The sequence below is a fragment of the Elongatibacter sediminis genome (assembly GCF_037892215.1).
Lineage (GTDB): Bacteria > Pseudomonadota > Gammaproteobacteria > Xanthomonadales > SZUA-36 > Elongatibacter > Elongatibacter sediminis.
Genome location: NZ_JAZHOG010000002.1, coordinates 1 through 57,671, shown reverse-complemented (window position 1 = coordinate 57,671; position 57,671 = coordinate 1). Strand labels below are relative to the sequence as shown.

At 64.6% G+C, this 57,671-nt stretch carries 39 protein-coding genes and 1 other RNA gene (1 of these 40 running past the window's edge); 22 read left to right on the top strand and 18 right to left on the bottom strand.

The features are described 5' to 3' along the window. Nucleotides 1-1,630, top strand: the 3' portion of a protein-coding gene (locus V3330_RS03080; protein ID WP_354693924.1) for a S8 family peptidase. 143 nt of this gene lie to the left of the window's left edge; the window shows 1,630 of its 1,773 coding nt (coding positions 144-1,773); the start codon falls outside the window, past its left edge; its stop codon occupies nt 1,628-1,630. Between the two features lie 63 nt (nt 1,631-1,693). On the opposite strand, the gene V3330_RS03075 is transcribed toward V3330_RS03080, so the two are convergent. The 4 genes from V3330_RS03075 to V3330_RS03060 all read right to left on the bottom strand — a co-directional run bounded on the left by V3330_RS03075 (nt 1,694) and on the right by V3330_RS03060 (nt 10,529). Continuing rightward, nucleotides 1,694-3,475 (bottom strand): integrin alpha, encoded by a 1,782-nt coding sequence (locus V3330_RS03075; protein ID WP_354693923.1) that lies wholly within the window; start codon nt 3,473-3,475, stop codon nt 1,694-1,696. Nucleotides 3,476-3,554: 79 nt separating this feature from the next. Next, on the bottom strand, nt 3,555-5,657 hold the full coding sequence (locus V3330_RS03070; RefSeq protein ID WP_354693922.1) for a TonB-dependent receptor plug domain-containing protein: 2,103 nt from the start codon (nt 5,655-5,657) through the stop codon (nt 3,555-3,557). Between the two features lie 5 nt (nt 5,658-5,662). Beyond that, nucleotides 5,663-8,944 carry a VPS10 domain-containing protein gene (locus V3330_RS03065; protein WP_354693921.1) on the bottom strand — a complete coding sequence of 1,094 codons (3,282 nt, stop codon included), beginning with the start codon at nt 8,942-8,944 and terminating at the stop codon, nt 5,663-5,665. 160 nt (nt 8,945-9,104) lie between these two features. Further along, nucleotides 9,105-10,529, bottom strand: a complete 1,425-nt coding sequence (locus tag V3330_RS03060; RefSeq protein ID WP_354693920.1) for a sodium/proline symporter — start codon at nt 10,527-10,529, stop codon at nt 9,105-9,107. A 194-nt stretch (nt 10,530-10,723) separates the two neighbouring features. Here V3330_RS03060 and deoC point away from each other — a divergent pair, with 194 nt between their 5' ends. From deoC to V3330_RS02995, 13 genes are all read left to right on the top strand, one after another. Beyond that, on the top strand, nt 10,724-11,719 hold the full coding sequence (deoC, locus tag V3330_RS03055) for a deoxyribose-phosphate aldolase (protein WP_354693919.1): 996 nt from the start codon (nt 10,724-10,726) through the stop codon (nt 11,717-11,719). A gap of 50 nt (nt 11,720-11,769) precedes the next feature. Continuing rightward, nucleotides 11,770-14,166 carry an aldehyde dehydrogenase family protein gene (locus tag V3330_RS03050; protein WP_354693918.1) on the top strand — a complete coding sequence of 799 codons (2,397 nt, stop codon included), beginning with the start codon at nt 11,770-11,772 and terminating at the stop codon, nt 14,164-14,166. 24 nt (nt 14,167-14,190) lie between these two features. Further along, nucleotides 14,191-15,135, top strand: coding sequence for a TRAP transporter TatT component family protein (locus V3330_RS03045; protein ID WP_354693917.1), 945 nt, complete (start codon nt 14,191-14,193; stop codon nt 15,133-15,135). Between the two features lie 49 nt (nt 15,136-15,184). After that, entirely contained in the window at nt 15,185-16,246 is a 1,062-nt protein-coding gene (locus V3330_RS03040; RefSeq protein WP_354693916.1) for a TRAP transporter substrate-binding protein, read from the top strand. Next, nucleotides 16,243-16,752 (top strand): TRAP transporter small permease, encoded by a 510-nt coding sequence (locus V3330_RS03035; RefSeq protein ID WP_354693915.1) that lies wholly within the window; start codon nt 16,243-16,245, stop codon nt 16,750-16,752. The genes V3330_RS03040 and V3330_RS03035 overlap by 4 nt, the downstream gene beginning before the upstream one ends. Beyond that, nucleotides 16,749-18,014: a TRAP transporter large permease gene (locus V3330_RS03030; RefSeq protein ID WP_354693914.1), complete on the top strand. Its 1,266-nt coding sequence runs from the start codon at nt 16,749-16,751 to the stop codon at nt 18,012-18,014. The genes V3330_RS03035 and V3330_RS03030 overlap by 4 nt, the downstream gene beginning before the upstream one ends. Before the next feature lie 162 nt (nt 18,015-18,176). Then, nucleotides 18,177-18,539, top strand: a complete 363-nt coding sequence (locus V3330_RS03025) for a hypothetical protein (protein ID WP_354693913.1) — start codon at nt 18,177-18,179, stop codon at nt 18,537-18,539. A gap of 92 nt (nt 18,540-18,631) precedes the next feature. Beyond that, nucleotides 18,632-19,912, top strand: coding sequence for a TolC family protein (locus tag V3330_RS03020; RefSeq protein WP_354693912.1), 1,281 nt, complete (start codon nt 18,632-18,634; stop codon nt 19,910-19,912). Continuing rightward, nucleotides 19,909-21,537 (top strand): efflux RND transporter periplasmic adaptor subunit, encoded by a 1,629-nt coding sequence (locus V3330_RS03015; RefSeq protein ID WP_354693911.1) that lies wholly within the window; start codon nt 19,909-19,911, stop codon nt 21,535-21,537. Before V3330_RS03020 ends, V3330_RS03015 begins: the two co-directional genes overlap by 4 nt. After that, a complete protein-coding gene (locus V3330_RS03010; protein ID WP_354693910.1) occupies nt 21,530-24,658 on the top strand; it encodes an efflux RND transporter permease subunit in 3,129 nt (1,042 codons plus the stop codon). Before V3330_RS03015 ends, V3330_RS03010 begins: the two co-directional genes overlap by 8 nt. A 201-nt stretch (nt 24,659-24,859) precedes the next feature. After that, nucleotides 24,860-25,339, top strand: coding sequence for a DUF305 domain-containing protein (locus tag V3330_RS03005; RefSeq protein ID WP_354693909.1), 480 nt, complete (start codon nt 24,860-24,862; stop codon nt 25,337-25,339). A gap of 3 nt (nt 25,340-25,342) precedes the next feature. Beyond that, nucleotides 25,343-26,104, top strand: a complete 762-nt coding sequence (locus V3330_RS03000) for a MauE/DoxX family redox-associated membrane protein (RefSeq protein WP_354693908.1) — start codon at nt 25,343-25,345, stop codon at nt 26,102-26,104. Nucleotides 26,105-26,213: 109 nt separating this feature from the next. Then, nucleotides 26,214-28,541 carry a M20/M25/M40 family metallo-hydrolase gene (locus V3330_RS02995; protein WP_354693907.1) on the top strand — a complete coding sequence of 776 codons (2,328 nt, stop codon included), beginning with the start codon at nt 26,214-26,216 and terminating at the stop codon, nt 28,539-28,541. A gap of 20 nt (nt 28,542-28,561) precedes the next feature. Here the strand turns inward: V3330_RS02995 and V3330_RS02990 are convergent, their stop codons facing one another. Beyond that, the gene (locus V3330_RS02990; RefSeq protein ID WP_354693906.1) at nt 28,562-29,932 is read right to left on the bottom strand and encodes a glutamine synthetase family protein; all 1,371 of its coding nucleotides are present in this window, start codon (nt 29,930-29,932) and stop codon (nt 28,562-28,564) included. Between the two features lie 161 nt (nt 29,933-30,093). Between V3330_RS02990 and V3330_RS02985 the strand changes: the two genes are divergently transcribed. Then, nucleotides 30,094-31,251: an L-lactate dehydrogenase gene (locus tag V3330_RS02985; protein ID WP_354693905.1), complete on the top strand. Its 1,158-nt coding sequence runs from the start codon at nt 30,094-30,096 to the stop codon at nt 31,249-31,251. A gap of 46 nt (nt 31,252-31,297) precedes the next feature. On the opposite strand, the gene V3330_RS02980 is transcribed toward V3330_RS02985, so the two are convergent. From V3330_RS02980 to V3330_RS02965, 4 genes are all read right to left on the bottom strand, one after another. Then, a complete protein-coding gene (locus tag V3330_RS02980; RefSeq protein ID WP_354693904.1) occupies nt 31,298-32,878 on the bottom strand; it encodes an acetolactate synthase large subunit in 1,581 nt (526 codons plus the stop codon). Continuing rightward, nucleotides 32,875-34,275, bottom strand: a complete 1,401-nt coding sequence (locus V3330_RS02975) for an FAD-binding oxidoreductase (RefSeq protein WP_354693903.1) — start codon at nt 34,273-34,275, stop codon at nt 32,875-32,877. The genes V3330_RS02980 and V3330_RS02975 overlap by 4 nt, the downstream gene beginning before the upstream one ends. 10 nt (nt 34,276-34,285) lie before the next feature. After that, entirely contained in the window at nt 34,286-35,803 is a 1,518-nt protein-coding gene (locus V3330_RS02970) for a coniferyl aldehyde dehydrogenase (RefSeq protein WP_354693902.1), read from the bottom strand. Nucleotides 35,804-35,898: 95 nt separating this feature from the next. Continuing rightward, nucleotides 35,899-36,249, bottom strand: a complete 351-nt coding sequence (locus V3330_RS02965) for a TraR/DksA family transcriptional regulator (protein ID WP_354693901.1) — start codon at nt 36,247-36,249, stop codon at nt 35,899-35,901. A gap of 402 nt (nt 36,250-36,651) precedes the next feature. Here V3330_RS02965 and V3330_RS02960 point away from each other — a divergent pair, with 402 nt between their 5' ends. Further along, nucleotides 36,652-38,940, top strand: coding sequence for an ATPase, T2SS/T4P/T4SS family (locus V3330_RS02960; protein ID WP_354693900.1), 2,289 nt, complete (start codon nt 36,652-36,654; stop codon nt 38,938-38,940). Nucleotides 38,941-38,984: 44 nt separating this feature from the next. On the opposite strand, the gene ssrA is transcribed toward V3330_RS02960, so the two are convergent. Next, nucleotides 38,985-39,347, bottom strand: a transfer-messenger RNA (tmRNA) gene (ssrA, locus tag V3330_RS02955). A gap of 815 nt (nt 39,348-40,162) precedes the next feature. Here ssrA and V3330_RS02950 point away from each other — a divergent pair. Further along, the gene (locus V3330_RS02950) at nt 40,163-40,924 is read left to right on the top strand and encodes an SDR family oxidoreductase (protein ID WP_354693899.1); all 762 of its coding nucleotides are present in this window, start codon (nt 40,163-40,165) and stop codon (nt 40,922-40,924) included. Between the two features lie 71 nt (nt 40,925-40,995). Here the strand turns inward: V3330_RS02950 and V3330_RS02945 are convergent, their stop codons facing one another. The 6 genes from V3330_RS02945 to smpB form a co-directional block, all read right to left on the bottom strand. Beyond that, complete coding sequence (locus V3330_RS02945; RefSeq protein WP_354693898.1) at nt 40,996-42,171, bottom strand: MFS transporter; 1,176 nt, start codon at nt 42,169-42,171, stop codon at nt 40,996-40,998. Continuing rightward, nucleotides 42,158-43,750: a tetratricopeptide repeat-containing sulfotransferase family protein gene (locus tag V3330_RS02940; protein WP_354693897.1), complete on the bottom strand. Its 1,593-nt coding sequence runs from the start codon at nt 43,748-43,750 to the stop codon at nt 42,158-42,160. The genes V3330_RS02945 and V3330_RS02940 overlap by 14 nt, the downstream gene beginning before the upstream one ends. Nucleotides 43,751-43,826: 76 nt before the next feature. Further along, the gene (locus V3330_RS02935; RefSeq protein ID WP_354693896.1) at nt 43,827-46,217 is read right to left on the bottom strand and encodes a TonB-dependent receptor; all 2,391 of its coding nucleotides are present in this window, start codon (nt 46,215-46,217) and stop codon (nt 43,827-43,829) included. 208 nt (nt 46,218-46,425) lie between these two features. Beyond that, entirely contained in the window at nt 46,426-47,283 is an 858-nt protein-coding gene (locus V3330_RS02930; protein WP_354693895.1) for a carbon-nitrogen hydrolase family protein, read from the bottom strand. A gap of 112 nt (nt 47,284-47,395) precedes the next feature. Further along, nucleotides 47,396-49,213, bottom strand: a complete 1,818-nt coding sequence (gene pdxR, locus V3330_RS02925) for a MocR-like pyridoxine biosynthesis transcription factor PdxR (RefSeq protein WP_354693894.1) — start codon at nt 49,211-49,213, stop codon at nt 47,396-47,398. 15 nt (nt 49,214-49,228) lie between these two features. Beyond that, entirely contained in the window at nt 49,229-49,699 is a 471-nt protein-coding gene (gene smpB / locus V3330_RS02920) for an SsrA-binding protein SmpB (RefSeq protein ID WP_354693893.1), read from the bottom strand. Nucleotides 49,700-49,847: 148 nt separating this feature from the next. Here smpB and V3330_RS02915 point away from each other — a divergent pair, with 148 nt between their 5' ends. Beyond that, nucleotides 49,848-50,300, top strand: a complete 453-nt coding sequence (locus V3330_RS02915; RefSeq protein ID WP_354693892.1) for a type II toxin-antitoxin system RatA family toxin — start codon at nt 49,848-49,850, stop codon at nt 50,298-50,300. Beyond that, nucleotides 50,297-50,599 carry an RnfH family protein gene (locus tag V3330_RS02910; RefSeq protein WP_354693891.1) on the top strand — a complete coding sequence of 101 codons (303 nt, stop codon included), beginning with the start codon at nt 50,297-50,299 and terminating at the stop codon, nt 50,597-50,599. The genes V3330_RS02915 and V3330_RS02910 overlap by 4 nt, the downstream gene beginning before the upstream one ends. A 108-nt stretch (nt 50,600-50,707) precedes the next feature. Here the strand turns inward: V3330_RS02910 and V3330_RS02905 are convergent, their stop codons facing one another. Beyond that, nucleotides 50,708-51,241 carry an outer membrane protein assembly factor BamE gene (locus tag V3330_RS02905; RefSeq protein ID WP_354693890.1) on the bottom strand — a complete coding sequence of 178 codons (534 nt, stop codon included), beginning with the start codon at nt 51,239-51,241 and terminating at the stop codon, nt 50,708-50,710. Nucleotides 51,242-51,362: 121 nt separating this feature from the next. Between V3330_RS02905 and fur the strand changes: the two genes are divergently transcribed. Then, nucleotides 51,363-51,806: a ferric iron uptake transcriptional regulator gene (gene fur, locus V3330_RS02900; protein WP_354693889.1), complete on the top strand. Its 444-nt coding sequence runs from the start codon at nt 51,363-51,365 to the stop codon at nt 51,804-51,806. Between the two features lie 30 nt (nt 51,807-51,836). Here the strand turns inward: fur and recN are convergent, their stop codons facing one another. Next, nucleotides 51,837-53,510 (bottom strand): DNA repair protein RecN, encoded by a 1,674-nt coding sequence (gene recN, locus V3330_RS02895; RefSeq protein WP_354693888.1) that lies wholly within the window; start codon nt 53,508-53,510, stop codon nt 51,837-51,839. A gap of 183 nt (nt 53,511-53,693) precedes the next feature. Here recN and grpE point away from each other — a divergent pair, with 183 nt between their 5' ends. Together grpE and dnaK are read left to right on the top strand one after the other, a co-directional pair. Further along, nucleotides 53,694-54,281 carry a nucleotide exchange factor GrpE gene (gene grpE / locus V3330_RS02890; RefSeq protein WP_354693887.1) on the top strand — a complete coding sequence of 196 codons (588 nt, stop codon included), beginning with the start codon at nt 53,694-53,696 and terminating at the stop codon, nt 54,279-54,281. A gap of 121 nt (nt 54,282-54,402) precedes the next feature. Beyond that, nucleotides 54,403-56,328, top strand: coding sequence for a molecular chaperone DnaK (gene dnaK, locus V3330_RS02885; RefSeq protein ID WP_354693886.1), 1,926 nt, complete (start codon nt 54,403-54,405; stop codon nt 56,326-56,328). Nucleotides 56,329-57,671: the final 1,343 nt, after the last annotated feature.

Genomic DNA, 57,671 nt, shown 5'->3' with positions numbered 1-57,671 from the left:
GGTCATTGTGCAACTGGCGGTGGACCACCAGCCTGCAGGGCGGCTGGACAGCGCACAGGCAGCACTCCAGAGCCAAAGCATCCAGGGGGCCCAGCAGGCCGTGGCGGCCCGAGTTCAGGGCAGCAGCGCAACCGAACTGCACCGCTTCCGTCACATACCCTTCATCCTGTTTGAAGCGAACGCCGCGGGGATTGACGCCCTGGGCCGGCTGGGTGAGGTGGTGAGCATGCAGGAGGATATTCCGGAGCGGCCAGCACTGGCCGAGAGCGCACCCATCATCGGCGCACCGGCCGCGTGGGGACAGGGTGCCGACGGTGCGGGCCAGGTGGTGGCCGTTTTGGATACCGGTGTGGATCTCGGTCACTCGTTTTTCTCCGAGCCCGGGAAAATCGTGGCCGAAGGCTGTTTTTCGACGCATGTCGAAGGCGAGGGCATCGATTCCCTGTGTCCCGGCCAGGCGACGACTTCGCTGGCTCCTGGTTCGGGTGATGCCTGTCCCTCCGACGTCAGTGGCTGTGATCACGGCACCCACGTGGCCGGCATCGCCGTGGGCAACGACGGAGTGGGACCGGACTTCGGCATCGCACCGGCCGCGGGACTGATTCCCATCCAGGTCAACACCCGGTTCGAGAACGTGACGTTTCCGCCATCCGATCCGCCGACTTACCACGCGGCCTCCTATCCAAGTGACCAGATCCGCGCGCTGGAGCAGGTCTACGACTGGCGCGATACCTATCCCATCGCCGCGGTCAATCTGAGTCTGGGCGGTGGTTACCACACTGACGAGACCGCGTGTGACGATGCCAACGTCGCGAGGAAAGCCGCCATCGACAACCTGCGCTCGGTGGGCATTCCGGCCATTATCGCCAGCGGCAACCAGGGCCGGCGGGACGGCATGATGCAGCCAGGCTGCATCTCATCCGCCATCAGCGTCGGCGCGACCGATGCGTCCGACAACGTGGCGTCATTCTCCAACATAGCGCCGTTCATCGAGCTGTTGGCACCCGGCGTGGCAATTACTTCGGCCGCGCTCGGCGGGGGGGTGGTCAATCAGAACGGCACGTCGATGGCCACGCCTCACGTCTCCGGCGCATGGGCCGTGTTGCGGCAGGCAGCGCCGGGTGCGAGCCTCGATGAGATACTCGCCGCTCTGACGGCCACCGGAACCCTGGTGGATGATGACCGGGTCAGCCCGGCGGGGACGGTGACCGGCATGCCACGGATCAATCTGGATCTGGCCCTGGCCGCCCTGCAATCGAGCGGCCCGGTGTTTTCCTCCGATCCGGTGCCGGCTTCCCTGATCGATTTCGGCACCGTCGCGGTCGCGACCGACAGCCCGGAAGCGGTGATCGACGTCAGCAACACGGGTGACGCCGAATTGACCCTGGCTTGCGGCCTGGGCGGCACGGATGCGTCGGATTTCGAGGTGCTTCAGTGCGATGCGGCGGTATCGGCCCTGGCGACCACGGAACTGCGCATCCGGTGCCATCCGGGCGTGCTCGGACCGCGGGTCGCCACTCTGGACGTGACCACCAACGATCCCGACAACCTGGCCCTGAGTTACGACCTGGCCTGTGAAGGCGTCACCGCCCTGGTATTCGAACACGGCTTCGAAGAGCCGCCTGAATAATGAATGTCCTGCTCCACGCCGGGCCTGTGAAACCGGCCGGGAGCGTCCGTTCGTAAACGGGCCTTATTCGGGGTCTTCGAATCCGTCCTCGAAAACGGGGCCGTCCGGGAACAGCGCTGTGGTGTCGAGCAGCAGCATGTTACCGACGTCGACGGCCGTTGAACCGTCGCCCTGCATCTCGTTGAAGATCAGGTCGATACGACCGTCGCCGTTCATGTCGCCGTTGGCGGCGCTGTAACACAGAGTGTCTCCAGCCCCGGGGCTGCCGAGGCCTTCCGCGCCGTAAATCTCGAAGATGGACACGCCCGATTCCGGAAAATTGGCGGGCGCGAGGTCGGACAACGTCGGCCAGGGGCCATTCTGGCCCAGAATGATGTGCACGGTTCCCGCACGGGTACGGGCCAGGGGATTGTCGTGCGGCGAGGAGAATGCGAGATCGTCGATGCCGTCCCCGTTGAAATCGCCGTGCATGGCGGTATCCCCGGCGATGGCATTGTTGACGGGACCGACGAAGGTGGCCATGGTGAAGCCCTCCGGCGGTGAATCGATGTCGAATTCCTGACCTTTGAGGCTGGCGATATCGTAAATGACCTGGGCCACGCCCGCGGTGCTGCGCGTGATTCCACCCCAGCCTCCCGAGGTGAGGTCGCCGGAAAACAGGTCGGCCTTGCCGTCGTTATCGTAGTCTTTGCCGCCGAGGATTTCTTCTCCGAACACATCGTTGTCGATGCCCCCGTCGATGATCGTGACATCGCCGGGACCCTGGTCCACGATGAAATCCGGCGCCGGAATCCAGTCCGGGTCGGCATTGAAATTGTCATCCCAGACGATGTACAGCGTGCCCTGCGGCGAACCGCCACTGCCTTCACCGGTGCCGCCAGCCGGCGGCAGGGCGGCGCCGGAACGGTTCAGCGCCGCGGCCGCGATGACTTCGGCCCGGCCGTTGTTGTCGAGGTCGGCGACCTGAACCGTGGCGCCGAGGTGGAAATTCATGCTGGAAGCGCGCGGGCGGATCCGGGCGATGTTGCCGGCCGATACGCTGCCGAAATTGGCCAGATCGATGGTCTGGCTGGTGGCCAGATGGCTGCCGCCGCGAAACACGTAAACCGCACCTGAATCGGAATCCCCGTTGCTGTCCTCGCGGTCTGCGCCGACCACGAGATCATCGGTTCCGTCGCCGGTCACGTCACCGTTGCGTGCCCAGATGCACAGCCTCGATGGTGCCGTCGCACCGTGTATGTTGACCACCGGAAGACCCACAGGTGGACTGCGCAGGTCAAGGATGTCGCCGTTGGTGGCCATCGTGCGCAACTGCGCGTTACCGGGCAGTATGGTGACGGCGCCTCCGCCAATGCGGGTTCCGCCCGGTGAGTAGTTCTGCCGGCAGATGATCAGATCCCCGGTGCCGTCGCCGGTGACATCAGCCATCCACAGTTCGCTGCCTGCATTCTCCTGGTTCTGGTCGCCGTGAATCTCGAGTATGGTCGGATGGGGTTCGATGTCGGTGTCGACGGTGCCGCTGACGGTGCTGTCGCCGAAGACCAGGAAGACCACCCCGGCGCTGAATCGTCCCTGGGGCGATGCGCGCATGGCCGCGAACGCCGAATCCGGATGACCGTCACCGTCGATATCGTGGCCGCCGGAAACAGGCACGCCCGATGCGCCGGTGCCCACCGATCCCAGAATTCGCTCATACACGCCGTCTCCCGGATTGACGGTGGCGAGGTCCAGAGACCCGATGAGTTGGGCGGCCAGTGGCAGCGGGGTGATTGACGCGGTCAGGACGGCCAGGGCCGCGGCGAGCGAGCTCGGCGCAAGCGGCGAGCGGCGTGGCAAAAAATTCATGGGGAACATGCGCAGACTGTGCAATCCATTGACTCAGTGCTTCAAGATCCGGTGTAACCAGATTAGCAAATTTCGGTCATCAGAATAGGGCGTTCATCCAGAATCCGATACTGCGGCCGGATGCGTCGATACCGGAGCCGTGCTCCCGGTACCGTTTGTCACCCAGGTTTTCCAGGCGTACGCCCAGTTCCAGACGTGGATCTGCCTGCCAGCCCAGCAGCACATTCAGGGTGCCGTAGCCTGGTGTGCCGTCGGGATTGATGCGGGGGTCGCTCTCGTCCCGGGGGCTGAGACGGTTCTGGGCGGAGGCGAAATCGAACCAGGACTCGAGGCGCAGCCGGTCCGCGGGTTCCCACACGAGTCCCAGGCGGCCGTTGAGCGGCGGAACGCGGTCCGCCGGCGTGGCGTTGCCGGCACTGTCATCCTCACTGCCACGTACCCAGTTGAGGGCACCGTAGCTCTCCAGCGTGTCGCTGAGCCGCCAGCGGAATCCGGACTCGATGCCGTACAGTTCGGCTTCCAGCAGATTTTCGCTGCGCACTTCCAGCCGGCCGTCCGGCCGCACTACACCGGTCAGCACCGAGCTGATCTTGTCACGGTAATCGGAATAGAACACGAACAATTCGGCCTGCCAGGAGCCGCCAGAGGCCTTGAGACCCAGGTCGTAACTCCACACCGTTTCGGGCTTCAGGTCCGGATTCGGCGCATTGAACCGGTTTCCGGGCCGGGGGCCCAGAGTGCCCAGATCAAAGATATTGGGGGCGCGAAAACCGCGTCCGATGTTGCTCACCAGCCGCCAGCCCGGCGCCAGTTCCCAGGCGGCGTGAATGTCGCCCGTCAGATCGTCGGGTGCAACGGAAACGGCCTCGACATCCGCGGCGGCAGGCAGCGACACGTCGAAGCGGCTGTAGCGCAATCCCGCTTCGAACATGAAGCGGTCCCAGTCCCAGCGGTTGGCGGCGTAGACGGCCGCGCTGTCCATTGTCGAGCCGTCGGGGAATCGCCCGCGGGCGTCCTCGCTGACGCCGGTCACGATGTCGGTGCTCACACGGCTGCTGTCGACCTCGTCGGTGTAGTATTCCAGGCCCCAGACCAGTTCATGGCGGCCTCCGGCCCACGGCGAATTGATCTGCACCGTCATGCCGTCCAGCGTGCTTTCATTGGCTTCCTCGATCCGCTCGGTGCTGCCGAATTCCCGGGTCAGCCGGTCATCGGTAATGATCTGCCGGGCGAGATGAATCTCGATGCGGTCGTACCAGCCCGTGCCGTTTTTCAGCCGGTAACGGGCGTGCAGGAAAGACCGGCGGTTGGGCTGAAACTCGAATTCGGCGGAGGAGGGGTGATCCTGTCCGAATCCGGCGACCAGTTCGTCGACGCGTGGTGTCGAGGGTTGCTCCAGCACCTGGGCGCTGAACATCAGTTCGCCGCGCGTGCCGACAGCACCCCGCCATTTGAGATCGCCGGAGCGTGCGTCGTGGGCGGTCGGGCCGACCACGTCACCGCCGCCAACCGAGCGGTCGCCATAGCGCTGCCAGGTCACGCCGCCGGACCACGCCTGACCGGTGTTACCGGCCGCGGCTTCGGCCCGCCCGACCACGGAGTCGTCGGCGCTCCGGTAGGCCAGGTAGGCACGCCCCTGTGCCTGCCATTCGGAACTGTCGAAGGTCGGTTCGGGTGTGAGAATCTGCAGCACTCCGCCCATGGCGTCGGCGCCGTGGAGCGAGGGTGCCGATCCGCGGACGACCTCCATCCGCTCGACCGCGAAGGCGTCCACCAGAGCCAGGTACTGATTGGGCGCATTGCGGAAGAATGCATTGTTCAGCCGCATGCCGTCGACGAGATGCAGGACCTCGGAGCCTTTGAGGCCGCGAATGATGGGAATACCCTGTCCCGGCGTGGTCTGCTGAAAATACGTACCCGGCTGGCCGCTCAACATTTCCGCCAGTACGCCCGGCGCCTGCCGGGCGATGCCGTCGGCATCGATCAGCGTGACGGCTTCGGCAACTTCCAGTTCGGTGGCGAAGCGACGGGTTGCCGTGACGTGCACGGTTTCCAGGACGGGAGGTGAAAGGCCGGCGGCCGGTTCCGCGCCAACGGCGGGTGTGCCGCCGCAAGCGAGACTCAACAGCAGCAGCGGCCAATAGCGGGCCGGGGCGCGTTGCGCCCGGTGGGTTCCTGTCATGACGCTCAGCTCCCGGCCGGTACGCTGCGGCCCGGTGTCCAGGGCACGCCGGCGGCATCCAGGGCTTGCCTCAAAGCAGGCAGTTCACGGTCCCCGATGGCATCGAGCCGGTCGCGCAGCGGCGCGAATTGGCTTTCGCCGATTTCCAGCGAGCGCCGATGGGTCGGGGTGGGGCCGTACGTGGAGCGGAACGTTCCCATGGTGGCGACCTCCAGGCGGCGGCTGATGGAAACCGGCCCGGTATCACCGTACAGGCCCCGGCGGGTGTTGCCCGTCAGGGTTTGCTGGATGTCCAGCAGTTCCAGTTCCAGCCCGCGTGCCTGGTCCCGCAGTGCCTCCGGCGCGGACGAGCGCAGCAGGGTTTGCTTGATCGCGCCCGTTTCCTGCAGGTAGTCCGTAACGGCCCGGGTGGCGCCTTCGACCTGGCGGTTCATTGCATCCAGCTGGCGTGTGAAGGCCACCATCTCCGCGGGTGCCGCACCCTCGAGGCCGCGTTCTCGCAATGGCTTGACCTCGAAGGCCTGTTCCGGCGCGAGCTCGGTCAGGCGGCCATTGATCCGGCTGGCCAGTGCAACGGTGTAGCGGCCGGGTACGGCCAGCGGGCCGGGGATCTCAATGTAATTGTGCCCTCCGGTTTCCGCCGTCCAGGGTTCTGACAGCGGGTACCGCAAGTCCCAGGCCACCCGGTGGAAACCGGCCGTTGCCGGGCCTTCGATGCGGCGAACGATCCGGCCTTCGGAATCGCGTACGGTGAGCACGATGGCCGAGGCTTCTTCGACTTCCTCGGCGCGCAGTGCCTCCCAGCCGGGGTAGGGGGTGTCCTCTCCGGCTTCGGCCAGCTCCTTTTCACGCTGCTGACGCTGTTCCCGCGTGGACAGGAGGTCATCCCGCAGGTAGTAGGTGAACACGGCCCCGAACGGCGGGTTGGGCGCGATGAAATAGCTGTCGCCCTGGCTCGACTTGCCGCCTTCGGCGAAATCGCCGAGGGGCAATTTGGGCAGGTACCACCAGGCATCCCGAACCGGGAACAGCATGCCATCGCGCTGCAGGTCGTCAGCGTTCAGGTTACGCAGCGGTGTGTAGTCGTCCAGAATCCAGAACCCGCGCCCGAAGGTCGCCGCCACCAGGTCGTTCTCGCGCTTCTGGATGGCCAGGTCGCGCACGGAAATGGTGGGGAAATTGCCACTCAACGGGGTCCAGCGCTGTCCGCCGTCCAGGGTGAAATACACACCGGTCTCGGTGCCGAGGAACAACAGGTCCGGATTGACATGGTCCTGCACCAGCCGCCAGACCACCGTACGTTCCGGCAGGTTGGAAGTGATGCTCACCCAGGTGCGGCCACGGTCGCGGCTGCGCAACACGTAAGGCGTGAAATCACCGGATTTGTGGTCGTCGACCACCGCGTAAACGGTGTCCGGGTCGTGCAGATCGGCCTTGATGTCATTGACGAAAAAGCCATTGGGTGTGTCCGGCAGGCGGTCGATGGCACGCCAGTTTTCCCCGCCATCCTCGCTGACCTGGATGCGCCCGTCGTCGGTGCCGGCGTACAACAGCCCTTCGATCCGGGGCGACTCCGACAAAGAGGTGACGGTGCCGTATTCCGACATCGCGTAAAGATCCCACGGCGCGTCGATGCTCCAGACCCGCCCCATCATGGGCGCGTTAAGCCGGTCGCGGCCGTGCGACAGATCACCACTGACGGTGCGCCAGCTGTCGCCTCGGTCGTCGGAACGCCACACCCGGTAGCTGGCGTAGTAAAGCCGCGCGGGATCGTGGGGGCTGATCAGGATGGGTGCGTCCCAGTTGAATCGTTCGGTGTCCTCATCCGCTTCCGGCTGCGGCTGGATGTAGACGATTTCACCGCTGACGCGGTCGTAGCGGACCAGGTTCCCTTCCTGCCACTCGGAATAGATGATGTCGGGGTTGGTCGGATCCACGGCCGGCTGATGGCCGTCGGCGAACACGGTGATGAACCAGTCCTCGTTGCGGATACCATGGATGTTGTCGGTGCGCGACGGCCCCCCCTGGGTGTTGTTGTCCTGGGTGCCGCCATAGAGGTTGTAGAACGGTTCGTCATAATCGACCGCCACCTTGTAGAACTGGGTTACGGGCAGATTGGCCATGAAGCGCCAGGTCGCGCCGTTGTCGTGCGATTCGTACAGGCCGCCGTCGGTGCCGATCAACACCCAGTCCGGGTCGTCCGGGTCGAAGGCCACGGCGTGGTGATCGCCGTGCTTGTAGCCGTAGGGTTGCGGCTCGAAGGTCGTACCACCGTCGGACGAGATGTACAGCGTGGCGTCCATCTGGTAGATGCGGTCGAAACGGTGCGGGTCGGCGAAGATTTCCTGGTAGTAATGCGGCCCGGTGCCGCCGGACAGGTAGTCGCTGCGTTTCTCCCAACTTTCCCCGCCGTCCTCCGAGCGCCAGAAGCCGCCGCTGCGTGCGCCGAGTTCGATGGTGGCGTAAACCACATCGGGATCGATCGGGGAAATGGCCAGGCCGATCTTGCCCATGTCCTCGTCGGGCAGGCCGGTGGTCAGTTCCCGCCAGGTGAGGCCACCGTCGGCGGATTTGAATATGCCGGATTCGGGGCCACCGTTGACCAGGGCCGCGACGTTGCGCAGGCGCTGGTGTTTCACTGCGAAAATCACGTCCGGATTGCGCGGGTCCAGGTGCACTTCGTTCACACCGGTGTACGGCCCACCGGACAGGATGTTTTCCCAGGTCTGACCGCCGTCGGTGGTTTTGAACAGGCCACGGTCACCGCCGCCTGACCACAACGGACCCTGCGCGGCGACGTAGACCACGTCGGAATCACGCGGATCCACCCGGATCATGCCAATGTGCTCGGAGTTCTCCAGTCCCAGGTTCTCCCAGGTCTGGCCGCCGTCCCGGCTGCGGTACACGCCGTCACCATAGGCTACGTGCCGGCCGCTGACGTTTTCGCCCGTGCCGACCCAAACGGTATTCGGATTGTTGGGGTCCAGCGTCACACAACCGATGGAATAGGAGCCCTGGCCGTCGAAAATCGAGGTCCAGGTGACCCCGCGATTGTCGGTTTTCCATACTCCGCCACTGCCCACGCCGATATACCAGGTACTCCGGTCTTCGGGGTCGACGGCGATGTCCGCGATGCGTCCGGACATCAAAGCCGGGCCGATGCCGCGCCACTCCAGACCTTCGAAGGTGGTTGCGTTGAGACCGGGTTCGTGCTCGGCCGCCAGGGCGGCGCCCGCGCCGCTCAGCAAGCAGATTGTCGCCAGAAGGACGTGAATCCGTTGAATCATGAAAAGCTCCGGAAAAGGGTTTGTTGGAACATTGGCGCGGGCGGATCGCGTCAATCGGTGATCAGGCCGCAATTATGCCACAGCCGATCCCGGGCGAATGTGCCTGAAGTCGTGCCGGAGGCCCGGCGCTCGCACCCCGGTTTGGGCGACGTGAAATCATTCAGTCCGAGCGCTCGGCCGTGATCCGGCTGACGCCGACGGTCAGTGCGAGTCCGACCAGAAACCCGGGGATGATTTCAAGCAGATCATGGGTCAGCGGCTTGAACCAGATCACCCAGGCCATCGTGGTCAGAAAGCCTCCGAGCATGCCGGCCAGCGCACCCTGGCGATTGGTCGGCGGATACCACAACGCGCACAGCAGCACCGGGCCGAATGCGGCACCGAGGCCGGACCAGGCAAACAACACGAACCAGAAAATCAGGGGGCTCTGCTGCAATGCGAAGACGATGCCAATCGCTCCGATCAGCAGGGTTACCCACTTGCCGGCAGTAGCCAGTTGCCGGTCGTCCCGCAGCGAGCCGCGCATGCGTTGCAGAAAGTCCCGCACCACGGCCGATGAAGCCAGGATCAGCAGGCTGTCGACCGTGGACATGATGGCGGCGAGCACCACCACCATCATCACGCCGGCCAGCACCGGCGGCAGCAATTCGGTGGACAGCAGGGGCAGGATGCTCTCCGGGTCTTCCAGCCCCGGAAACAGCGCGCGGCCGGCCATCCCGGTGAGCACGGCGCCGATATCGAACAACAGGATGACGATGACCGATATCGTCATCGCCGGAACCAGGCTTTTCTCCGACCGCGCGGACATGAAGCGAACCATCAGCTGTGGCACGCCCATGAAGGGCAGGCCGATGGCCAGGAAACTGACGATGCCGACCAGGGCGGCGGTGGACTTGCCTTCCGGCCCCCAGGGTGACAGCAGGCCGGGGTCGGCGCTGCCCAGGGTGGCGACGACCGTGCCCCAGCCGCCGGCCGCGTGGATCGCGACGGCTGGCAGCACCAGCAGTCCGAGCAGCATCAGCACACCCTGGATCAGGTCGGTCCAGGCCACGGCCTTGTAACCACCGACCAGGGTATAGGCGATGATGACCGCTGACCCGACCAGCACCCCCTGCGCGTAATCCAGCGGGGTGAAGCCGGCGAAGGCCTTGCCGGTCGCCACCATCTGCGCTGCCACGTAAGCGCCGACCATGCCGAGGATGATCAGCACACTCAGTCCGCGCAACAGGTGCAGCGAGTCGCCGAAGCGGGCGGCCAGCACGTCCGGGACCGTGATGCTGTCGTGCTGGTCGGAGATTCGCTTGAGGCGGCGGGACAGCAGCAGCCAGGCCAGTCCGATGCCAATTACCTCGCCGGCCACCACCCAGAACGCCTGCGCGCCGACCGCGTAGCCCATGCCGGTCAGTCCCAGCAGCAGCCAGCCGCTCTCACCGGTCGCGTTGGTGCTGAATGCCACCACCCAGGGCGGCAGTTTCTTGCCGGCGATGAAATAGCCGTGGAGCGTGCGGCTCTCGGCCCGGCTCCACAGGGCGAGGCCGGCCAGCAGGGCCAGGTACACCAGAAAAACGGTCATCGTGATTGTCATTGTTATCCTTCCCTCAGGTCTGAAACCGTCCCGTTCCCGTACCGGCGAGGGCCGGCCGGGGCTGCACGCCGGGGGCGGCTCACACTATACTGGATGCGACAGGAACCTCCGTGCGCACGGCTGCCGGGTCCGAGCCGGCCCTGCTTCGTGGCTGTCCGGACGCCGGTTCTCCAAACCATACAGCGGATTCCAGCGTGTCCAACAGTCAATCCAGCAACGTACAGTCCATTCACGACAAGGCGCCGGAGCGCAATCCGGGGATGGACTTCGACCCGGGCGTGTTCGCGGGTCTGCGCGTGAATCGAAGTGCGGTCGAGCGGCGTGCCGCGACCCTGGGCAAGCGGCGCACGGTCAAAAAAGACTACCAGGCCGCCTGGCTGCTCAAGGCGGTCTCATGCATCGATCTCACGACTCTCGCGGGCGATGATACGCCCGGCAAGGTGCGGCGGCTGTGTCAGAAGGCGCGGCGCCCGGTGCGCCAGGACATTCTTGACGGACTCGGGGTCGGGGACCTGGGGCTGACGGTGGGTGCGGTGTGTGTCTATCACAACCTGATCGGCGTTGCGGTCGAAGCCCTGCAAGGCACGAACATTCCCGTCGCGGCGGTCTCGACCGGGTTTCCGGCGGGCCAGATTCCGCTGGAACTGAAACTGGCGCAGGTGCGCGATGCGGTCAAGGCCGGCGCCAGCGAGATCGATATCGTGATCAGCCGGTCACGGGTGCTGACCGGCGACTGGGCGGGCCTGTACTACGAGGTGAAAGCGTTTCGGGAAGCCTGCGGCGATGCGCACATGAAGTCCATCCTGGCGACCGGCGAACTGGCCACCCTGACCCACGTGGCGCACGCCAGCTGGGTCTGCATGATGGCCGGGTCGGATTTCATCAAGACCAGTACCGGCAAGGAGGCGGTCAATGCAACCCTGCCATTCAGCCTCGTCATGGTACGGGCGATCCGGGACTATTACGCCCTGACGGGCTGCCGGGTGGGCTACAAACCCGCCGGCGGAATTTCGAAAGCGAAAGAGGCGCTGGAGTATCTCTTCCTGATGAAGGAGGAGCTGGGCCGGGAGTGGTTGTCGCCGACGCTGTTCCGCTTCGGTGCCAGCAGCCTGCTGGGCGACATCGAACGGCAGCTCGAGCATCACCTCACCGGCAGCTATTCCGCGCAACATCGCCACCCGGTGAGTTGAGCCGGGCCGTGCGGGTCGTCTGAAGCAGCGAGGGAGCGGGAGAAACGGGTATGTCGGTCAGGGATATTTTTGAAACGATGGAATACGGCCCCGCGCCGGAAAGCCCGGATCAGGCACTTGCCTGGCTGAAAGAGCGCGGCGGGCGGCTGCGTCATTATGTCGGTGGCCGCTGGCTCGATCCGGCCGAGGGCGGCTGGTTCGACACCCGGAATCCGGCCAGTGGCGAAGTGCTGGCGCAGGTCGCGGACGGCACCGCTGCGGACGTCGACCGCGCGGTCGCGGCTGCACGGGAGGCGCTCGATGGCTGGGTCGCCATCGGCGGCCACGCCCGGGCCCGTTACCTGTACGCCATCGCCCGCCACATGCAGAAGAACAGCCGTCTGTTCGCGGTGCTGGAAAGCCTGGATAACGGCAAGCCGATCCGCGAATCCCGCGATCTGGACATCCCGCTGGTCGCGCGGCATTTCTACTACCACGCCGGCTGGGCGCAGTTGCAGGAAAATGAGCTCGCGGCCTACCGCGAAGTCGGTGTCGTCGGTCAGATCATTCCCTGGAACTTCCCGATGCTGATGCTGGCCTGGAAAGTGGCACCGGCATTGGCCATGGGCAACACCGTGGTGCTCAAGCCGGCCGAATTCACCTCCGCCACGGCGGTCCTGTTCGCCGCGATGTGCGATGAAATCGGCCTGCCGCCCGGAGTTTTCAACCTGGTGCTGGGCGATCACAAGGCCGGCGAGGCGCTGACCGTTCATGATGACGTCTCCAAGCTGGCCTTCACGGGGTCGACCGAAGTCGGCCGCATTCTGCGCCGCGCCACCGCCGGTACCGGCAAAAAACTGACCCTCGAACTCGGCGGCAAGTCGCCGTTCATCGTGTTCGAGGATTCCGACCTCGACAGTGTCGTGGAAGGTCTGGTCGATGCGATCTGGTTCAACCAGGGCCAGGTGTGCTGCGCCGGATCACGCCTGCTGGTGCAGGAATCCGTGGCCGAACGGCTCCACGCCAAGGTGCGCGACCGCATGTCGCGGCTGGTCATCGGCGATCCGCTGGACAAGGGGATCGACATCGGGTCCCTGATCGACCCGTCCCAGCTCGAACGGGTCGCGGGTTTGGTCCGGCAGGGGGTCGAAGAAGGTGCGCGGCTGTGGCAGCCTGAGTGCGAACTGCCGGCCGAGGGCAGTTTTTATCCGCCGACTCTGCTGACCGAGGTGCAGGCGGCTTCCACCCTGGCGCAGGAGGAGATTTTCGGCCCGGTGCTGGTCTCGATGACCTTCCGCACACCCGCCGAGGCGGTGCAACTGGCGAACAATAACCGCTATGGCCTGGCGGCCAGCATCTGGACCGAGAACATCAATCTGGCGCTGGACATCGCGCCACAGGTCAAGGCCGGATCGGTGTGGGTGAACTGCACCAACGTATTCGACGCCGCGGCGGGGTTCGGCGGATACCGAGAGTCGGGGTTCGGACGCGAAGGGGGCCGCGAGGGCCTGTTCGAATACCTCAAACCGCGCTGGGAGGAGCGGCTGAGCGACACGCCGGTCCAGCCAATGCCGGACACGGAAATGCAAGCATCCGCCGACGATGCGCCCGCCGGGCGTCCCGATATCGACCGCACGGCCAAGTTGTACATCGGCGGTCGCCAGGTTCGTCCGGATGGCGGCTACAGCATGGCGGCGACCGATGTGCGCGGACGGGTCATCGCCGAAATCCCGGCCGGTAACCGCAAGGACATCCGCAACGCGGTTGAAGCGGCGCGTGGCGCCAGGGGGTGGGGCGGCACGACGGCCCACAATCGCGCCCAGGTGATGTACTTCATCGCCGAAAACCTCAGTGCGCGGGCCGACGAATTCGTCCGCCGCATCGTTCAGCTCAGCGGTCGCACCGAAGCGGCGGCCCGGGACGAGATGGACCAGTGCATCCGGCGAATCTATACCTACGCGGCGCTGTCCGACAAATACGACAGCCAGGTGCACGCCACGCCGTACCGCAACGTGACCCTGGCGATGAAGGAGCCCCAGGGCGTGATCGGCATCGTCGCCCCGGAAGAGGCGGGTCTGCTGGGTTTCGTGTCGACAGTGATGCCGGCGATCGCAATGGGCAACACGACGGTCGTCGTGCCGTCGGAACATTATGCGCTGCTCGCGACCGACTTCTACCAGGTGCTCGATACCTCGGACCTGCCGGGCGGGGTGATCAATATCGTTACCGGCAATCGCGACGTGCTCTCCGAAGTGCTGGCGAAACATTACGACATCGAAGGTCTGTGGTACTGGGGTAGCCGGGAAGGCAGTGCGATGATCGAGCAGGAAGCGGCGGCGACCATGAAGCGGACCTGGGTCAACCACGGCCGCTACCACGACTGGAACGATGACGAGCAGGGCGAAGGAGAGGACTTTCTGCGGCATGCCGTGGAAATCAAAAACATCTGGATTCCTTACGGGGAATAAGGGACCGGATCGAAAGGCATCGCAATGATCCTGTCGCAGAGTTCAACCGGGACCGGCAGGCGCCGGCAGGGCCGCTTTTCGTGCCATCCGCTACGGGTGCGGGCGCGCGCCGTGTCGCGGGCGGCCCGCTGGCTCGTCACGCCGTTCTGGGCGATGGTGCTGTCGGCTTGCGCGACCGTCGTGGCATCGGCCGGCAGCGGCCTGGCGGGAAACCTGACGGTGGCGATGATGAATCAGGATGACCCGGCGATCGTGCGCGACGGCGCACCGGCCTATCTGTTGATGCTGGACAGTTTTGTCGAGGGCGCTCCGGAGAACGAGTCCGTGTTGTCGGCGGCGGCGGAATTGTACGCGGCCTACGGGGTGGTTTTCGTCGACGAGCCCTTGCGCGCCCGGCGTCTGACCCGCCGGGCGCGGTCCTACGGTCAGCGGGCGCTGTGTTCATCCAATGCGGATCTGTGTGGGATCTGGGACCTTGCCTACGATGATTTTCTCGACCGGCTCGGGCGGGTGCGTGAGCGTGACGTGGCGGTGCTGTATACCTTCGCGCTGAGCTGGATCGCCTACATTCAGGCCCACAGTGACAATTTCGGGGCGCTGGCCCGCCTGCCGCAGGTCGAGGCCGCCCTGCGCCGCGTGCAGGAAGTGGATCCGGCCCATGAAGCGGCCAGCGTGGAGCGATTCCTGGGCATACTGAACACGATTCGCCCGCCCGCGCTCGGCGGGGATTTCGAGGCAGGCCAGGCGCATTTCGAACGCGCCATCGAACTTTCCGGCGGCCGCGACCTCGGAATCCAGGTGGACTATGCGCGATACTATGCCCGCACCCTGTACGAGCGCGAATTGCACGACCGTTTGCTGCAGGACGTGGTCGCCGCCGATCCGGTCGCCCGCGGCCTGACCCTGTTCAACACCCTGGCACAGGACGAAGCCCGGGAACTGCTCGACAGTGCTGATGCGTACTTCTGAGCCGATCGATCCGTATTCACCGTGCCGCCGAACCGATGACACGCCAGACATGAAGAATTCCACTGTCACCACCGCCCGTGCCCTGCCAATGCCGTTCCGGGTCCTGGCCCTGATCCTGGCACTGGCCCTGTTTCCCACTTGCGCGTCGGCGCAGACCCTGAAAATCGCCACCATCGCACCGGAGGGCTCCGCCTGGATGAATGACATGCGGGCGGGGGGCGATGAGATCGCTGAACGGACGGCCGGCCGGGTGAGCTTGAAGTTCTATGGCGGCGGCGTGCAGGGCAATGACCGCCAGGTTCAGCGCAAGATGCGAACCGGGCAACTGCACGGCGGCGCGTTCACGTCCGGGTCGATGAACAAATTCCAGCGCGATGCGGATATCTACGCGTTGCCGCTGCTGTTTCACAGTCTGGATGAAGTCCGCTTCGTGCGCGAGGAACTGGACGCCGAGTTGCGGGAACGTCTGGCACAGGCGGGCTATGTCACGTTTGGATTCGCCGGAGCCGGTTTCGCCTACATGATGGCGAACCAGCCGATGCGCTCGCTGGCCGATCTGGACGGACAGAAAGTCTGGACACCGGAAGGCGACGCCTTCGCCTTCGCGGCCCTGCGTTCACTCGGGGTCGCCCCTGTCAGCATGCCGGTGACCGACGTGATGACCGGCCTGCAGACCGACCTGTTGGACAGTGTCGCGGTGCCCCCCGTCGGCGCCATCGTGCTGCAGTGGCATACGCGGCTGAAGTACATTACCGATCTGCCCATCTCCTATACCTATGCCGGCATCATGCTGGAGCGCCGCGCCTTCGAGCGCCTGCAGGAAAATGATCAGGCGGTGGTGCGCGAAGTGCTCGAAGGCATCTACCGCCGTTTCGACGAAAGCGGCACGGCGGACAATCGCCAGGCCCTGCAAGCGTTGCTGGACAGTGGTCTGGAACTTGTTGAGCCGGAGCCCGATGAAGTGAGATCCTGGCGCGAGAACGTGCTGCGCTCCCACCAGCAGCAGGTTGCGAAGGATGTGATCGATCCGCAGTTGTATGCCCGGCTCCTCGATTTGCTGGCCACCTACCGCAGCAAGTTTCCCGGACCGGCGACGCCCGGTGGTCCTTGATTCCGATCCGGACCATTCTGCGGGGGGCGGATCGGTGGGCGCGCCGGCTGGAGGACACCTTCCTGGTCGTGGTGCTGACGGCAATGATCGGTCTGGCGGCCGGCCAGATCGTGCTGCGGAATTTTTTCGACATCGGCCTGTTCTGGGGCGATGAACTCCTGCGTCTGCTGGTGCTGTGGATCGCCATGGGTGGCGCCGTCGCCGCCAGTCGCGCCGACCGTCACATCAATATCGCCTTGCTCGACCGCTACCTGAGCGGTCGCCCACTGCAGGCGGTTCGTGCGATCACCCACGCGTTTACCGCCACGGTGTGCGCGCTTCTGGCCTGGGTCAGCGGTCGTTTCGTGGCGACTTCGCTCGAATACGGCGACGTGTTGCTGGGCGGGGTGCCGGCGGCGGCGTTGCAGGCGGTTCTGCCCCTGGGATTCGCGCTGATGGCATGGCGTCATGGCGTGACCGCGGTTACCAGCGTGCGGCAGCGCTCGGACGAAGAGCCGCTACGATGATGCCGGCCGCGCCGTTGCTGTCGATCGGACTGGTGCTGCTTGCGCTGCTGGGCGCGCCGCTCTTCGCCATCATTGCGGCCAGTGCGATGTGGGGTTTTTTCAGTGAAGGCATCGACCTTCAGGCGGTTGCGATCGAGTTCTACGGCATGGCCGAAATGCCGATTCTGCTGGCGATTCCGTTGTTCACTTTCGCCGGCTACGTTCTCAGCGAGAGTGGCGCCCCGGGCCGCCTCGTTCGCTTGACGCGGGCCTTGATGGGCTGGGTCCCGGCGGGTCTGTCCATTGTCGCGCTGGCGGTGTGCGCGTTCTTCACGGCCTTCACGGGCGCTTCGGGGGTCACCATCATCGCGCTCGGCGCCTTGCTGGTTCCCGCATTGCAGCAGGCCGGATACCCGGAAAAGTTCAACCTGGGCCTGGTGACATCGGCCGGCAGTCTGGGTCTGCTGTTCGCCCCGTCCCTGCCGTTGATCCTGTATGGCGTGATCGCCGAACTGCCGGTCGAGGACCTGTTTCGCGCGGGAATCCTGCCCGGCCTGCTGATGCTCGTAATGCTGTCCGGATACAGTGTGATTCGGAACCGGGAGTTGCGCACACCCCTGTCCGAATTCTCCTGGCGGGAGGTTCGCGGAGCCGTCCGCGAAGCCGCGTGGGAGATCCCGCTGCCCCTCGTCGTGCTCGGCGGCATTTACAGCGGCTACTTCGCGATCTCCGAGGCGGCCGCGGTGACGGCCCTGTACGTGCTGATCGTGGACGTGCTGATCCTGCGCGAGATTTCCTGGCGCCGATTACCCGCCATCATGCGCGAATCCATGGTGTTGGTGGGCGGGGTCCTGGTGATACTGGGCATGTCCTTGGCCTCGACCAATTACATGATCGATGCCGGTGTGCCCCAGAAACTGCTGGCGCTGGTCGGTGGCTGGGTCACGGGTGAAGTCAGTTTTCTGTTGCTGTTGCTTGCCTTCCTGCTGGTGCTGGGCGCGATCCTGGACATCTTTTCCGCCATTGTGCTGGTGGTGCCGCTGATCCTGCCGGTCGCCGCGCAGTTCGGAGTGGACCCGATCCACCTGGGAATTGTCTTTCTGGCCACCATGCAGTTGGGGTATCTGACCCCGCCGGTCGGGCTCAACCTGTTCATCGCCAGCTACCGCTTCGAGCGCAGCATCATCGAAATTTACCTGTCGACCCTGCCATTCTTCGCCTTTCTGCTCCTGGCCGTCCTGATCATCACCTTCTGGCCCTGGCTCTCGCTGGCCCTGCTCTGAAACGGAAAGCACTCGTGAACCAGTTGTTGGACACCCACAAAGCGGGGCGGCGGCCAAGTGTTGGACACCCACAAGGGCACAAGTGTTGGACACCCACCCAGACCGGGGCAGGGCGCCTTCCTGTAATTTCCCTATTTTTATTTTGTTTTATATAATACTTACATGCGGTTATTGACCTCCATTCTCGTCCTGCTTCTGCTGCTGCCCGCGGCACCGGTAACGGCGTGTGACGGAATGTCCGGCGATACCGGTGCGTCGATGGCGCATGCCGGACATCCGGGCATGAGCGGTGAGCAGGCCGGGCACGGTGATCATCCGTCCGGGCACGACTGCTGCGCCGACGAGACCGCTCCACGGAACTGTGACGCGGAGCAGCATTGCACCGCACCGACGCCGGGCGCCGCATTTGCCGGCCTGCAGAGCCGGGCCGCACAAGCCTGGCCGCCGCATCTGGTCGTTCCACGTTCCGGCGCCGACATCCCCCCCTCCCACAGTCAGCCACCTTATCGACCACCCTCAGTCTGACCGTTCATCGCGGCTGGCGGTCTTCTGACCGGCCAGCATTACGGTTGTGATTGAATGCGGGCGCCCTGGCGCACCGCAAGTGGGAGTAAGAAATGTTTCTCAATAGCATGGTGCGCGTGCGCCCGGCCTGCGTATCGGCGTGGTTCGCGCTGATCCTGTCCCTGAGCCTCGGTTCCGCGGCGCAGGCGGAGTTGACCCTGGAACACGCAGAGTCGCTGGCCCTGTCCGCTGATCCGGCCGCACAGCGATTTGATTCCGAATCGCAGGCGTTGCAGGCGCTGGCCATCGCGGCGGGCGAACTGCCCGATCCCATGGCCCGCCTGGGGTTCATGAGCCTGCCCGTCGACAGTTTCAACCTGGGCCAGGAAGCCATGACCCAGGTGGTGGCCGGGGTGGTACAGCGTTTTCCGCGGGGTGATACCCGTTCGCTCGAACAGCGGCGTTTGCGCGAGCGGGCGTCGGGCCAGGACCACGCGGCCGCCGATCAGCGCCTGCTTACGGTGCTGTCGGTGCGTGAACGCTACCTGGAAGTGGTCCTGCAGCAGCGCCTGCAAACATTGACCGGCACCGCGCGGTCCGTTTTCGCCGGACTGGCCGATATCACCCGCGATTACTACGCCACCGGCCGGGCGCAGCAACAGGACGTGTTGCAGGCGAGCGTTGAGTTGGCGCGGATCGAAGAGCGTGCGTTGCAATACGAGCAGAGGGAACATGAGGCGCGCGCCGAACTGGCGGCTTTCGTTGGCCCTGCCGCCCATGACGAACTGACTTCGGCCTGGCCGATCCTTCCCGAGGTTCCCGCGGCGGGTGAGCTAAAGGCCGCACTTGCGGAACACCCGCGGCTGCTGGCACTGCAGCAACAGGTGCTGGCGGCCGAGACCGGTGTGGACCTCGCCGACGAGCGGTATCGTCCTGAATTCGCGGTTGATGTCAGCTATGGCCTGCGCAGTGGCTCCGATCCGCAGGGCGTGAGCCGGCCGGACCTGTTCTCCGCGATGGTGGTCATGGATTTACCTTTCTTTCACGAAAAGCGCCAGGACCAGGTCAAGGCCGCGCGCCTGGCCGAGTCCTCGGCGACGGCCTACCGTCGCGACGATACCTGGCGCAAACTGCGCGCGGATCTGGAGCGGAGTCTGGCAGCGCTGAAAACGGTCGAGCAGCGGCGGGAACTGTTTGAGTCGGTTCTGCTGCCGCAGGCCGAATTCAGCGCCGAAGCCTCGTTCGAGGCGTACCAGTCGGCAGTCGGGGACTTGACCGGTCTGCTGCGGGCGCGAATCGCCGAATACGAACTGGGGCTGGATCACGCACGGGTCCAGGCGGAGGTTCTGCGTTTGCGTGCTCGCCTGCTGTATTTGGGAGGTGAAACGCCATGAATGCCACATCTTCAACGAAGAATATGAGCTGGATCGGAATGGGACTGGCGGGCTTGCTGCTGGGAGGATGGCTCGGTTGGGTGGTGGCGCACCGCATGGGGCCGGCGCCGCCGGGGGAGGCCGCCGATGCTGATGCATCCACGGAACCGGTTAAAACCGCAGCCCCGGGCGAACCGGAAGTCCTCTACTGGGTCGCGCCCATGGACCCGAATTATCGGCGTGACGAGCCGGGCAAGTCGCCGATGGGCATGGATCTGGTGCCGGTATATGCCAACTCGGAACCGGATTCCTCGGGTGCGGTGAGCATCAATCCCGCGGTGGAGCAGAATCTGGGGATTCGTACCCGCGCTGCGGAGTTTCGGCCTCTGTGGCGTCGTATCGAGGCCACCGGCTACGTCGGCTTTGACCAGAACCGGCTGGAACACATTCATCTGCGAACCTCCGGGTGGGTTCAGAACCTGCAGGTCAATGCCGAAGGCGAACGCGTGCGGGCCGGAGATCTGCTGTTTGAGTTCTACGCCCCCGACCTGCTCAACGCGCAAAAAGAATTTTTGCAAGCGCGGCGCCGCGGAGATGCTCGACTGGCTGCGGCCGGGCGGCAGAAATTGCTCGCCCTGGGCATGGAACGCGGCGAGATCGATGAACTCGACACACGCGGTGCGGCGCGGCAGACAATCGCGGTACTGGCTCCGGCCGACGGCGTCATTACCTCGCTGAATGTACGCGCCGGAGCCTATGTCGAACCGGCGACCGAGGTCATGAGCGTGGCCGATCTGTCGACGGTCTGGATGCAGGCTGAAGTGTTCGAGTCCCAGGCCGATTGGGTCGCCACCGGCCAGTCCGCCGAGGCGCGGCTGGACTACATGCCCGGTGAAGTCTTTGCCGGCGAGGTCGACTATGTGTACCCGGTGCTCGATCCACAGACGCGAACGCTGCGGGTGCGGCTGCGTTTCGACAACCCGGGGGAGCGGCTCAAACCCAATATGTACGCCCGGGTCACCATTTACGGCAAAACCCACCTCGATGCCCTGGCCATTCCGCGTGATGCGGTCATCCGCGCGCCCGAGCGTGACCGGGTGGTCGTCGCGCTCGGAGACGGGCGCTTCCGTTCGCACGAGGTGATGACCGGGATCGAAAGCGGAGAATGGGTCGAAGTCATCGCCGGGCTGGATGCGGGTGATGAAGTGGTGACTTCAGCGCAGTTCCTGCTCGATTCCGAAGCCAGTCTCACCGGCAGTCTGCGACGCCTGGAGTCGGGGGCGGAACGCGATGATGCGCCGCCGCGGGTGGTCTTCGGCAGCGGTGTGGTCGATGCCGTCGATCGGACGGCACGCCGCATGCGGATCAGTCACGGGCCGATCGAACGGCTGGGCTGGCCGGCCATGACCATGGAGTTCGATGCCCTGCCTGCAGTTGACCTCGGTCGTATTCAGACCGGTCAGAACGTGCACTTCTCGATTCGCCCGGACGCCAGCGGCGTGTACGTGGTCGAGATGGTGCACCTGGTGGAACCGGGCGCTCCGGCGGGTCCGGGAGACCCGGCACGTTCCGGAGAAACGATCGAATCCGTTGCGGAACCCGCACCGGGCGAGCCGGGGCAGATGGAGCATCACGATCATGATTGAGCGCATCATCGACTGGTCGCTGAGCAACCGTTTTCTGGTGTTGTTGCTGGCGCTGGCACTGGCTTTCGGTGGCGTGGTCGCATTGCGCGACACGCCGGTCGACGCGATTCCCGATCTGTCGGACGTTCAGGTGATCGTGAAGACCTCGTATCCCGGGCAGGCTCCGCGGGTGGTCGAGGATCAGGTGACCTATCCGCTGACCACGGCCCTGATGTCGGTGCCGGGTGCCCGCGCGGTTCGTGGTTACTCGTTTTTCGGAGACTCGTACGTTTACGTACTGTTTGAAGACGGCACTGACCTCTACTGGGCACGGTCGCGCGTGCTGGAATACCTGAACCAGGTCTCCGGCCGGTTGCCGCCGGATGTCCAGCCCGTGCTCGGTCCCGACGCGACGGGCGTCGGCTGGGTGTACGAGTATGCGCTGGTTGACCGGTCGGGTGCCCACGATCTGGCCCAGTTACGCTCGCTGCAGGACTGGTTTTTGAAATTTGAACTGCAGGCGGTACCCGGTGTTGCCGAGGTGGCCACCGTCGGTGGCATGGTGCGCCAGTACCAGGTGGTGGTCGACCCCAGCGCGTTGCGGGCCTACGGTCTGCCGCTGGGGCGGATTCGTGATGCGATCCAGCGGGGCAATCGCGAAGTGGGTGGATCGGTCATCGAAATGGCCGAAGCGGAATACATGGTCCGCTCCACGGGCTACCTGCAATCGGTTGCTGATCTGCGGTCGGTTCCCCTGGGCCTGAACGACAACGGCACGCCGATCCGGCTGGAGGATGTGGCGGAGGTCCGGTTGGGTCCGCAAATGCGGCGGGGCATCGCGGAGCTCGATGGCGAAGGGGAGGTCGTCGGCGGAATCGTCGTGATGCGCAGCGGCGAAAACGCATTGCGCACCATCGATGCGGTCAAGCAACGGCTGGGGGAACTGCGTTCGGGTTTGCCCGAGGGCGTGGAAATCGTCGAAACCTATGATCGTTCGGCCCTGATCGAACGGGCCGTCAGTACGCTGGAAGAAAAACTGGTCGAGGAAATCATCGTCGTTGTGCTCGTGTGTTTCCTGTTCCTGTTTCATTTCCGCTCCTCGCTGGTCATCGTCGTGAGTCTGCCGCTGGGTATTCTGGCCGCCTTCGGAGTCATGCACCTGCAGGGTCTGAATGCCAACATCATGTCACTCGGTGGCATCGCGATTGCGATCGGGGCAATGGTGGATGCGGCGATCGTGATGATCGAGACCCTGCACAAGAAGATGGAAGAACCCGGTTACCGTCCGGAGCGCCATTGGAAAACGGTGCGCGAAGCGAGCGGCGAGGTTGGGCCGGCGCTGTTTTTTTCACTGTTGATCATCACGCTCAGCTTCTTGCCGGTATTCACCCTGCAGGCGCAGGAAGGGCGGATGTTCGCCCCGCTGGCTTTCACCAAGACCTGGGCCATGGCGGCGTCTGCCGGGCTGTCGGTGACCCTGGTGCCGGTGCTGATGGGCTACCTCGTGCGCGGCCGCATCCGGCCCGAGCGGGCGAACTCCCTCAATCGCGGACTCGCCGCCGCCTACCGGCCCGTGGTCACCTTCCTGGTGCGTCATCCGGTACTGGTCTGCGTGCTGGCCCTGGTCGTAATGGTTTCAGCCGCCTGGCCGTTGTCGCGGCTGGGCTCGGAATTCATGCCGGAAATGGATGAGGGTGATCTGATGTATATGCCCACGACGTATCCGGGACTCTCGATTGGCAAGGCGCAGGAATTGTTGCAGCAGACCGACAAACTGATCCGCACGGTCCCTGAAGTGGAGCGTGTTTTCGGCAAAATCGGGCGAGCCGACACCGCTACCGATCCGGCGCCGTTGACGATGATCGAGACCGTCATTCGCCTCAAGCCGCGTTCCGAGTGGCGGCCGGGCGTGACGGCGGCGACGATCCGGCATGAACTCGACCGGGTCGTGGACCTGCCGGGACTGACCAATGCGTGGGTGTGGCCCATCCGAACCCGCATCGACATGTTGTCGACCGGGTTCAAAACCCCGGTGGGCCTGAAGGTGGCGGGACCGGACCTCACCGTCATCGAGCGCATCGGGGCTGACATCGAAACCATCCTGCGGGAGGTTCCGGGTACGGCTTCGGTATTTTCCGAACGGGTGCAGGGCGGTCGCTACGTGACCGTCGATATCGATCGGGTCGCGGCCTCGCGATACGCCCTCAATATCGACGACGTGCAGGACGTTGTGCGAACCGCCATCGGCGGAATGAACGTCACGGAAACCGTGGAAGGGCTGGAACGCTACCCGGTGAATCTGCGCTATCCGCGAACGGTGCGCGACTCGGCCGAACGCATTCGTCTGCTGCCCATCGTCACCCCCGACGGCCAACAGATTCCGCTGCAGGCGGTGGCCGACGTGCGCATCGAAGACGGCCCGCCGATGATTCGCAGCGAAAATGCCCGGCCCAACGGCTGGGTCTACGTGGACATCGATGGCCGCGACCTGGGCCGTTATGTCGCCGACGCCCGCAACGCCGTGGAAAGGCAGCTGAAGCTGCCGCCAGGGTATTCGGTGCGCTGGTCGGGTCAATACGAGTACATGGAGCGCGCGCTGGAACGTCTGCGCATCGTCGTGCCGGCGACCCTGGCGGTGATCGTGCTGCTGCTGTATCTGAACTTTCGTGGCGCGGCCGAGGTGCTGATCATCCTGGGTTCGCTGCCGATGGCGCTGGTGGGTGGCTTCTGGCTGTTGTGGTGGCTGGATTACAACCTGTCCATCGCGGCCGGCGTGGGATTCATTGCCCTCGCCGGCGTCGCCGTGGAAACGGCCGTGGTGATGCTGGTGTATCTGCAGCAGGGTGTGCGCCTGCAACGGCGGCAGGCTGCCTCAGAGGGCCGGGCACTCGATGCCGGGGACCTGGAGGCGGCCGTGGTGCACGGCGCCCTGAGGCGATTGCGTCCGAAGGTCATGACGGTGACGACCATCATCGCCGGCCTGCTGCCGATCATGTTCAGTTCCGGAACCGGATCGGAGGTCATGAAACGCATCGCAGCGCCGATGGTGGGGGGGATGGTGAGCGCGACCGTGCTGACCCTGGTCGTTGTGCCGGCCCTGTTCCTGTTGTGGCAGCGATGGTGCCTTCGCAGGACCGGCTGAGGCGGGCGCGCTTGCCGTAGGGCGTGAAGCAGAGCGGGTGCCGGATACCGATTACACCGCCATTGCAAAAGGTACAAGAACGGGCCCGCAGGGCCCCGGTGACCGCTTCCTGGTGCGGCCGGAACACCGGATATCTCCACTGGTGCGGAATTTGCATGTCTTTGCAGACCTTGCAAATCCAAACCGGAAGGAGAAGAAGAAATGCAGTCATATCTTCGCTTCGGCGCGATGATCCTGACGTCGACCGCCCTGATGCTGCTCCTGATGTATTTCAATTCCTACTCCATGGAGCATGTGTTCTGGAGTGAAACCCGCTTTTACATGGCGCTGTACATGGGGGCGATGATGGCGGTTGTGATGCTCACCTACATGCTCGCCCACTATCGCAACCGGGCGGTCAATGCCGCCATTTTCGCCGGAAGTGCGGTCGTATTCGTCGTCGCACTGTTTCTGCTGCGCAGCCAGTCGACGGTGCAGGACGTGTCGTGGATGAAAGCCATGATCCCGCACCATTCGATCGCCATTCTGACCAGCGAACGTGCGCAGATATCCGACCCGCGGGTACGCGAACTGGCCGACCAGATCATCGAAGCCCAGCGCCTGGAGATCGATGAAATGAAAGCCCTGATCGCTGACCTGGAAGGCGGGCCGCGTGCCACACCCGAAATCGACGGGAAATAAGACATGTCCCGCACTGATCAAAAAGACAATCGTCGCAACCAAACCGCCGAGCTTCACCGCATGGTGATGGAGGACCACGTCTGTCCGTACGGACTGAAGGCGCGTGATCTGCTGCAACGCGAAGGATTCGTGGTGGATGACAACTGGCTGGAGAGTCGCGAGGAAACCGACCGGTTCCAGGATGAACACGACGTCGAAACCACCCCGCAGATTTTCATCGGTGGCGAGCGAATCGGAGGCTACGAGGCCCTGCGCGAGCACCTGGGTCGCGATGTCCGGGAGGCGGGCGAGACCACCTACCAGCCCGTGATCGCATTGTTTTCCGTGGCCTTGCTGATGGCTCTGGCGCTGAGCTGGGCCGTATTCGGGTCGCTGCTGAGCGTGCGGGGGGGCGAATGGTTCATCGCCATTTCCATGACCTTGCTGGGTGTGCAGAAACTGCAGGACGTGGAATCCTTCAGCACCATGTTCCTCAACTACGATTTGCTGGCGCGCCGGATGGTGCGTTACGGCTACGTCTATCCGTTCGCCGAAACCCTGGCGGGCGTGCTGATGATCGCCGGCGCACTGACCTGGCTTTCCGTGCCGGTGGCGCTGTTCATCGGAACGGTAGGCGCGGTTTCGGTGTTCAAGGCCGTGTACATTGACAAGCGCGAGCTGAAATGCGCTTGTGTCGGTGGCGATAGCCAGGTTCCGCTGGGTTTCGTATCGCTCACCGAAAACCTGATGATGGTGGCGATGGGTGTGTGGATGTGGCTCAAGTGAACCGGCCGGAAGAACGGGTCGCAGCGTACGAGCGTTGAAGTTCTGAATCGAGTGATGAGTGTGCCGCCGGGGTGCTGCATTCACGCCGGGCGCGAAGTACACTCATTCGATGAATTTGTTGCGTGAGCCCCTGGTCCTGTTTCTTGCCGCCGTATTGCTTGGCTGGGGTGTGTTCCTGGGCTCCGGGGCGCCTGCTCCGCTACCAGCGGATACGCCCAATGAACAATTTTCCGCCGGTCGCGCCGAATCCATTCTGCAGGATCTGTATCAGGGCCTTGGGCCCCATGTCAGCGGTTCACCCACCAACCGGGTCTTGCGTCAACGGATCGAAGACCAGTTACTGGCCGCCGGTTACGAACCGCAATTGCAATCCGGCTATTACTGTTCGCCGCTGTTCGCGGCTTGCAGTCCGGTCGAGAACCTCGTGGCGGTTTTGCCGGGAGGTGGTGAGGCTCGCCATGCCATTCTGGTCACGGCACATTACGACAGCGCCTGGGCGGCGCCCGGCGTGTCCGATGACGGCGCCGGGGTCGTCGCGGTACTTGAAATCGCGCGCATGGCAGCGCGTGGCGCGGATTTCAGTCACGACATCATCTTTTTGTTCAGCGATGCCGAGGAGCAGGGCCTGATCGGCGCGTACGCGTTTGCCGCCGAACACCCGGCCTTCGAGCGGGTGCGTGCCGTGATCAATCTCGAGGCGCGCGGAGTGGCGGGACCGAGTGCGATGTTCGAAACCGCGCCGGGTAATCGCGGAATCATCCGGCTTCTGGCCAAACACCTGGACCGGCCGATGGCCAATTCGCTGACCTACGAAATGTATCGGCGGATGCCCAATGACACGGATTTTTCGGTGTACCGTGCCTACCCCATCGTCGGGGTGAACTTCGCGTTCACCGAGGGTGTGGCCGCCTACCATTCCCAGGCCGACGACCTCGATCGCCTGGACCGGGCGAGCCTGCAGCACCACGGGCAGAATGCCTGGTCCGTGTTGCGTGCGCTGGACGAACGCACTCTGGACAAGATGGTGGAGGGCGAGGATGCGGTCTACGTGGATTTGCTGGGACGCGGCTTGCTGCATTATCCGGTCAGCACCGCGGCCGGTCTCGCGCTGGTCATCAGCGTTCTCGTGCTGATCGCCATCCGGCGCAGTTATTCCCGGCAGGTATCCTTCCGTCAGATGTTCTGGTCCCTCGTCGCCGTGGCCGCGCTGGTGCTGGCCATACCGGGGGCAGGGTGGCTGTTGTCCTGGCCTCTGGGTCGCTGGCCGGATCTGCACGGGCTCGATCACCCTTGGCCCTGGGCGGGACGCCTGGCGCTTTTCCTGTCCGCCATCTGGTTGCTCCAGGCCGTGTCGGGCTGGCTGTCGGCGCGAGCCTCCACGGCATCGGTGATGTCCACCGTCTGGGGCCTGTATGCGCTGCTGGCGCTGGCGTTGGCGACGACCTTGCCGGCAGCCGCATTCATTCCCCTGCTGCCGTTGCTGGCGTTCATGCTGGGCCTGGGTTTGGACGGGCTTCGCTGGCGTCACTCACCGCGCCTGGCCATTTCCAGCTTCGCCGGGTTTGTCGCCTCGCTGTACATCGGTTTCTACCTGTGGCGGATGCTGGAGACCATCACCTCATTCAGTGACTCCGCGCTGAGCATGGCTCCGATGATCCTGCCGGCCGTGGCGGCCTTGCCGCTGCTGATTTCAAATGCCGACCGGCGCGGCACTCCGGTGGGCGGCCGACTGGTCGTTATTGTGCTGGTTCTTGTCTCCGGCACGGCACATGTCTTGCTCCCGGCTTATTCGGTCGACCGGCCGCGGGACATGTCGGTGTATTACCGCACCGACGCCGGTTCCGACGGTGCGTGGATGGTGCTGGAGTCGAGTTTCGGCCGGGTGGATCCGGTCTATGCCCGGAGCCATGGCTTCCGGCCGGTGGCGCAATTGGGCGGCCTGCAGGCGCAGCCGGTCGAGCCGTTGGACTTGCCGGAGCTGGCGGTTCGGGTCCAGGAGTCGGGGACTGGCGAGCGTCAGCCCAACGAGCGGCGCTACCGGTTTGAGTTGGTCGTTCCCCAGGACGTACGCCAGGTCGTCATCCAGACGCCTGAATCAGCCGAACTCACCTTTGCCCGGGTCGGCGATCAGATCGCCTGGGATGAGACACGCCCGACACCTCGTCCAAGGTCGCGGCGCGAATTGGTGCTGCACCAGCCGCCGCCGGGACGGGTGCGCATCGAACTGGAGTGGGCCGGCGCCGCGTCTGCCTCGTCCGTTCGGGTGACTACCCGCTACGACCTGCCGGCAGAGCGCCTGGCGCCGTTCATGGAGGAATGGCCGACTGGGGCGCGGCCGGCGTTCGCCGGACCGCGGGCCGAGGTTCGGCTTACGGTTCCGTTGCCGTCCCCACAGGCATCAGACGGGGACCGTCCTCCGCGCCGCAATGGCGGTTGAGTCAACGATTCGCGGCGGGATCAGGCCATCACCAGGTAGGTGTCGTACTCGAGCGGGTTCACCGCGCCGGTGAATTCCTGTTGCTCGGCCCGTTTGATTTCACGAAAAGCTTCCTGAAAATCGGCCCCCAGTGCACCGGCGATGAAGTCGGACTGTTCGAACACGCGCAAGGCGTCGTACCAGTTCGCCGGCAGGATCGGGTCTCCGTCCACCTTGCCGGAATTGACCGGTGCTTCCGGTTCCAGGCGGTTGTCGATGCCGTGCAGCATGCCCGCGAGAATCGCGGCCAGTGCCAGGTAGGGATTGGCGTCAGCCCCGGCGATGCGGTGTTCGATCCGGCGCGCAGCCCCTTCGCCGTTCGGGACGCGGATCGACACATAGCGATTTTCATACCCCCAGGTCGGCTGCAGCGGGCCGTGCACGCCGCGCCACAGGCGTCGATAGGAGTTGTGATGCGGTGCGAATATCAACATGCAGTCGGCCATGGTGTCGGCCAGGCCGGCGATGGCGCTGCGCAGCAGATCGCTGCCCGCTTCGGTGCCGTCGTCGAACACGTTGCGGCCATTCTTGTCCAGCACGCTGACGTGGTGGTGAAAACCATTACCGTCCAGGTTGCCGAACGGCTTGGCCATGAAGGTGGCGATGAGCCCGTGCTTGCGGGCCACGCCCTTGATGGCCTGTTTCAACCACTGCGCGTGGTCCGCGGCGGCCAGTGGGTCATCCACGTGATGCAGATTGAGTTCGTACTGTGAGGGCGCCAGTTCCTTGACCAAACCGTCCAGGGGCACCTGCATGGCTTCACAGGCGGCGCGGAAGGCGTGCAGCAGTTCGGAGTGCTCCTGCATGACCTCGGTGCTGTACAACTGGCCGCCGATCTGACAGTGGCCGTTGGCTCGCGTGGCCGGCAGACGCGGAGTTCCGTTGGCTTCCCGCTCCTCGGGCAGCAGGTAGAACTCGAGTTCCGGCGCGCACACCGGCGTCAGGCCGAGTTCGCGATAGCGCTCGCACACCCGGCCGAGAATCACACGTGGGTCGTAACCCCAGGGCGCGCCGTCCTCGGTGTTGAGTTGCAGCAGGATCTGCGCGGTCGGGCGTTCCAGCCAGGGCAGGGGGCGGATGGTGTGCTCGAGCGCGGTACAGATGCCGTCGCCGTCGCCGATTTTCTCGCACAGCACAGGAACGTCCCGTCCCCAGATATCCGGTGACACCGCGGTCAGGCTGATCTTGAACTGACCACCGAGCACCTTGCTAATCGCGCTCGCCGGAAGCCATTTGCCGCGCAGCACACCGTTGAGATCGCTGAGCACCACCTCAATGGAATCGGTCTCGGGATGCTCGTCGAGATAGCGAAGGACCGGCGACATCGTGGCATCGGTTTCGGCAGGGGGCATGACAACGGTTCGGCTGCGGTGTTGGGAGCATTCTACGGTGTTGCTGGTGGCGCGGGAATAGGCTGAATGGGCGAGCGGGGCGCAAGGTAACGTGGCAAATGCGCGTGGCGTGTGATTTCATACCCCGGATTCTTTCACGCCACGAGCCCATGACCCAATCAATGATCCGGCCGGTTACGCCCGCCGACTATCGCGAATACGCCCGCCGGCGCCTGCCGGGCTTCCTGTTTCATTACATCGACGGCGCCGCCAACGAGGAGCGGACCGCGGACCGTAACCAGTCCGATTTCGGCCGTTGGCAGTTGCGCCAGCGAGTGATGCGCGACGTGTCCGGGGTCAGCACGGCCGCACGGCTGGCCGGAGAGGATGTGGCGCTGCCGCTGGCGCTGGCGCCGGTCGGACTCACCGGGATGTTCGCCCGGCGTGGCGAGGCCAGCGCCGGACGGGCGGCTGCCCGCGTCGGTGTGCCGATGGGGCTCTCCACGGTGTCGATCTGTTCGATCCGTGAAGTGCAGGCGGCCGGACCGGCCGTTTGGTTCCAGTTGTACATGCTGCGCGACCGGGATCTGGTATTGCAATTGCTCGAGCAGGCCTGGGAGTCGGGCGTGCGTACCCTGCTGTTCACCGTGGACCTGGCGATGGAGGGCGTGCGTCACCGGGACATCCGCTCCGGCATGGTGGGTTCCACGCTGCGCGCACGGCTGGGGCGGGCCTGGCAGATCGTGAGCCATCCGCGGTGGGTCTGGGATGTGGGGCTGCGGGGCCGTCCGCATACGTTCGGAAACCTCGGCTTCTTCGACACCGCCTCCAACGATCTGAATGCCTACAAGTCCTTCATCGCGGGGCAGTTCGACCGGGCCGTCACCTGGGAGGATATCGGCTGGTTACGTGAGCACTGGCAGGGCCGGCTCTACATCAAGGGCGTGTTGTGCGAGGAAGACGCGCGCGCGGCCGCCGAACGGGGTGCCGACGGCGTGGTCGTCTCCAATCACGGCGGCCGGCAACTGGACGAGGTGTCCTCGACCATCGGCAAGCTGCCGGAAGTCGTGGCGGCGGTGGGCGACCAGCTCGAAGTGCTGCTGGACGGCGGTGTGCGCAGTGGCCTGGACATTGTGCGCGCGGTGGCGCTGGGCGCCCGGGGCGTGCTCATCGGCCGGCCGTTCGTTTACGCACTGGCGGCGCGGGGCGAGGCCGGCGTACACGACCTGCTCGCCACCCTGCAGCACGAAATGACCGTGGCGATGGCCCTGATGGGGGTCACGCAGGTGAACGAACTCAACCCGGACTGTCTGCAGTACTGCGGCCCGGAACGGGTCTGAAGCGGGCTGCCGGCAACGCGGCTGTCTGGCAGGCTGCGAACCCCCTTCAGCCGGGCAGTTCCTGGGTGACGACGGCATCGATGAGCGCCGGTCCCGGCCGCGCCACCGCCGCTTCGAACTGTTCATGGAATTCCGCCGGCGTGGTCGCGCGCGTGGCAGGCACGCCCATGCCTCTGGCGATTTCCACCCAGTCGATGTCGGGACGCGACAGGTCCAGCATGCTGAGCGTTTTCGGCGTCGGCGTGCCGGCGCCCACCCGGGCCAGTTCGATATTGAGGATGGCGTAGCTGCGATTGTTCATGATGACCACGGTCACGTCGGTCTGTTCACGGGCCATGGTCCACAGAGCCTGCACGGTGTACATGGCACTGCCGTCGGCCTGAAGCGCCACCACCTTGCGTTCGGGACAGGCCACCGAGGCGCCGAGAGCCAGCGGCAGGCCGATGCCGATGGCACCGCCCGTCAGGGAGAGCCAGTCGTGTGCCGCGGCCTGGGTGGTGAGGGGATACAGCGCCATGCCGCAGGTGGCGGCTTCGTCCGTGACAATCGCGTTCTCCGGCAGCAGTGCGGACAGTGACTGTCCCAGCGCCAGGGGGGTCAGCGGGCCGTGCTGCGTTGCGGCGGGGGTCTCCACCTCCGGTTCGGGTGCCGGCGCTACGACGTTGGCGGGCTCGTGTGCCGAAAGGGCGTCCGCCAGGTCCAGCAAGGCCTGCTCGACGTCCTCATCCACTGTCGCCAGCTCCAGTGTTTCGCAATCTTCCGGCGTCAGCCAGCTCGGTTTGCCGGGATAGGCGAAAAACGACACCGGCGGCCGGGCGCCGATGAATACGATCCGGTCGAGACCGGCCAGGGCCTGCAGCGCTTCTTCGGCAAAATAGGGCAGGCGTTCCACCGCCACCCGGCCCACGCCGCGTTGCAGCCGGGCGGAGAAGGTTTCGCACAACAGGCGCGCTCCGGTGGCCCGGGCGATGCGCCCGGCCGCGTCCAGGCCCGGTTCGCGCAATGCTCGACCGCCGAGGAACAGCGCGGGCGTTCGCGCGGATTTGAGGACGGCTGCCGCCCTGGCGATCGACGCTTCGGGAACCCGGGTTCGCCGGGGAACGGGCAGCGGCTCTGCGGCGACTTTGGCGTCCTCCCAGGCGTGGTTGGCGGGCACGATGACGGTGGCGATGCCGCCGGCTCCCGTTTGCGCGGCCTGGATGGCTTCCGCGCCAGCCTGCGCCAGGTCATCGGGCGATTCCGATACACGCACCCAGTCCGACGGGATGGCCGCATGGGCGGCGACATCGGAAGTCAGCGGGGCGTCGTACTGCTGATGCCAGGTCGCGTGATCGCCAACCAGGTTGATGAGCGGCACATGCGCGCGCATGGCATTGTGCTGGTTGGCCATGCTGTTGGCGAACCCGGAACCCAGGTGGAGCAGGGTCAGCGCCGGAGTGTCCGTCATGCGCGCGTAGCCATCGGCCGCGCCGGATGCCACGCCTTCGAACAGGCATAAAATGGCGCGCATGCCGTCGCGGTTACCGATGGCGGAAACCAGTTGCATCTCCGAAGTCCCGGGATTGGCGAAGCAGACCTCGACGCCGCCGGCGATCAGGGTGTCGAGTAGATTGTCGGCGCCATTCACTGTTCAGCCTCCTGCAGGGAGAAGATTTTGCCCGGGTTGAGCAGATTGTGCGGATCCAGCGTGCGTTTGAGTGTTTTCATCAATTCGATTTCCACGGCGCTGCGCGAATGGCCCAGGTAGGGGCGCTTTTCCAGCCCGATGCCGTGCTCCGCCGATACCACGCCGCCGCGCTTGCGCAAGGCGTCGTAGACGATGCCCTTGGCCTCGGAGACCGCGGCCCCCTCTTTTTTGCCGACGGTCAACACCGGGTGGATGTTGCCGTCGCCGATGTGACCGAAAAACACGCAGCGTGAGCCCGGTATGCGTGCTGTCAGGGTGTCGCGTACCTCGTGGACGTAAGCGTCCATCTGCGGTATATCCAGGCTGACGTCAAAGGTGATGGTTGGCGCCAGGCGTTCCACCAGATGATCGATGTCGTCGCGGATGGCCCAAAGGTCCTCGCGCTGCTGCTCGCTTTGCGCCACGATCGCATCGGCGATCAACTCACCCTCGAAGGCCTCTTCGAGTGCTCGTTCGAAACGCTGGCGGTCGATGTCTTCGTGGCTGCCGGTGGCTTCGAGAAGCACATAGAACGGGTAGTCGGTGGCCAGCGGTACGCCGTGGTTCTCGCCGTCGCCAATGATCAGGCGGTAGAAATCGTTCCACAGCACTTCAAAAGCGCTCAGCGATCCGCCCAGCGCGGTGTCCATGGTCCGCAGCAGTCCGGCCACCCGGTCGAAATCCGTGGCGGCGACCAGCGCGGTATTGCGTGAGCGGGGCAGGGGCCGCAGACGCAGAACCGCGCGGGTGACGATTCCCAGGGTGCCTTCGGCGCCGATGAACCATTGTTTGAGGTCGTAGCCGGTGTTGTTCTTCAGCACCGAATTCATTGAGGATACGATCGTGCCGTCGGCCAGCACCACCTCCAGACCCAATACCTGCTCGCGCATCATGCCGTAGCGGATCACGCTGTTGCCTCCGGCATTGGTCGAGATGTTGCCGCCGATGGTGCATGAGCCACGTGCCCCGAGATCGAGCGGAAACAGCAGCTCCGCTTCCTCGGCAGCCTCGTGCACGGTCTGCAGCGCCACGCCGGCCTGCACCGTCATGGTCCGGTTGTCGCGATCGATGTTTTCGATGCGGCGCATCCGCTGCAGCGACAACACGATGTCACCGGGCCGTGTCACGGAGCCCCGGACCAGGCCGGTGAGTCCGCCGTGGGTGACCACCGGTTGCCGGGCCGCGTGGCAGCATTTCATGACCTCCGCGACTTCAGCGGTGGAGGCGGGGCGAATCAGTGCATGCGCCTGGCAGTCGCCCCGCGGCGGCCAGGTATCGGAATGGGCGGCCACATCTGCGCCGGTCAGAACGCCGGCTTCACCGACGATGTCGCGTAATTGCGCGATCAGGTCCGTCACGAAAGTCTCCTCAGCGGTGCAGTCGGATCAGCAGGTCGAGAACCCGGTCGGCCAGTCGCCCATACGGTGGGGCCAGCAATTTCAGGCTGCTGAAGCGTGCCTGGTGGAACACGGGTCGCAGTTTGGAAAAGGTTTCGAAACCTTCGCGACCGTGGTAGTGCCCCATGCCGCTGGGGCCGATACCGCCGAAGGGCAGGTCGTGCTGCGCCACGTGCAGCAGGGTGTCATTGATGCAGACACCACCCGAGCGAGTCTGTTCGATGTAGAAGCGCTGCAATTTGCGGTCGTGGGTGAACGGGTAGAACGCCAGCGGCCGGTCGCGCCGATTGATGGCATCGACCACGTCTCGTGGATCGGTGTAGGTGAACACCGGCAGGACGGGGCCGAAAATTTCCCGTTGCATGACTTCCATGCGGTCATCGGCACCCAGCACCAGGTGGGGCGGAAATTTGCGCTGCCGCGGCAGGGGCGAGGCGGGTGCGCTGAGATTGATCAGTTCCGCGCCGCGTGCCGCCGCGTCTTCCAGGCTTGCCTGCAGACGCTCGAAAGAGCGGTCGTCGATGATGGACGTGTAGTCCGGACTGGCGATGTCCGGGTAGTGGCGGGCCACGTACTCGCGGCTGGCGCTGACGAAGGCATCCAGCCGGTCCGCTGGCACATAGCAGTGGTCCACGCCCACGCAGGCCTGACCGGCATTGAGAAGCTTGCCGTAAAGAATGCGCTCCACCGCGCGTTTCAACGGGTAGTCCGGCGCGATCACCGCCGGCGATTTGCCCCCGAGTTCCAGGGTCACCGGCGTCAGGTTTTCCGCGCAGGCCGCCATCACCTTGCGGCCGGTCTGCCCCGATCCGGTAAACAGCAGGTGGTCGAAGGGCAGTTGCGAGAACTCGACACCCACGTTGCCCGTTTCGGCGAAAAACTGCAGTTTTTCCGCTGGAAAATAATCGGGACTCAGACGGGTCAGCAGTTCGGCGAGCCGCGGTGAGTTCTCCGACAGTTTGACCATCGCCGAATTGCCTGCGGCGAAAATGTTCGCCAGCGGCGCGAAAGCCAGTTGCACCGGAAAATTCCACGGTACGATCACGCCCACCACCCCGAGCGGCTGCGGAATGAGCAGATTTCGCGCGCCGGGATAGATCATCCAGTCAACCCGGCGGCGGCGGGGTTTCATCCAGCGTTTCAGGTGCCTGAGGGCATGATCGATGCTCTCCAGGACGACCACGATCTCGGAGAACATCGTTTCGTGCCTTGAGCGGTTGCCGTAGTCGGCGTTGATGGCCTCGACCAGTGCCGGGTGGTTGTCGCTCACCAGGCGCTTGAGTGCCAGCAGGCTGGCCTTGCGATTGCGATAATCGGGGCTGGGGTGGGCGTCGAACGCGGTGCGCTGATCCTGCAGCACCTGTGCCAGCCGGGCGCGGATGTCGTCTGGAGGCCCGGCCGCGAGATCGCCCTCGAGGCCGATCGCATCGGCACGGGGGTTCGTCACCGCGGACGAATCGGGGGAGAGATTGCCGGGAGATGAATTCATGGGTCCGATTATCGCATGAAGACGAGTGAAATCAGCGCTTTCCGCCGGAACAGTCCATGCTCTCGATTCCGCAACCGGGCTGACGTCGGCCCGAGTTACCGGGTTTCCTGCCGTTCGGCGCAGGCGATGCACAGCGTGACCGCGGGATCGGTCTCCAGCCGGGCCGGTAAAATAGCTTCCTCGCAATGGGTGCACCAGCCGTACTCACCAGCCTCGATGCGCCGCAGCGCCGCCTCGATGCGGCGCAGCCACAAGGTGCGGCGGCGCTGCGCTTCCACCGCCATGGCCTGTCCCTGCAAGGCGTCCATGCGCGACAGCCGGCCCACCCGGGCCTGGTCCAGCGCCACGGTTTGCGTGGATTCGTGCGCGGTTTCGGCGTTGTCCTGCAACTCCCGGCGCTGCGTTTCGAGCCGTTCGCGGAAGTGATCGAGATGCTCTGGATCCATGATGACAACGGTGGTTAACTGGCCTCGGGGGCGGGTTCGCGGCCGGCCGTCAGGCCAATCAGCCAGGGCCGGGCGCATTCGTCTGCGGGCGGTTGCGGACACCTCGCCGCGCACTCATGGTGATGAACGCGAGCCGTACGGTGCATGCCCTGCGAACGCGCATCGGGTACGTGGTGCGCCTTTCCTGCACGATGCAGCCATCGCTCGAGTCTTGCTGCCATCCACCTTACCCTGATTCCGCTGCCGTTTTAAATAGCGAGCGGTATCTGTTCACCACTTCAATCCCGGTCCGGTTGATAGAACGGGCCATTTCTGAAAGACAATTGCCCCGGGTCAACTCTCCGTAATGTCCTTTCCAGTAATGTGGGAGTACAACATCTCGACGAAGCGTAAAGGGGCGCTATGTCTGCTATCGATTCCTCAGATGACGCCAGCCTGCCCTTGCTGGAAAATGCCAGCCCGGCAATCAAGCGGGCTCTCGAGCAGATCCCGCGCGACGCGTTCCAGCTCGACACGTCTGTTCAGAATGCTTCCGGCCATCCGGCGTGGTCGACTCTCGGAATGCTCGAAACCGTCTCCCTCGGGCGTGCTGCGCGCATTGCGCCCGGCGACCGTGTGCTCGAAATCGGGACGGGTACCGGCTATCGGGCTGCGCTGCTGGGCGGGATTGCCGCCGAGGTGCACACGGTGGAAACCGTGGAAGCATTGGTCCGGCACGCGAAGACAGTGTACGAACGGCTTGGATACCGCAACGTGCATGCCCACTTCGGTGATGGTCTGCTTGGTCTTCCGGAGGAAGCCCCCTTTGACGCGATCGTGTTCTGTGTACGGGGTGGCCGAGTGCCTCCGGAACTTCGCCGGCAGCTGGCCGACGGCGGGCGCCTGGTAGCGTTGGTGGGTCAGCCGGCACGTATCCTGCGGGTCACACGAGTGGGCGACCGCTTTGATGAGGAACTGCTCAGCCCGGGCAGCGGCAGCTGTCGACTCGGTGACGTGCTCGTCGAAATGGGGCTGGTCGACCGCGGCAGCGTTGAGGAGGTCGCCCGAGACGCTGCCACCGAAGGCCGATCGTTCGAATCGGCGCTGCTGGCTCGTGGATTGGTCGACGAGGCCGAACTCTACCGGGCCCTGGCGGTTCGGCACGGCTGCGAGCAAGCCACCGCCGGAGAGCTGCTGCGACAACTCAACCCCGATTTGTACCAGCGCGTGTCGACCCCGTATCTCGAATATGCCTGCGTGCTGCCGATTCGGCGCGAAGGTCACCTGTTGTTCGTGGCGACAACAGATCCTTCCGGCCGGTTCGATGCGCTGGCCGCCGCCCTGAATGCGCATGACGTGCACCGTTATCTGGTCACGCCGACCGATTTTCAGCGAATCTGGTCCGCTCTGACACTCGGTCCACTGAAAGAACAAAAGCCGATGGAAGAGTCGGAAGCCAAGGATCTGGCGCCGACCCGGGATCTGTTCGGTGACCACTCGCTCGATTCCCGCATGGTAGCCATCTTCGAGGCCATGTTGCTCGATGCGGTCGCCGAACGCGCCAGTGATATTCATCTCGAGGTCTACGATGAAAATGTGCGCATCCGTTTTCGGATCGACGGCGAACTCCGCGACATGTCGCATTTTCAGCTGACCCGGTTCGAGCTGAGATCGCTGATCAATGTGCTCAAGATCAACGCCGAGCTCGATATCGCAGAGCACCGGCTTCCACAAGGCGGGCGTTTTCGGCGGCGGGCCGGATCCAGCACGTTCGATCTGCGTGTGCAGACCCAGCCGGCGCTCTACGGCGAACATGCCATCATTCGGCTGCTACCGCAGGATGAACATGTCCTTTCAATCCGGGAGCTGGGGTTTCCGGACCGGATAGCAGACGAGTATCGGCGCCTGCTCGAGAACCCGGGCGGACTCATCCTGGTGGTGGGCCCGACGGGGTCGGGAAAATCGACTACGCTCTACGCCGGTCTTCGGGTGCTTTCCAGAGATGCATCACGCAAGGTGATCACGATCGAGGATCCGATCGAGTACTCGATGCACAACATTCAGCAAACGCAGGCCAGGCCGGAGATCGGATTCGTCTTCGCCAATGCGATGCGAGCGTTCGTGCGCGAGGATCCCGACGTCATCCTGGTCGGAGAGATCCGCGACAGCGAGACCGCGCTCGAGGCCATTCGTGCCTCCCAGACCGGACACCTGGTGCTCTCGACCCTGCACAGCAATGATGCCGTGGATGCCGTCCAGCGCCTGTTCGATCTCGATATGCACGCCAACTCGATCGCGAGCGAGCTGCTGGCGGTGTTCGCGCAGCGCCTGGCCAAGCGCATCTGCGAGTGTTGCAGCGAGCCCGCCGAACCGGAGCCGGCGATCATGGCGGAGCTGTTTCCCACCGGTGACGTGCCATCGCGCTTCCGCGCATTCAAAGGCAAAGGGTGTTCGGCCTGCGGCGATCGCGGCACCAAAGGCCGCGTGGCGGTGCTGGAGTTCCTGCGCGCCAGCGCGGATGTGCGCAGCGCCATTACGCGACGCGTGACCGTCGACGAACTGCGCCAGGTGGCGCTGGGCGCCGGCATGATCACCATGCGGGACAGCGCCCTGAAACTGGTGACCGACGGCGTGATTCCCTTGTCCGAACTGCCGCGTGTACTGCCCGCCGAACGCATGGCCGAAGAGCGCCCGCCCGACAAAGTTCACTGACGACGGAGAACAGAAAAAGGCCACCCGAAGGTGACCTTTTGTGTTGGTGGAGGCGGCGGGAATCGAACCCGCGTCCGCAAGTACTCCGCCCTTGGCTCTACATGCTTATCCTTTCTACTGTTTTAGTTGCTGGCTACCCGAAAGGCAGGGAAGACCGGCAACGAGCCTGGCTGAGTTTTAACGAATCCACTCCAGGCGAGCTTCATCGCGATCCTGTGTGGGTCGACCCCCGGGCTCCGGCGCACACAGGCATGCTCCGGGCGGAGGGCACTAAGGCAGGTGTTTAAGCTGCTAGTGCGTAGTTGTCGTCGTTGGCAACTATATGGTTTGCAAGCAGTTTTACGAGATGTTTGCAACTCGGCATGCACCTCCGGTTTCGCTACCCGCGTCGAAGCCAGGTCGCCCCCGTGAGATCATTGGCCGCCATGATACATCAGCGGACAGGAATTCAGACAGTGCTCGAGGTGGATTGTTCCGTTTGTGGCCCCGGTTCGTGGACCCCGGCTCGGGGGCCGGGGTGACAGTACCGGGGTTGGTGCGTGAGTTGGGAAGGGTGCTGGAGTGGGCCTTGGCGTGTGGACCCCGGCTCGGGGGCCGGGGTGACAGTACCGGGGTTGGTGCGTGAGTTGGGAAGGGTGCCGGAGTGGTCCTCGGCGTGTGGGCCCCGGCTCGGGGCCGGGGTGGCGGTGCTGGCGCTGAGCTTCCGTCATCCCGGACGGCGCGCAGCGGCGATCCGGGATCCACCCGGCGTTGAATTTTGCGGCAGCGTTTGAAGCGAGTGGCCGCGCCAGACTTGTGAAGTGGTTCTGTGGTTGCAATGGTCCGGCCACCGAGTGGTCTTGGCGTGTAGGCCCCGGCTCGGGGGCCGGGGTGACAGTACCGGGGTTGGGGCGTGAGTCGGGAAGGGTGCTGGAGTGGGCCTTGGCGTGTAGGCCCCGGCTCGGGGGCCGGGGTGACGGTGCTAACGCTAACCCTTCGTTGTGCCGGACGTCGTTTAGCCTTCATCATCCCGGACGTCGTTTAGCCTTTATCATCCCGGATGTCGCTAACTCTCCGATATTCCGGAAGTGGTTTACCCTTCGTCATTCCGGATGGCGCGCAGCGGCGATCCGGGATCCACTCGCGCCAAGGTGGCGTGGTGCCGGGTAAGCTGCGTCTGAATGGTTAAGCAATTTATCAGAATAAGTTTTTAATTAATTGAAATATAAAGGATATTGATGATATGAAACTCGAAAACAGCGTCATTGTGATCACCGGGGCGGCCGGGGGGCTTGGCTCGGCCATGGCGCGGCGGCTGGCGGGTTCCGGTGCGCGGCTGGCGCTGCTGGACATGAATGCAAGCCCGTTGGAGGAACTGGCGGCGGAGATGGATCTGACTCAGGATCGGTGCCTGACGCTGGAATGCGACGTTAGCGGGGAAGACTCGGTGGATGGGGCGATGGCGCGGGTACGTGAGCATTTCGGCCGCCTCGACGTGCTGGTGAACAATGCCGGTATCACCCGTGACGGCCTGCTGGTCAAATTTCGTGACGGCGAATTGCAATCGCGCATGAGCCTGGAGCACTGGCGCCAGGTGGTCGACGTGAACCTGACCGGAGTATTCCTGTGTGGGCGCGCCGCGGCGGAGCAGATGGCCCGGGCCGGCGACGGTGGCGTGATCGTGAACATATCCAGCATTTCGCGCCACGGGAACATGGGGCAAACGAACTATTCGGCCACCAAGGCGGGGGTCCAGGCGATCACGGTGGCCTGGTCGAAGGAACTCGCGCGCCTGGGCATTCGCACGGCGTCGATCTCACCGGGCTTCATTCGCACCGACCTGGTGACGGCGATGAAACCGGAGGCGCTGGAAAAGATGTCCCGCGCCATTCCGGCCGGGCGCCTTGGCGTACCGGACGAAATCGCCGTGACCGTCCAGTTCATCATCGAGAATGATTTCGTCAACGGCCGTGATTTCGGGATCGACGGTGGCATGCGCCTCTGAGCGCGCGACGGCGGAGCGGCCCGGTCCGGGTTGACGGGGCCGCCGCGTGGTCGCATCCGGTGCGCCCCGTGTCAGTCGGAGTGGCGGGCGTCGATCAGGCGTGCCGGAATCAGGACCACGGCCTGGCACAGTAACAGGGCGCCGCAGGCGGTCCAGATCAGCAGGGCATAACGGTTGTCACCCAGCAGTCCGGCGGCGACCGCGGGGCCCGAGGCCAGGCCCATCTTCGATGCGAAGCCGCCCAGGGCGGCCATCGTTCCGGTCTTGTCGAAGCGGGCGGCCAGCCCCAGCAGGTACGGGATGGTGAAGGCCCAGGTGATGCCGATCAGCGCATTGACGGCGAAGAACAGGGCGGGAATGTCGCTGCGCAGCAGCGCCGCAGTCGCCAGGATGGTCACCCCGATGCCGGCCACCAGCGAGCGGGTGTAGCCGAGACGGTTGGCGAAAACGATGACCAGGCCGGCACCGGCCAGTCCGAGCCACGCCGAGAATCCGAGCGCAGTGGTGATGAACGTCCTTTCCAGTCCGTAATGCGTGCCAAGACCGATGATGTAGGCGTACAACCCCATGTTGGCGGCCTGAAACAGAAACAGGGCGGCCAGGGTCAGGGTCAGCGGCACGCGCGGAATCCGCGGTGCGGGTGCGTCGGTCGCGCCGGGGATGGCGACCGGGTAGGGCGGCAGAAACGGCAGCATCGCCAGGGTGACGCCGCTGAAGGCGACCAGTGACAGGAACAGCACGGGGGTGCCGAGCACCGGTACCAGGCCCGGCAGGAACATCACCCCGAGGCCGCCGAGGCCGAACTGCACGAACAACAGCACACCGAACGTCCGGTCCGGCTGCTCGGTGCGCGCGATGACCGCGAACGCGGTGCCGATCAACATGCCGCCAACGAAGCCGTGACCAAAGCGCAGCGCGGTCAGGGTCGTGGGCTCGGTAACGGCCAGTGAGGCGAGGTCGATACCGATCAGCAGGCCCAGCAAGACCGTCGCGGCGGTTTTCCAGCGCAGCCGCCGCACCACGAACACGATGGCCAAAGCGCCAAAGGCGGCGCCGTAGATATTGGCCGATCCCACCGCGCCCGCCTGCTGATTGGTGAACCCCAGGCCCTCGATGAGCCCATCGACGATGGCCGGCATCAGGTTGACGTAGAAAAAGCCCGCCGTGGCGAGGAAAGCGAGGAACACGCGGGCGGCCATGCCGGCTGGCGCCACGTGGCGGCCGGGTTTCGTATCAGTCGAATTCAAGTCCGTGCTCCTTGAGACGGGCAGCCAGGGGTCCGAGCTGGCGGGCATAGCGCCGCCACAGGCCCACCGAGCGGCTGTGAATGGGCTCGCGCACCTGGGCCGCGCTGGCCGTGGCCGCGGGCGCGGTGCTTTCGTGGAAACGCAGGCAGCCCGCCTCGAACGGCAAGCCGAGAAAATCCAGCACACGGCGGGTTTCGGCTTCCGGGTCACCCACCAGATTCTCGTAGTCCACATCCAGCAGGCCGTCGCCGGCCACCTCCCGCCAGTGATCCATCAACCGGTGCCATCCGATCACGTAACGCCCCACGTCCTGCAGGCGGTAGCTGAAGGGGTAGCCCATGCGGAACAGCGTCTTGTACATGGCCAGGCAACTGTCCACCGGGTGGCGGCGCACGTGAATGATCCGGGCTTCGGGCAGCGCGAGGCGGATCAGGCCCAGGTACAGGCCATTGAGCGGCGTTTTGTCGACCAGGCGCGGTGTGTTTTCGCCGAAGCCTTGCAGTGCCTGCCGGTAGCGCGCGCCGAGCCGGGCCATGTCGATTCCTGACGAGGCCGCGACGAAACCCGGTTTGCTCCGCGCCGGGTCGCTGCCGGGGGCTCCTGGCTCCGCCGTATTCTGCGCGCCGCCGGTGGTTTCGCTGACGGCGTGCATCACGCCGTAGGCCAGCATGTTGATTTCCCCCAGGCTGGTGGCCTGGCTGTGGGTGCCGATGATGCGGTCGACCAGCGTGGTGCCGCTGCGCGGCAGGCCGATGACGAAGACGGGGCACCCCGGTGATTCGAGGGCGGGTGCCTGCGCCATGCGCGCGGCGTCAAACGTGTTGGTGATCTGGCGCAGGGTTTCCAGGTCGTCCTCGACCTGGTAGCTCAGGCGTCGCCGGCGTGCCTGGGCGCCGCGCTGCAGGTAGTCGAATGCTTCGTCGTGGCGTTCCAGGTCTTCCAGTTCGCGGGCCAGCGCGTAGCATACCGGCACCAGGCCAGCTTCGTCCGGATCCAGGTGGGCCAGCACGTAGCGCAATTCGTCAATGTGATTGTCCGCCGTGCTGCGCCGCCGCAGGGTCGAACGGTTGTACCAGGCATCGTAGTCCCGGGGGTTAAGGCGAATAACTTCGGTCAGCAGGGTCTCCGCCTCGTGAATTTCACCGGCGGCGATGCACGCGGCGGCGAGGTTGTACAGGCTTTGGGGGTTGCCAGGCGCCTGGTCCGCCGCGCGTCGGGCACAGCGCAGGGCGTCGGTGTGCCGCGCGCACTGGGTGTAGCGTTCGGCGATGCGCAGCAGTTGCGCCACGTCGTGCCCGGCGGCCTTCTCGCGCTCGCCGAGCAGGCGGATCGCACCCGCCACATCGCTGCAGAAAAGGCGGCACTCGGCCAGTCGCAGGGCGGTGTCGGGGTGGTCCGGATCCAGCTTCCAGGCGTGTTCCGCCGCGGCCAGCATGGCCGCGAAGTCACCCAGGTTCTGGGCTGCCAGGCTGCGTCGCAGGGCTTCTTCCGCCGAATCCTTCGCGGCGCCGGTGGAGCCCGGGTCGGGTGTGGCTGCCGATGGTCCGGCCGGGTGGGTCGGGTCACTCGCGGGCGTCATGCCGTCAGTGTACCGGGTCGGATCGTCGTGCGGAGCGTGGCGCGGCGCCCGGCTGGACCGGTCGCCGCGCCCGTGCTCAGAAGTCGTAACGCAGGTTGACGCCGACGGTGCGCGGCCGCGAAATCAGTTCCTTGCTGCCGTTTCCGAAGTAATTCTGCGCCGGGTCGGTGCCCATGTACTGCTCTTTGAACACGCCCACAATACCGTCCTCGTTGAACAGGTTCTTGACGAACAGGGTGACGGCCCAATGGTTGATCGCCAGCGTGGAACTGAAATCCACGATCGCGAAATCGTCGAGAGTCTGGTTGAAGCGCGGCGACGGCAGAACGGAATTCTCCATTTCCGATTGCCAGTAGCCGGTGATCCGGTTGCGCCACTCCCAGCCGTTCGACAGATTGAAGGCATGGTCCACGGTGGCGTTGAGGGTGTGTTCGGACAACCCGGGCAGTTTCGTTCCCTCGCGCGCGATGGGGCTGGTCTGGTTGGGGTCGTCGGCGGCGAAAAAGTCGTTGTCGAGTTCGCCGCTCACGTAGGCATAGCCCAGGTTGGCGTGCCAGCCCTGTCCGAAGTAGAAGTCGAATTCGGCCTCCAGCCCGGCGGTGTGGGCATCTTCGGCATTCTGAGCGGCGAAGAAGGCCCAATTGGTGGTGGCGGTATTGAGCTGGATGTCCTCCCAGTCCACGTAGAACAGCGAGATGTTGTAGAAGCTCTGGTCGCCGGTTCCCTTGATGCCGATCTCGTAGTTGGTCACGGTGTCGGGTCCGTAACGCTGCCAGACCGGATCCTCGGCGAACACGCCGGACAGCGGTACGGCATTGGTGCCGCCGCGCCGATATCCTTCGGAGATGGTGCCGTAGGCCATCATCCGGTCGTGGATGTCCCACGAGGCGTTGAACTTGAACAGGGTGTCGGAATCGCTGTCCGAAAACTCCACCGTATCGTCGAACGAGAACGAGGTGTACAGACCCACACCCATGTTGGTGGTGTTCTTGTAATCATGGTCGAAAGAGCGGAAGCCGCCGGTGATGCGGAACGTCTCGCTGATGTTCCAGGTCAGTTCGCCGAACAGCGCCTTGTCCTCGAAGTTCTCGTCGCGCCGGTAGCGGAAGTCCTGGTCGCTGATCACGCAGCAGCCCCAGGCTGCGTCCGCCCAGTTCTTGAAGCCGCGCAGGAAACTGTCCTGCGAGGCGAACTTGTCTTCGTCGGCGTAGTAGGCACCAACCACCCAGTCGAACATGCCGTCGCCGTTGGAAACCAGCCGCAGTTCCTGGATAAAGGCCTCGTCGTCGTAGGTGCGAACGGCCGATGCCATCGGGCGCGGGTAGTTGTAGTAGAACGCGCCGAGCCAGCCGAGCTGGGCATAGAACCCGGTGTTCTCGCTGGTCGACGAGCCGGAATGTTCGTATCCGGACGTGCTGCTGGTCAGGGTCGCGAATCCGAGATCGATGTTCATTTCCAGACTGACCAGGTCGACCTCGCGTTCGGACGGCTCGCGCTGGATGGAGCCGGCCTCGTAATCGTCGTATGGGTCGCCCCAGCCGTCGAGTCCGTTGGTGGGGTGCATACGCCCGCCGATGTCGTCGTCCTGTGTGGTCCATGTGAGCAGGGCGTCGAACTTGTCGTTTGGCTCGAAGGCCAGCGATACCCGCGCGTACTCGATGTCGACCGTGTCGGCGTCCTCGATGGACTCGTACACCGCGGTGTCGGCCAGCGGCCCGTCGGGTGCAACGGGAATGCCCTCGTTGTCCAGCACGTAGACATTGGGCAGGTCGACGACCCCGTCGTTGTCGATCTTGCCGGCCACGATGCGGGCGGCAAAGGTGTCGCCCAGCGGGATGTTGATCACGGCGCTGGCGCCCCAGTTGGTGCCAGAGGAACCCTTGGTGTCGCTGATGTGGCCCTCGACCATGCCTTCCCATTCCCCCAGCACGGGCCGGCGCGCGATGTAACGCACCGTGCCACCCAGCGAGCCGGAGCCGTACAGCGTGCCCTGCGGGCCACGCAGCACTTCGACCCGTTCGAGATCCTTGAGAATGAAGTTGGCGAATACCGGGGTATCGTTGAGGTAGGTGGAAACGGTCGGCACCGTGGACAGCGAAAAATCGCCCACGATGTTGCTGTCGATGGTCAGGCCGCGGATGCGGATGGTGTTGACCACACCGGTGTTGCGATGGCCGATGTCGACCACGGCGGCGCCCGGCACCGAACGCAGCAACTCGGAGGTCTCGAGAATGAACCCGTCGTCGATGAACTCGCCGCTGACGGCCGAGATGTTGTAGGGAATGTCGACGATGCTCTGTTCACGCCGCTGCGCGGTGACGACGATCTCCTCCAGCAGGCGGCCGCCGGCGCTCTCGGAGCCCGCCTGTTCCTGAGCGGCGGCGATGCCGGCCTGACCCGTGGCGAGCAGGGCGGTGGTGATCGCTGCGCTGAGTGTGTTGCGTTTGACCTGGCGGTTCGAATTCATGTGATTTGCTCCGGCTAATCGGTTTTCGGTGGTCTCGGGTCGTCGTGCCCGGTTTCTCTGTCCCCATGGGCGGACCCGTCCGCACGGGTCCGAGGTTTAAGCTATCGAAGTCGCGCCGCCAGGCGTAGGGCCAGTTCGCGGGTTCGTTTGAGTCCAGGTGGGTCAGTGGCGCCTTTCAGCACGGTTTAGGACGGGAACCCGGGGCCCGTCAGTCCGTGGCCGGCCGCCGCGGCAGTTCCAGGGGGCCAAGCTCCCCCAGCGCGCCGGCGCCGGCGTCCGCGGCGTACACGGGAAAGTCCACCGGTCGGTCGCGAAAGCTCTTCAGGGTCTGGGTCTGGCCGTGCAGGCCGCGCTGCCGCACCCGCCGTACGTGCGCGAAATCGATTTCCGCGGTGATGATCTCGCGGCCCGAGCCGGCGGTGTGGATCACGGTGCCGTCCGGTCCGGCCACGATGGATCGGCCGAAACCGAGGTGGCCGGCGCAATTGAGGTTGAAGAACCACACTTGATTGACCGCCGCGTTGGCACGGGCGATGGACAGCTCGACGTCGCGATCGATGGTGGTCGTCATGGTGGGGCACAGAATGGCTTCCGCGCCCATCCAGGCCAGGGTGCGCACGGTTTCCGGAAACCACATGTCGTAGCAGATGATCACGCCGATCCGGCCCGCGCCGGGCACATCGAACACGGTAAACCGGTCGCCGCCGCTGACGCCTTTTTCGTAGGGTGCGAAGGGAAACTGCTTGCGATAACGGGCGATGACCTCGCCCTGCGGGTCAATCACCGGGCTGGTGTTGTATACCTGGTCTCCCGCGCGTTCGAACATGGAGCCGGGCACCAGCCAGACGCCATTGCGGGCGGCAGCCTCGCAATACCGGGATTCAACTTCGCCCGGCAGGGCCACGGCCTGCCCCGGGTTGGGGCCGAAGGTGCACAGTTCCGGAAGCAACAGCAACTGCACCCAGGGATAGCGCTGGCAGGTGCGGTCGATTTCGCGTTCCAGGCGCGACAGGTTGTCCTCGCCGGCGAGTTCGAGCTGTAATCCGGCGACGGCTAGATAGGCCATTATCAACTCCACGGCTGTGCGGCCGCCCGCGGCGGCCGGTGATTTTCGAGACTAGACTACGTGTGGGCCGTGGGTCGGCGTAGAACCAGTTGGCGCTGGCGTATGAGGCCAGTCAGGGTTCCGGCCGGTGCAGGATGGCTTCATCCACCAGCCGGCCCGAATCGTTGTACCAGCGGATGTGCTGGCCGTCGAGCGTTACGTGGTAGGCCGATTCCTCGCCATAGGCCCAGCGTTGCCATTGCCGGTGCCACAGATCGCCTTCACACCACCAGCGCCCTTCATCGCAATCTTCGTTGGCGGCGCCGGCCCGTCCGGCCATGCTGCCGTTGCGCCGCAGTTCGATAACACAGGGATCGCAGTACACCGTGCGGTAGATCAGGGTGGCGCCGCTCATCGCGGACTGGAGCTCATCGCCGCGCAGCAGGTGCGGATCGTCCGGGTCGAGTTGCGTGCCTTCCACCTTGCTCAGTTCCCACATCAGTTCGCGCAGGCGTTCCACGCCTTCCCGGATGCGCTTTTCGGGGATACTGGTCACCCCCATGCGGAAACAGTTGCGCGAGGTGTCGCGGTTGGCGTGGTAGTGCGTGTCCGGCTCGATCAGGATGCCGCGTTTGGCCGCGGTACGGGTCAGCCGTTCGACCTCGATGTCGTCCGGGGCCCGCACCCAGAAGGCGGTGCCGCCCTGGTTGGGCGTGGTGACGATGGATTTGGGCCGGTAGTGGTTGAGGGCATCGCGCAGGGCGGTCCAGCGTACCCGCATCTCCTGGTGCAGCCGGGCCATGAACGAGTCGTAGTGCCCCAGCGACAGAAAGTAGGCGGCGGTTCGCTGATTGACCAGCGAGGGCCGGCCGACCACCAGTTGCCGCAGGCGGCGCGCGGCGCGAATCAGTTCCGGCGCGGCCACCATGAAACCGATGCGCAGCCCGGGAGCCAGCACGCGGGGCAGGGCGGAGACGTAGATGACCCGGTTGTCCCGGTCCATACCGCGCAGAGCCGGATGCGGTTGACCGAGGTAGTTCCGTTCGTGTTCGAAGTCGTCCTCGATGATGATCTGGTCGCGCTCGTGCGCCTTCTTCAGCAGTTGTTCGCGGCGCTCATTGGGCATGGTGACGGCCGTGGGCACCTGGTGGCTGGGCGTGACGTAGACCAGTTGGCTGCGGTCCAGGCGGTCGTCGATCACCATGCCCTGTTCGTCCACCGGCTGCGGTCGCACGGCCGCGCCCGACTGGCGCAGCAATTGCCGAATGCGCGGGTTGCCGGGTTCCTCGACCGCCACCTGGATGCCGGATCCGGCCAGCAACTGCACCAGCAGGAACAGGGCGTTCTGCTCTCCCAGGGTAATCAGGATCTCATCGGGCTGCGCCGTGATGCCGCGCCGGGGCAGCATCTTGGATCGTATTTCGTCAATCAGCATCGGGTCGTCGGCATCGCCCTCGGTGACCGTTCCCTCGTTCACCACCCGGTCGCCCAGCGCCATGCGGCTGGCTTCCCGCCACGAGGCGGTCGGATACAGCGAGGCATCGAAGTGGCCGTCGATGAAGGGAAAAGGGTGTTGCTGCCAGTTTGCCGGCCAGTCGAATTCGGGCCGTTCTCCGACGTCCGTACGGATACGCGATTTCCACCGCGCCACCTGCTCTGCGTCGGGTGTCTGCGCCTGGTGCACGCCAATCCGGTTCTCGCGCACGCTTTCGTTGACGAAAATGCCGCTGCGCTCGCGGCTGACCAGATAACCTTCTTCGATCAACTGTTCATAGGCCAGCACGACCGTGTTGCGCGCCACGCCGAGCTGCTCGGCCATCTTGCGCGACGAGGGCAGGCGGGTGCCGGGCGGGTAGGCGCCCTTGAGCACGGCGTCCACCAGCTTCTGGCGGATCTGCGTCTGCAGGCTCTGCTTGCTGTCCGGATCGAGGTAGATCAGCGACTCATTCATGGTCACGCTCGTGACTCAGCCACGCTTGAGAATGCGGCCTTTCTCGCGTTCCCAGTCGCGTTCCTTGATGGTTTTGCGCTTGTCGTGCTGGCGCTTGCCCCTGGCCAGGCCGATTTCGACCTTGGCCTTGCCGCGGGTCCAGTACATGGCCGTGGGTATGAGCGCGTATCCCTTGCGTTCCACCGCTCCGATCAGTTGGTCGATCTGGCGCCGGTGCAGCAGCAGTTTGCGGGTGCGCAAGGGGTCCGGCTCGATGTGCGTCGACACCGTGGGCAGGGGACTGATCTGGCAGCCGAACAGATAGGCCTCGCGGTCCTTGAGCAGAACGTAACTGTCGGCGAACTGGACCCGTCCTTCGCGCAGGGATTTCACTTCCCAGCCCTGCAGGGCGAGGCCCGCTTCGAAACGCTCCTCGATGTGGTAGTCGAAGCGCGCGCGTTTGTTGACAGCGATGGTCTTGCGGCCGGTGGCGCTGGTGTCGTTCATTCGTCTCCCTGGGGCTTGTGTGGCTCGGACCGGCGGTGGTGCCTGCCTTCCGCCAGACCGGATATTGCACCACGCCGGTACCACGCGGGTCCAGCGGTGTCGGCTCGTGTTATGCTGGCGCGCCCCGGTCAGACGCGTTGTTGCCGCCTTGGAAATCACCCGCACAGCCCTGGTGCCCCGCCCGGCCATGGCGATGTTTCGCCTGGTGGAGGACATCGAACGCTATCCGGATTTTCTGAGCTGGTGCGCGGCGGCGGATCTGATCGAGCAATCCGGTGACATGCAACTCGCCCGCCTCGAAGTCTCGCTGGCCGGGTTGCGCCAGGATTTCACCACGCGCAATCGACTGGAACGGGGTCAGCGGCTCTCGATGTCCCTGGTCGACGGTCCGTTCCGGCAACTGTCCGGCGAATGGCGTTTTCTTGCGCTCGGTGATTCCGGTTGCAAGATCACTCTCGATCTCGCTTTCGACTTTTCCAACTCGGTGTTGTCGGCCGCATTTCGCCGCGGATTCTCCAATGTGGCCGATCGACTCGTCGCTGACTTCGTGCGCCGGGCCGAAGCGGTCTACACCCAGGGCGAAGAGAACGGCAAGCCATGAGTGGCGCGGACCCGGACACGATGACCGTCGAAGTCGCCTGGGCCACCCCGGAGACCCAGCAGATCGTGACCCTGACCGTGCCGCGAGGCAGCACGGCGCGGGAGGCGATCGAAGCGTCCGGTATCCGGATCCGTTTCCCGGAAATCGAGCCCGAACCCGACGTGGGAATCTTCAGCCGCAGGATTACCCTCGACCAGGTTCTGTCCGAAGGAGACCGGGTCGAAATCTACCGTCCGTTGATCGCGGACCCGAAGGAAGTGCGGCGCCAGAAAGCAGAGCGCGATCGCGGCCGGGGCTGAAATTCACCCACCGCTCCCGGGTCTCCCGGTATCCGTTCCCCGATCATGGGTGTGTCCCGGGCTCGGACATGCGAGACGGGCCGCGGCTATGAAAAACGCCCGGCGGACTCAGCCGTCGATATCGGGTGAAGTCAGGTCGTCAGCGGGGCGCTGATTGATCACATCGCGTCCGGCTTCCAATTCACGCTCATCCGCGGTGCGCTCACCGAGCCCGCGAATTTCCGGTTCGAGGGCTTCCGCGCTGGCATCCTCGACGGATTCCTTGTGCGGGTCGGGCTGGGCTGCCGCGCCTGATGCGGCGACTGCCGAATCCGGATCGTCGGCGCCGGCGGGCTCATAGCCGATGATCTCGGTCAGCTCGTCGTTTTCGAAACGCAGGGTGATGGTGCGCTGAGTCGGTTCACCACCGCGGCGGCTGTACGTCTGCACGTAGTCCCAGCGTTGCGGCTGGAACGGGTCGTGTATGGAGGGCGAACCCAGAACGAACAGAACCTGACGCTTGTTCATGCCCAGGTACAACTGGTCGAGGTCTTCGTCCTCCAGGGCATTGCCTTGCTGCACATTCTGTTTGTAGATCAAGCCGCAGCCGGCCATGGAGGACAGCAGCAGAATCAGGGGAATGGAGCGGATCAGTCGTTTCATTCGGTAACCGGGCATTCGCTGAGGGACGTGATGAATGGTTTTCGCGCCGGTGGTGCCGGACGCATCGCGCGTAAACCACGGATGATACAATATCGGACCGTCGCACCGACAGTACCGAGTCATGAAACAGGAAAGCTCCGGGCAGCAGGAAGTCAGGAATCTGCGCAAAGCCGGTCTCAAGATCACGCATCCGCGCAAACGAATTTTCGAGATTCTCGAGCAGAAAGCGCACAAGCACATGACCGCGGACGATATCTACCGGGCGCTGGTCGAGTCCGGCGAGGATATTGGCCTGGCCACGGTTTACCGTGTGCTGAACCAGTTCGAGGCAGCCGGGCTGGTGGTGAAGCACAATTTCGAGGGTGGTCAGGCGTACTACGAGCTGGATTCAGGCAAACACCACGATCACATGGTGTGCGTGGAAACCGGCAAGGTCATTGAATTCGTCAATAACGAAATCGAGGCCCTGCAGGAAAAAATAGCCGCGGCGCATGGCTACACCATCGAAGACCACAGCCTCGTCATCTACGTGCGGCCCGCCAGGAAAAAAGCGAAGCCCGAGTAATCGGACGAGCGGTCCGGGACCGGGCGCGGGTCAGTGGCGGGTCAGCGCGCCGTGCAGCAGTTCCTGAGCGTGCGCGCGGCTCTGTTCCGAAAGATTGCCCCCCAGCATGCGGGCGATTTCATCCACCCGTTCATCCTCGTCCAGCACATGCGTGCGCACGCGGGTCGCTTCATCGCCGGTGCTTTTCAGAACCCGCACCTGCCGGTCGGCGCATACCGCGACCTGCGCCAGGTGGGTGACGCACAGCGCCTGCCCGTCGCGGGCCGCGCTGCGCAGCAGGTGGCCCACGGCGTTGGCGGTTTCGCCACCGATGCCGGCATCGACCTCGTCGAAAACCTGGGTCGGGGGCGGGCGGTCCGCCGATGCGGCCACCTTGACCGCCAGGCTGATGCGGGACAGTTCGCCGCCCGAAGCAATCTTCTTCAGCGGGCCCGGCGGCAAGCCGGGGTTGGCGCTGACGCGTAATTCGATGCGGTCGTCGCCGCGGCGGCTGGGTGGACCTTCGGGGTCGTGATCGAGGTGCATTTCGAACACGCCACCCTCCATGCCGAGTACCTGCATCAACTCGGTGACCGCCTGTGACAGGGTGGCGGCCCGCCGCGCCCGTGCTTTGTGGAGCTTTCCGGCGGCCTTGCGGTAGGCTTCGAGCAGCCGGGCGCAGGTCTGCTCCAGAGCGCGCCGCCGCTCCTCGCGACTGCCGGCTTCCTCGCACCGGGTACGCAGCCGTTCGAGCACCTCGCACAGCTGTTCCGGCCCGACCCGGTGGCGCCGGGCCAGGGCATGCAACCGCGCCATTCGCGCATCCAGGTCGGCCAGTTTTTCCGGACTCAGATCAATCCGGCTCAGGGCACCCTGCAGGCTGCTGCGAGCCTCTTCGCAATTGATGGCAGCCTCGCGCAGGGCTTTCTCGGCATTGGCGACATCCGCGTCCGCCCCGGCGTTGCCCGAGACCCGCTCGACCAGTTCGTTCAGCCGGTGGCCAATGCCGCTCTCGTCGTCCTCCAGAACATCCAGGGCGGCTTGCAGGGACTCGACGACATCGCCACCCCGTGCCAGCAGGCGGTGTTCGGATTCCAGCGCTGCATACTTTTCGGCGGACAGGGCCCAGGGTTCGAGTTCCTCGATCTGGTGATTGAGCAGTTCCAGTTCGCCCGCCGGCAGGGGGTCTTCGGCATCCAGTGCCTGCAATTGGCCATCTGCTTCGCGCCAGTCCTCGAAAGCCTGTTCGACGGCGGCTCGCTGTTCGGGGTGGCTGTCACCGGCATCGAGCAGGCGAAACTGTTCGTCACCACGGGTCAGCCGGATGTGTTCGTTCTGGCCGTGAATTTCCACCAGCAGTTCGCCCAATTCCTGCATTTGCGACAGGGTGACCGAACTGCCGTTGATCCAGGCGCGCGACCGTCCGGCGCTGGTGAGTACGCGCCGCAGCAGGCATACCGAACCGTCCTCCATGTCGTGCTGCCGCAGCCAGTCCAGGGCTGCGCTGTCGTCGCCCAGTTCGAATTCGGCGATCAGTTCCGCCTTGTCGCAGCCGCTCCGCACACTACCCGAATCCGCGCGCCCGCCCAGCAGCAGGCCCAGTGCGTCGACCAGCATGGACTTGCCCGCACCGGTTTCACCGGTGATGGCGGTGAAGCCGGCGCCGGTTTCCAGTTCGAGGTTTTCGATAATCGCGAAGTCGCGGATGTGCAGCAGCGTCAGCAAGGGTATGCGGGCTTCCGTGGCCAGGTTCGGTGGGGTGGCGCCAGCCCCTCAAGCTAGCATGACCGGGGTCAGGCGGCAACGCGTCCGCTGTCGGAAATCGGCTTGAATCAACAGGTCATAGCCCCATATCGGAGAGCGGGACGGAACGCCCCGGCGTTCAATGCACTCAAGGAGCCAATCATCGTGACCCAAGACGAACAAAAGCACCCCGCGCCGGAAGCCGAAGACGCCGGCCGGGATTCTCAGGACGGCACGGAATCCGGAGGCGCCTCGGCGCAGGCCGAGGCTGCCGGTGATGGGGAGACGGGAAGCCTGGAAGAGCAACTGGCCGCCGCCGAACGCGAACTCGCCCAGCATCGCGAGGCGATGTTGCGCATGCAGGCGGAGATGGACAACCAGCGCAAACGACTCGCACGTGACCAGGAGCGTTCGCGCAAGTTCGCGCTGGAAGGAATCATCAAGGACCTGCTGGAAGTGCGGGACAGCCTGGAGCGCGGTCTGCAGATGGCCGATGAGTCCTCGACCGCTGAATCGCTGCGCGAGGGCAAGGAATTGACCCTGAAAATGCTGAGCAAGGTGCTCGCCGATCACGGACTGGAGGAGATCGATCCGGCCGGTGAAGCTTTCGATCCCGAGCAGCATGAAGCGATGACGATGCAGCCCTCGGAGGACCAGCCCGAGAATACGGTGCTGGAAGTGCTGCAGAAGGGCTACCTGCTGCACGACCGGCTGATACGCCCGGCGCGGGTCATCGTGTCGCGGCAACCCTGAACAGGGCCTGGCGGACATTTCGGTCACGAAAAGCCCTCCAGGCAATTGAAAAACCGGGCCACAGCCCCATTTTTGGCATATCGACTTTAAACCCGAATATCGGAGTCTGGGAGACAAATTCATGGGCAAGATCATAGGTATCGACCTTGGCACCACCAATTCCTGCGTCGCAGTGATGGAAGGGAATGCGCCCAAGGTCATTGAAAATGCCGAAGGCGATCGCACCACGCCCTCCATCGTCGCGTTCACCAAGGACGGCGAAGTCCTGGTGGGCCAGCCGGCCAAGCGCCAGGCGGTGACCAATCCGACGAACACGCTCAATGCCGTCAAGCGGCTGATCGGGCGCAAGTTCAAGGAAGACGTGGTGCAGAAGGACCGGGACCTCGTTCCCTACCAGATCGTCGAGGCCGACAACGGCGACGCATGGGTCGAAGCCGGCGGCAAGAAGATGGCGCCGCCTGAGATTTCCGCGCGCGTACTGATGAAGATGAAGAAGACCGCCGAAGACTACCTCGGCGAGGAAGTCACCGAAGCCGTGATCACGGTGCCGGCCTACTTCAACGACTCGCAGCGCCAGGCCACCAAGGACGCCGGCAAAATCGCCGGCCTGACGGTCAAGCGCATCATCAACGAGCCGACCGCGGCCGCGCTGGCTTACGGCCTGGACAAGAAGGGCGGTGAGCGCAAGATCGCGGTCTACGACCTGGGTGGCGGCACCTTCGACATCTCGATCATCGAGATCGCGGAAGTCGACGGCGAGCACCAGTTCGAAGTGCTGGCCACCAACGGCGACACCTTCCTTGGCGGTGAGGACTTCGACAAGCGCGTCATCGATTACCTGGTCGCCGAGTTCAAGAAAGACCAGGGCGTGGATCTGAAGAACGATCCGCTGGCCCTTCAGCGCCTGCGTGAAGCGGCCGAGCGCGCCAAGATCGAGCTGTCCAGCAGCCAGCAGACCGAAGTGAACCTGCCGTACATCACGGCGGACGCCAGCGGTCCCAAGCACCTGAACATCAAGTTGACCCGCGCCAAGCTGGAATCCCTGGTCGGTGAACTGGTGACCCGCACCATCGCTCCGTGCCGCACGGCGCTGGACGATGCCGGTCTCAAGGTCAGCGACATCGATGATGTCATCCTGGTCGGCGGTCAGACCCGCATGCCCAAGGTGCAGGAAGCCGTGGCGGAATTCTTCGGCCGCGACCCGCGCAAGGATGTCAACCCGGACGAGGCCGTCGCCATCGGCGCCGCGGTCCAGGGCGGCGTACTCGCGGGCGACGTCAAGGACGTGCTGCTGCTCGACGTGACCCCGCTGTCCCTGGGCATCGAAACCCTGGGCGGCGTGATGACCAAGCTGATCGAGAAGAACACCACGATCCCGACCAAGGCGACCCAGGTGTTCTCCACCGCGGAGGACAACCAGACGGCCGTGACGGTCCATGTGCTGCAGGGTGAACGCGAAGTCGCCTCGGCCAACAAGTCGCTGGCCCGCTTCGACCTGGCCGGTATTTCGGCCGCGCCGCGCGGCATGCCGCAGATCGAGGTCACCTTCGACATCGACGCCAACGGCATCATGCACGTCAGCGCCAAGGACAAGGCCACCGGCAAGGAACAGAAGATCGAGATCAAGGCCGGTTCGGGGCTCAGCGACGATGAGATCCAGCGCATGGTGGAAGACGCCGAGGCGCACGCGGACGAGGACCGCAAGTTCCACGAACTGGTCCAGACCCGCAATAGCGCGGATGCCCTGGTTCACGCCACGCGTTCCAGCCTCACGGAAGTCGAGGACAAGCTGTCCGAAGACGAGCGCAAGAAGATCGAAGACGCGCTCGCCGGCGTGGAAGAAGCCATGAAGGGCGACGACAAGGACGCCATCGAGGCTGCGGTGAACACCCTGGGTGAAGCCGCCCAGGCGATCCACCAGCATGCCGCGGCGGCCGCTCAGGAGTCGGCCGAAGGCCAGGCTTCCGAAGGCCAGTCCGACAGCGGTTCGGCTGAAGATGTGGTCGATGCCGAGTTCGAGGAAGTGGACGACGACAAGAAGTCCTGACCTCGGGGGCAGTCGGCCCCAACCGCTCCAACCAGAACCCCGGCCCCGGCCGGGGTTTTGCGTTTCCGGATCGGTATCAAAACACGGCACAACTCACCTCAATGGCACCCAGTGCATGTCATTGACGGCTCGGGTACGCGGGCTCTGACTTCCTGCGGGTTTCGCGTCAGTTCAATTCCGTTCATCTGGAAGGTTCACGCTAACCGTGCCCTCGAGCAGGCAGGTGCTACGGCACATTCCCCTCAGGGGACGGCTTTAATACGTCCGTGTAACCTTCGCGCCGCCGTCCTGGCGGCGAGACCCCTGAGGGGAACGCGCCGCATCACCTGCCTGGGCAGATGTGGACCTGAGCGGTGGATCTCCTCAACCCCGTACCGCTGCTACGGCGCTCAAATTCACTTCTGCCTTTGTGTTCCGCTCGCCAACGTCGCTGCAGCCAAGCCGGGGGGCGTGACATACCGCTCAGGGTCCTGGTTCAACGGCTTTGACTGTTTACTGGTTTCGCATAGTTCAGATTCCGCTTATCTGGAAGGCTCATGGAAACCGTGCCCTCGAGCAGGCAGGTGCTACGGCACATTCCCCTCAGGGGACGGCTTTAATACGTCCGTGTAACCTTCGCGCCGCCGTCCTGGCGGCGAGACCCCTGAGGGGAACGCGCCGCATCACCTGCCTGGGCAGATGTGGACCTGAGCGGTGGATCTCCTCAACCCCGTACCGCTGCTACGGCGCTCAAATTCACTTCTGCCTTTGTGTTCCGCTCGCCAACGTCGCTGCAGCCAAGCCGGGGGGCGTGACATACCGCTCAGGGTCCTGGTTCAACGGCTTTGACTGTTTACTGGTTTCCCTTAGTTCAGATTCCGCTCGTTTGGTGCGCTTGTGGAAAAACGTGCCCTCGAGCAGGCAGGTGCTACGGCACATTCCCCTCAGGGGACGGCGTGAATACTTCCCTGTAGCCTCGTATGGTGTACAGCGCCCGGATTCGGGAAGATGAAGGGCGCCGGGATGGGAGGGACGATGTAGCCTTCTGACCTGTTGGTACAGACTGCTGAAGATTTCGCCCCCATCCCTCCTCACGCAGGAACGCCGATTAGGAACCTAGCTGTCGCTCAGCCGATTCATACGAGCTTGCGTCGCGTGAGTCCCGGCGCACGGCATGGTAACCGCGGAGGTCATTATGGCAAGTCAAGCACAGCTCGTCACGTTGGGCGTGGATGTTTCGAAGGACCACCTGGATATATGTGCGTGGCCAGACACACGGACTGAACGGATAGCCAACCAGCCGGATGCGATCCGCAAGTGGCTTTGCCGCTATGAACGTGGTGCAGCATTACAGCTGGCCTTTG

Excerpts from the sequence above, each read along its gene's own strand:
- V3330_RS03075 (WP_354693923.1), bottom strand. The coding sequence starts at position 3,475 with ATGAATTTTTTGCCACGCCGCTCGCCGCTTGCGCCGAGCTCGCTCGCC.
- V3330_RS03070 (WP_354693922.1), bottom strand. The coding sequence starts at position 5,657 with ATGACAGGAACCCACCGGGCGCAACGCGCCCCGGCCCGCTATTGGCCG.
- V3330_RS03065 (WP_354693921.1), bottom strand. The coding sequence starts at position 8,944 with ATGATTCAACGGATTCACGTCCTTCTGGCGACAATCTGCTTGCTGAGC.
- V3330_RS03060 (WP_354693920.1), bottom strand. The coding sequence starts at position 10,529 with ATGACAATCACGATGACCGTTTTTCTGGTGTACCTGGCCCTGCTGGCC.
- V3330_RS03050 (WP_354693918.1), top strand. The coding sequence starts at position 11,770 with ATGTCGGTCAGGGATATTTTTGAAACGATGGAATACGGCCCCGCGCCG.
- V3330_RS03045 (WP_354693917.1), top strand. The coding sequence starts at position 14,191 with ATGATCCTGTCGCAGAGTTCAACCGGGACCGGCAGGCGCCGGCAGGGC.
- V3330_RS03040 (WP_354693916.1), top strand. The coding sequence starts at position 15,185 with ATGAAGAATTCCACTGTCACCACCGCCCGTGCCCTGCCAATGCCGTTC.
- V3330_RS03030 (WP_354693914.1), top strand. The coding sequence starts at position 16,749 with ATGATGCCGGCCGCGCCGTTGCTGTCGATCGGACTGGTGCTGCTTGCG.
- V3330_RS03025 (WP_354693913.1), top strand. The coding sequence starts at position 18,177 with ATGCGGTTATTGACCTCCATTCTCGTCCTGCTTCTGCTGCTGCCCGCG.
- V3330_RS03020 (WP_354693912.1), top strand. The coding sequence starts at position 18,632 with ATGTTTCTCAATAGCATGGTGCGCGTGCGCCCGGCCTGCGTATCGGCG.
- V3330_RS03015 (WP_354693911.1), top strand. The coding sequence starts at position 19,909 with ATGAATGCCACATCTTCAACGAAGAATATGAGCTGGATCGGAATGGGA.
- V3330_RS03010 (WP_354693910.1), top strand. The coding sequence starts at position 21,530 with ATGATTGAGCGCATCATCGACTGGTCGCTGAGCAACCGTTTTCTGGTG.
- V3330_RS03005 (WP_354693909.1), top strand. The coding sequence starts at position 24,860 with ATGCAGTCATATCTTCGCTTCGGCGCGATGATCCTGACGTCGACCGCC.
- V3330_RS03000 (WP_354693908.1), top strand. The coding sequence starts at position 25,343 with ATGTCCCGCACTGATCAAAAAGACAATCGTCGCAACCAAACCGCCGAG.
- V3330_RS02995 (WP_354693907.1), top strand. The coding sequence starts at position 26,214 with ATGAATTTGTTGCGTGAGCCCCTGGTCCTGTTTCTTGCCGCCGTATTG.
- V3330_RS02990 (WP_354693906.1), bottom strand. The coding sequence starts at position 29,932 with ATGCCCCCTGCCGAAACCGATGCCACGATGTCGCCGGTCCTTCGCTAT.
- V3330_RS02985 (WP_354693905.1), top strand. The coding sequence starts at position 30,094 with ATGATCCGGCCGGTTACGCCCGCCGACTATCGCGAATACGCCCGCCGG.
- V3330_RS02970 (WP_354693902.1), bottom strand. The coding sequence starts at position 35,803 with ATGAATTCATCTCCCGGCAATCTCTCCCCCGATTCGTCCGCGGTGACG.
- V3330_RS02965 (WP_354693901.1), bottom strand. The coding sequence starts at position 36,249 with ATGGATCCAGAGCATCTCGATCACTTCCGCGAACGGCTCGAAACGCAG.
- V3330_RS02960 (WP_354693900.1), top strand. The coding sequence starts at position 36,652 with ATGTCTGCTATCGATTCCTCAGATGACGCCAGCCTGCCCTTGCTGGAA.
- V3330_RS02950 (WP_354693899.1), top strand. The coding sequence starts at position 40,163 with ATGAAACTCGAAAACAGCGTCATTGTGATCACCGGGGCGGCCGGGGGG.
- V3330_RS02940 (WP_354693897.1), bottom strand. The coding sequence starts at position 43,750 with ATGACGCCCGCGAGTGACCCGACCCACCCGGCCGGACCATCGGCAGCC.
- V3330_RS02935 (WP_354693896.1), bottom strand. The coding sequence starts at position 46,217 with ATGAATTCGAACCGCCAGGTCAAACGCAACACACTCAGCGCAGCGATC.
- V3330_RS02930 (WP_354693895.1), bottom strand. The coding sequence starts at position 47,283 with ATGGCCTATCTAGCCGTCGCCGGATTACAGCTCGAACTCGCCGGCGAG.
- pdxR (WP_354693894.1), bottom strand. The coding sequence starts at position 49,213 with ATGAATGAGTCGCTGATCTACCTCGATCCGGACAGCAAGCAGAGCCTG.
- smpB (WP_354693893.1), bottom strand. The coding sequence starts at position 49,699 with ATGAACGACACCAGCGCCACCGGCCGCAAGACCATCGCTGTCAACAAA.
- V3330_RS02910 (WP_354693891.1), top strand. The coding sequence starts at position 50,297 with ATGAGTGGCGCGGACCCGGACACGATGACCGTCGAAGTCGCCTGGGCC.
- V3330_RS02905 (WP_354693890.1), bottom strand. The coding sequence starts at position 51,241 with ATGAAACGACTGATCCGCTCCATTCCCCTGATTCTGCTGCTGTCCTCC.
- fur (WP_354693889.1), top strand. The coding sequence starts at position 51,363 with ATGAAACAGGAAAGCTCCGGGCAGCAGGAAGTCAGGAATCTGCGCAAA.
- dnaK (WP_354693886.1), top strand. The coding sequence starts at position 54,403 with ATGGGCAAGATCATAGGTATCGACCTTGGCACCACCAATTCCTGCGTC.